Annotated in this window: 55 protein-coding genes, 1 tRNA gene and 1 riboswitch (2 of these 57 cut by a window edge); of the genes, 35 read left to right on the top strand and 21 right to left on the bottom strand. The window is 66.6% G+C overall.

The features are described from left to right. The 8 genes from DF286_RS01115 to DF286_RS01085 form a co-directional block, all read left to right on the top strand. On the top strand, window positions 1-1,374 hold the 3' portion of the coding sequence (locus tag DF286_RS01115; RefSeq protein ID WP_170303912.1) for an AMP-binding protein. It extends 225 nt beyond the left edge of the window; the window shows 1,374 of its 1,599 coding nt (coding positions 226-1,599); its start codon lies beyond the left edge, outside the window; the stop codon is at window positions 1,372-1,374. A 211-nt stretch (window positions 1,375-1,585) separates the two neighbouring features. Then, on the top strand, window positions 1,586-1,843 hold the full coding sequence (locus DF286_RS01110; RefSeq protein ID WP_243444676.1) for a hypothetical protein: 258 nt from the start codon (window positions 1,586-1,588) through the stop codon (window positions 1,841-1,843). Between the two features lie 57 nt (window positions 1,844-1,900). After that, on the top strand, window positions 1,901-2,134 hold the full coding sequence (locus DF286_RS01105; RefSeq protein ID WP_109269763.1) for a hypothetical protein: 234 nt from the start codon (window positions 1,901-1,903) through the stop codon (window positions 2,132-2,134). Window positions 2,135-2,455: 321 nt separating this feature from the next. Then, entirely contained in the window at window positions 2,456-2,617 is a 162-nt protein-coding gene (locus DF286_RS15020; RefSeq protein ID WP_158274585.1) for a hypothetical protein, read from the top strand. After that, window positions 2,610-3,392, top strand: a complete 783-nt coding sequence (pspA, locus tag DF286_RS01100) for a phage shock protein PspA (RefSeq protein ID WP_109269762.1) — start codon at window positions 2,610-2,612, stop codon at window positions 3,390-3,392. The genes DF286_RS15020 and pspA overlap by 8 nt, the downstream gene beginning before the upstream one ends. Continuing rightward, on the top strand, window positions 3,389-3,679 hold the full coding sequence (locus DF286_RS01095) for a hypothetical protein (protein ID WP_109269761.1): 291 nt from the start codon (window positions 3,389-3,391) through the stop codon (window positions 3,677-3,679). The genes pspA and DF286_RS01095 overlap by 4 nt, the downstream gene beginning before the upstream one ends. A gap of 57 nt (window positions 3,680-3,736) precedes the next feature. Then, the gene (locus tag DF286_RS01090) at window positions 3,737-4,081 is read left to right on the top strand and encodes a PspC domain-containing protein (protein ID WP_109269760.1); all 345 of its coding nucleotides are present in this window, start codon (window positions 3,737-3,739) and stop codon (window positions 4,079-4,081) included. A gap of 33 nt (window positions 4,082-4,114) precedes the next feature. Further along, the gene (locus tag DF286_RS01085) at window positions 4,115-4,348 is read left to right on the top strand and encodes a hypothetical protein (protein WP_109269759.1); all 234 of its coding nucleotides are present in this window, start codon (window positions 4,115-4,117) and stop codon (window positions 4,346-4,348) included. A gap of 163 nt (window positions 4,349-4,511) precedes the next feature. On the opposite strand, the gene DF286_RS01080 is transcribed toward DF286_RS01085, so the two are convergent. Further along, window positions 4,512-5,012, bottom strand: coding sequence for a SixA phosphatase family protein (locus DF286_RS01080; RefSeq protein WP_109269758.1), 501 nt, complete (start codon window positions 5,010-5,012; stop codon window positions 4,512-4,514). A gap of 263 nt (window positions 5,013-5,275) precedes the next feature. Here DF286_RS01080 and DF286_RS01075 point away from each other — a divergent pair, with 263 nt between their 5' ends. The 3 genes from DF286_RS01075 (at window position 5,276) to DF286_RS01065 (ending at window position 9,019) form a co-directional block, all read left to right on the top strand. Further along, window positions 5,276-6,544, top strand: a complete 1,269-nt coding sequence (locus tag DF286_RS01075; protein WP_109269757.1) for a 3-methyl-2-oxobutanoate dehydrogenase (2-methylpropanoyl-transferring) subunit alpha — start codon at window positions 5,276-5,278, stop codon at window positions 6,542-6,544. An 8-nt stretch (window positions 6,545-6,552) separates the two neighbouring features. Beyond that, a complete protein-coding gene (locus tag DF286_RS01070; protein ID WP_109271908.1) occupies window positions 6,553-7,557 on the top strand; it encodes an alpha-ketoacid dehydrogenase subunit beta in 1,005 nt (334 codons plus the stop codon). Window positions 7,558-7,687: 130 nt separating this feature from the next. Then, the gene (locus tag DF286_RS01065) at window positions 7,688-9,019 is read left to right on the top strand and encodes a dihydrolipoamide acetyltransferase family protein (protein WP_109269756.1); all 1,332 of its coding nucleotides are present in this window, start codon (window positions 7,688-7,690) and stop codon (window positions 9,017-9,019) included. Between the two features lie 47 nt (window positions 9,020-9,066). On the opposite strand, the gene DF286_RS01060 is transcribed toward DF286_RS01065, so the two are convergent. Beyond that, window positions 9,067-9,405, bottom strand: a complete 339-nt coding sequence (locus tag DF286_RS01060) for a YciI family protein (RefSeq protein WP_109271907.1) — start codon at window positions 9,403-9,405, stop codon at window positions 9,067-9,069. A 128-nt stretch (window positions 9,406-9,533) separates the two neighbouring features. Between DF286_RS01060 and DF286_RS01055 the strand changes: the two genes are divergently transcribed. After that, window positions 9,534-11,852, top strand: coding sequence for a transketolase (locus DF286_RS01055; protein WP_109269755.1), 2,319 nt, complete (start codon window positions 9,534-9,536; stop codon window positions 11,850-11,852). A gap of 89 nt (window positions 11,853-11,941) precedes the next feature. Here the strand turns inward: DF286_RS01055 and DF286_RS01050 are convergent, their stop codons facing one another. After that, the gene (locus DF286_RS01050; protein WP_207789984.1) at window positions 11,942-13,024 is read right to left on the bottom strand and encodes an AI-2E family transporter; all 1,083 of its coding nucleotides are present in this window, start codon (window positions 13,022-13,024) and stop codon (window positions 11,942-11,944) included. A 29-nt stretch (window positions 13,025-13,053) separates the two neighbouring features. Here DF286_RS01050 and DF286_RS01045 point away from each other — a divergent pair, with 29 nt between their 5' ends. Beyond that, window positions 13,054-13,260 carry a hypothetical protein gene (locus DF286_RS01045; RefSeq protein ID WP_109269754.1) on the top strand — a complete coding sequence of 69 codons (207 nt, stop codon included), beginning with the start codon at window positions 13,054-13,056 and terminating at the stop codon, window positions 13,258-13,260. Window positions 13,261-13,289: 29 nt separating this feature from the next. Here DF286_RS01045 and DF286_RS01040 read toward each other — a convergent pair whose 3' ends face one another. The 6 genes from DF286_RS01040 to DF286_RS01015 form a co-directional block, all read right to left on the bottom strand. Beyond that, a complete protein-coding gene (locus DF286_RS01040) occupies window positions 13,290-13,661 on the bottom strand; it encodes a YidH family protein (protein ID WP_109269753.1) in 372 nt (123 codons plus the stop codon). 59 nt (window positions 13,662-13,720) lie between these two features. Further along, on the bottom strand, window positions 13,721-15,781 hold the full coding sequence (locus tag DF286_RS01035) for a transglycosylase domain-containing protein (RefSeq protein ID WP_109269752.1): 2,061 nt from the start codon (window positions 15,779-15,781) through the stop codon (window positions 13,721-13,723). A gap of 55 nt (window positions 15,782-15,836) precedes the next feature. Next, complete coding sequence (locus tag DF286_RS01030; RefSeq protein ID WP_109269751.1) at window positions 15,837-17,006, bottom strand: NAD(P)/FAD-dependent oxidoreductase; 1,170 nt, start codon at window positions 17,004-17,006, stop codon at window positions 15,837-15,839. A gap of 74 nt (window positions 17,007-17,080) precedes the next feature. Further along, window positions 17,081-18,235: a trans-sulfuration enzyme family protein gene (locus DF286_RS01025; RefSeq protein ID WP_109269750.1), complete on the bottom strand. Its 1,155-nt coding sequence runs from the start codon at window positions 18,233-18,235 to the stop codon at window positions 17,081-17,083. Further along, the gene (locus tag DF286_RS01020; RefSeq protein WP_158274584.1) at window positions 18,232-19,191 is read right to left on the bottom strand and encodes an alpha/beta fold hydrolase; all 960 of its coding nucleotides are present in this window, start codon (window positions 19,189-19,191) and stop codon (window positions 18,232-18,234) included. Before DF286_RS01020 ends, DF286_RS01025 begins: the two co-directional genes overlap by 4 nt. Beyond that, on the bottom strand, window positions 19,188-20,948 hold the full coding sequence (locus DF286_RS01015; RefSeq protein ID WP_109269748.1) for an amino acid kinase family protein: 1,761 nt from the start codon (window positions 20,946-20,948) through the stop codon (window positions 19,188-19,190). The genes DF286_RS01020 and DF286_RS01015 overlap by 4 nt, the downstream gene beginning before the upstream one ends. Before the next feature lie 34 nt (window positions 20,949-20,982). Next, window positions 20,983-21,092, bottom strand: a riboswitch (SAM-I-IV-variant riboswitch). Between the two features lie 189 nt (window positions 21,093-21,281). Between DF286_RS01015 and DF286_RS01010 the strand changes: the two genes are divergently transcribed. From DF286_RS01010 to DF286_RS00995, 4 genes are read left to right on the top strand one after another with little or no spacing between them, the layout of a single operon-like run. Continuing rightward, window positions 21,282-22,667: an amidohydrolase family protein gene (locus DF286_RS01010; protein ID WP_109269747.1), complete on the top strand. Its 1,386-nt coding sequence runs from the start codon at window positions 21,282-21,284 to the stop codon at window positions 22,665-22,667. After that, window positions 22,660-23,829: a dipeptidase gene (locus tag DF286_RS01005; protein WP_243444675.1), complete on the top strand. Its 1,170-nt coding sequence runs from the start codon at window positions 22,660-22,662 to the stop codon at window positions 23,827-23,829. Before DF286_RS01010 ends, DF286_RS01005 begins: the two co-directional genes overlap by 8 nt. 24 nt (window positions 23,830-23,853) lie before the next feature. Further along, window positions 23,854-24,753: a bile acid:sodium symporter family protein gene (locus tag DF286_RS01000; RefSeq protein ID WP_109269746.1), complete on the top strand. Its 900-nt coding sequence runs from the start codon at window positions 23,854-23,856 to the stop codon at window positions 24,751-24,753. Then, window positions 24,750-25,709, top strand: coding sequence for an ornithine cyclodeaminase family protein (locus DF286_RS00995; RefSeq protein WP_243444674.1), 960 nt, complete (start codon window positions 24,750-24,752; stop codon window positions 25,707-25,709). The genes DF286_RS01000 and DF286_RS00995 overlap by 4 nt, the downstream gene beginning before the upstream one ends. Window positions 25,710-25,847: 138 nt before the next feature. On the opposite strand, the gene DF286_RS00990 is transcribed toward DF286_RS00995, so the two are convergent. After that, on the bottom strand, window positions 25,848-26,564 hold the full coding sequence (locus DF286_RS00990) for a TonB-dependent receptor plug domain-containing protein (protein ID WP_109269745.1): 717 nt from the start codon (window positions 26,562-26,564) through the stop codon (window positions 25,848-25,850). Window positions 26,565-26,935: 371 nt separating this feature from the next. Here DF286_RS00990 and DF286_RS00985 point away from each other — a divergent pair, with 371 nt between their 5' ends. Next, window positions 26,936-29,257 (top strand): S9 family peptidase, encoded by a 2,322-nt coding sequence (locus DF286_RS00985; protein ID WP_109269744.1) that lies wholly within the window; start codon window positions 26,936-26,938, stop codon window positions 29,255-29,257. Between the two features lie 59 nt (window positions 29,258-29,316). Here the strand turns inward: DF286_RS00985 and DF286_RS00980 are convergent, their stop codons facing one another. The 7 genes from DF286_RS00980 to dapB all read right to left on the bottom strand — a co-directional run bounded on the left by DF286_RS00980 (window position 29,317) and on the right by dapB (window position 37,377). Next, a complete protein-coding gene (locus tag DF286_RS00980) occupies window positions 29,317-29,988 on the bottom strand; it encodes a GntR family transcriptional regulator (RefSeq protein ID WP_109269743.1) in 672 nt (223 codons plus the stop codon). Between the two features lie 136 nt (window positions 29,989-30,124). Beyond that, window positions 30,125-33,019 (bottom strand): TonB-dependent receptor domain-containing protein, encoded by a 2,895-nt coding sequence (locus tag DF286_RS00975; protein ID WP_158274583.1) that lies wholly within the window; start codon window positions 33,017-33,019, stop codon window positions 30,125-30,127. A 464-nt stretch (window positions 33,020-33,483) separates the two neighbouring features. After that, window positions 33,484-33,560 (bottom strand) — tRNA-Arg (locus DF286_RS00970). Further along, window positions 33,538-34,251, bottom strand: coding sequence for an endonuclease III (gene nth, locus DF286_RS00965; protein ID WP_109269741.1), 714 nt, complete (start codon window positions 34,249-34,251; stop codon window positions 33,538-33,540). The genes DF286_RS00970 and nth overlap by 23 nt, the downstream gene beginning before the upstream one ends. Then, entirely contained in the window at window positions 34,248-35,336 is a 1,089-nt protein-coding gene (locus DF286_RS00960) for a pyridoxal phosphate-dependent aminotransferase (protein ID WP_109269740.1), read from the bottom strand. The genes nth and DF286_RS00960 overlap by 4 nt, the downstream gene beginning before the upstream one ends. After that, complete coding sequence (locus tag DF286_RS00955) at window positions 35,333-36,685, bottom strand: APC family permease (protein WP_109269739.1); 1,353 nt, start codon at window positions 36,683-36,685, stop codon at window positions 35,333-35,335. The genes DF286_RS00960 and DF286_RS00955 overlap by 4 nt, the downstream gene beginning before the upstream one ends. Beyond that, entirely contained in the window at window positions 36,682-37,377 is a 696-nt protein-coding gene (gene dapB, locus DF286_RS00950) for a 4-hydroxy-tetrahydrodipicolinate reductase (protein ID WP_109269738.1), read from the bottom strand. Before dapB ends, DF286_RS00955 begins: the two co-directional genes overlap by 4 nt. 630 nt (window positions 37,378-38,007) lie before the next feature. Between dapB and DF286_RS00940 the strand changes: the two genes are divergently transcribed. From DF286_RS00940 to queA, 12 genes are all read left to right on the top strand, one after another. Further along, window positions 38,008-38,538: a hypothetical protein gene (locus DF286_RS00940; protein ID WP_146193539.1), complete on the top strand. Its 531-nt coding sequence runs from the start codon at window positions 38,008-38,010 to the stop codon at window positions 38,536-38,538. Between the two features lie 81 nt (window positions 38,539-38,619). Next, window positions 38,620-39,087 (top strand): hypothetical protein, encoded by a 468-nt coding sequence (locus DF286_RS00935; protein WP_146193538.1) that lies wholly within the window; start codon window positions 38,620-38,622, stop codon window positions 39,085-39,087. Window positions 39,088-39,149: 62 nt separating this feature from the next. Then, window positions 39,150-39,866 carry an NAD-dependent deacylase gene (locus DF286_RS00930; protein WP_109269734.1) on the top strand — a complete coding sequence of 239 codons (717 nt, stop codon included), beginning with the start codon at window positions 39,150-39,152 and terminating at the stop codon, window positions 39,864-39,866. After that, window positions 39,863-40,483, top strand: a complete 621-nt coding sequence (locus DF286_RS00925; RefSeq protein ID WP_109269733.1) for a glutathione S-transferase family protein — start codon at window positions 39,863-39,865, stop codon at window positions 40,481-40,483. Before DF286_RS00930 ends, DF286_RS00925 begins: the two co-directional genes overlap by 4 nt. A gap of 112 nt (window positions 40,484-40,595) precedes the next feature. Further along, complete coding sequence (locus DF286_RS00920; protein ID WP_109269732.1) at window positions 40,596-41,306, top strand: DUF1013 domain-containing protein; 711 nt, start codon at window positions 40,596-40,598, stop codon at window positions 41,304-41,306. A 1-nt stretch (window position 41,307) separates the two neighbouring features. Next, complete coding sequence (locus tag DF286_RS00915; RefSeq protein WP_109269731.1) at window positions 41,308-42,426, top strand: MBL fold metallo-hydrolase; 1,119 nt, start codon at window positions 41,308-41,310, stop codon at window positions 42,424-42,426. Between the two features lie 42 nt (window positions 42,427-42,468). Continuing rightward, on the top strand, window positions 42,469-44,145 hold the full coding sequence (locus DF286_RS00910; protein ID WP_109269730.1) for a long-chain-fatty-acid--CoA ligase: 1,677 nt from the start codon (window positions 42,469-42,471) through the stop codon (window positions 44,143-44,145). Window positions 44,146-44,176: 31 nt separating this feature from the next. Beyond that, window positions 44,177-44,425: an exodeoxyribonuclease VII small subunit gene (locus tag DF286_RS00905; protein WP_109269729.1), complete on the top strand. Its 249-nt coding sequence runs from the start codon at window positions 44,177-44,179 to the stop codon at window positions 44,423-44,425. Further along, complete coding sequence (locus tag DF286_RS00900) at window positions 44,418-45,332, top strand: polyprenyl synthetase family protein (protein ID WP_424141232.1); 915 nt, start codon at window positions 44,418-44,420, stop codon at window positions 45,330-45,332. Before DF286_RS00905 ends, DF286_RS00900 begins: the two co-directional genes overlap by 8 nt. A 115-nt stretch (window positions 45,333-45,447) precedes the next feature. Further along, window positions 45,448-45,951: a pantetheine-phosphate adenylyltransferase gene (gene coaD / locus DF286_RS00895; RefSeq protein ID WP_109269727.1), complete on the top strand. Its 504-nt coding sequence runs from the start codon at window positions 45,448-45,450 to the stop codon at window positions 45,949-45,951. Window positions 45,952-46,012: 61 nt separating this feature from the next. Next, window positions 46,013-46,819, top strand: coding sequence for a peptidylprolyl isomerase (locus DF286_RS00890; RefSeq protein WP_109269726.1), 807 nt, complete (start codon window positions 46,013-46,015; stop codon window positions 46,817-46,819). 9 nt (window positions 46,820-46,828) lie between these two features. Further along, entirely contained in the window at window positions 46,829-47,860 is a 1,032-nt protein-coding gene (gene queA / locus DF286_RS00885; RefSeq protein ID WP_109269725.1) for a tRNA preQ1(34) S-adenosylmethionine ribosyltransferase-isomerase QueA, read from the top strand. A 3-nt stretch (window positions 47,861-47,863) separates the two neighbouring features. Here queA and ung read toward each other — a convergent pair whose 3' ends face one another. Further along, window positions 47,864-48,592, bottom strand: a complete 729-nt coding sequence (gene ung, locus DF286_RS00880) for a uracil-DNA glycosylase (protein ID WP_207789983.1) — start codon at window positions 48,590-48,592, stop codon at window positions 47,864-47,866. Window positions 48,593-48,683: 91 nt separating this feature from the next. On the opposite strand from ung, the gene DF286_RS15015 reads away from it, so the two are divergent. Then, window positions 48,684-48,821 (top strand): hypothetical protein, encoded by a 138-nt coding sequence (locus DF286_RS15015; protein WP_158274582.1) that lies wholly within the window; start codon window positions 48,684-48,686, stop codon window positions 48,819-48,821. 17 nt (window positions 48,822-48,838) lie between these two features. On the opposite strand, the gene DF286_RS00875 is transcribed toward DF286_RS15015, so the two are convergent. Then, window positions 48,839-49,267 (bottom strand): addiction module antidote protein, encoded by a 429-nt coding sequence (locus DF286_RS00875; protein WP_146193537.1) that lies wholly within the window; start codon window positions 49,265-49,267, stop codon window positions 48,839-48,841. A gap of 164 nt (window positions 49,268-49,431) precedes the next feature. Here DF286_RS00875 and DF286_RS00870 point away from each other — a divergent pair, with 164 nt between their 5' ends. From DF286_RS00870 to DF286_RS00860, 3 genes are all read left to right on the top strand, one after another. Further along, window positions 49,432-50,229, top strand: coding sequence for a DUF72 domain-containing protein (locus DF286_RS00870; protein WP_109269723.1), 798 nt, complete (start codon window positions 49,432-49,434; stop codon window positions 50,227-50,229). A 61-nt stretch (window positions 50,230-50,290) separates the two neighbouring features. Then, window positions 50,291-50,806, top strand: coding sequence for a hypothetical protein (locus DF286_RS00865; RefSeq protein WP_109269722.1), 516 nt, complete (start codon window positions 50,291-50,293; stop codon window positions 50,804-50,806). A 38-nt stretch (window positions 50,807-50,844) separates the two neighbouring features. After that, entirely contained in the window at window positions 50,845-51,669 is an 825-nt protein-coding gene (locus tag DF286_RS00860; protein ID WP_279379299.1) for a bifunctional sulfur carrier protein/thiazole synthase protein, read from the top strand. 248 nt (window positions 51,670-51,917) lie between these two features. Here DF286_RS00860 and DF286_RS00855 read toward each other — a convergent pair whose 3' ends face one another. Further along, window positions 51,918-53,606 carry an N-acyl-D-amino-acid deacylase family protein gene (locus DF286_RS00855; RefSeq protein WP_109269721.1) on the bottom strand — a complete coding sequence of 563 codons (1,689 nt, stop codon included), beginning with the start codon at window positions 53,604-53,606 and terminating at the stop codon, window positions 51,918-51,920. A 56-nt stretch (window positions 53,607-53,662) separates the two neighbouring features. Then, the gene (gene purT / locus DF286_RS00850) at window positions 53,663-54,838 is read right to left on the bottom strand and encodes a formate-dependent phosphoribosylglycinamide formyltransferase (RefSeq protein ID WP_109269720.1); all 1,176 of its coding nucleotides are present in this window, start codon (window positions 54,836-54,838) and stop codon (window positions 53,663-53,665) included. Window positions 54,839-54,960: 122 nt separating this feature from the next. Between purT and DF286_RS00845 the strand changes: the two genes are divergently transcribed. Continuing rightward, window positions 54,961-55,122 carry the 5' portion of an SDR family oxidoreductase gene (locus tag DF286_RS00845; protein WP_109269719.1) on the top strand. Its footprint extends 891 nt past the window's final position, so the window shows 162 of its 1,053 coding nt (coding positions 1-162); its start codon is at window positions 54,961-54,963; its stop codon lies off the right edge, out of view.

The following is a 55,122-nucleotide window of genomic DNA, read 5'->3' as shown; positions in this document are numbered from 1 at the left end:
CTGGTCGAGGAGGAGGGGCTCGTCCCCGGCAACCGCGTCTTCATGCGCGGGCCGAACAATGCGATGCTCTTCGCCTGTTGGCTCGGCATCCTCAAGGCGGGCGGCATCGTCGTCGCCACCATGCCGATCCTCCGCTCCGGCGAGATCGCGACCGTGCTGGAACGTGCCCAGGTCAGTCATGCGATCGTCGATGCAAGATGCCTCGCCGACTACACGCCCGCCGCCGAAAAGACCGGTCTCGTTCGCTCGCTCCTCACCTATGACGGCGACGCCGGCACCGGCGAGTTGGAGCGGCGGCTGGAGGTTGTCGCCCCCGGCTTCGCGCCGGTCGAGACATGCCGCGACGACGTGGCTCTCATCGCCTTCACCTCCGGCACCACCGGCAAGCCCAAAGGTTGCATCCACTATCACCGCGACATCCTGGCCTCAGCCGACGCTTTCGCCGCCAACATATTGAAGCCCAAGCCCGGCGATCGTTGGGCCGGGTCGCCGCCGATCGCCTTCACTTTCGGCCTGGGCCAGCTCCTCATCTTCCCCTTCCGCTCGGGCGGCACGGCGGTGACGATCGAGGCGCCGAGCCCCGCCGCACTCCTCGATGCGATCGATCGCCATAAGATCACCACCCTCGCCACCGCGCCCACCGCCTACAAGGCGATACTGGGGCAGCTCGCCGGTCGCGACATTTCCAGCCTCCACACCTGCGTCTCCGCCGGCGAACATCTGCCCGCCGCCACCTGGCACACCTGGAAGGAAGCGACCGGCCTCTCGATTGTCGACGGGATCGGCTCGACCGAGATGATGCACATCTTCATCTCCGCATCCGGTGACGATGTCCGCCCCGGCGCCACCGGCAAGGCCGTTCCGGGCTATCGCGCCTGCGTGCTGGGCGACGACGATCAGCCACTTCCGGCTCCCGGCACCGGGCGCCTCGCCATCAAAGGTCCCACCGGCTGCCGCTATTTCGACGATCCGCGCCAGGCGGACTATGTGATCAATGGCTGGAACGTCACGGGCGATACCTACCGCGCGGATGAAGAAGGCTATTTCTGGTATCTCGCCCGCTCCGACGACATGATCATCTCATCCGGATACAATATCGCCGCGCCGGAGGTGGAGAATGCGCTCCTCTCGCACCCGGCGGTGCAGGAATGCGCCGTCATCGGCGCCCCCTGCGAGGAGCGGGGGCAGAAGGTGAAGGCGTTCGTCGTCTGTGCGCCCGGCCATGCGGCGTGCGAAGCGCTCGCCGCCGAGCTCCAGGCCCATGTGAAGGCCACCATCGCCCCCTACAAATATCCTCGCGAGGTGGAGTTCGCCGAGGCGCTGCCCAAGACCGCCACCGGAAAGCTCCAGCGCTACGCGCTGCGTGAGGGGTAGGCGGACGGCCCTCCGTCACCGCGAGGAGTGTAGCGACGAAGCAATCCAGTCCTGCGCCGCCTGGATGGCTTCGCTCCGCTCGCAATGACGACCGGCCCGCGTTAACCATGAAAGTCGCTCCGGCGTCGGAACGGTTTACAAACTCTTAACGTTTTGAAGCCGGAGGCCAGCTTTTCCGCCGCTGGCCCGTTTCTTGCGGAAGCGAGGACCGATGCTGAAGAAGCTGGCCCGGCTGTTCACGATCAGGACTCGTCTCGAGGCGTGGGCCGTGATCTATGCCATCGCCGTCGGCGCGGTCAGCCGCGGCTACCATTATATGGACGTCTATCCCGGCCCCATCGGCCACGTCTTTTTCGCCGCCTGCACGGGCGTCGTCTTCGTCGCCGGCGCCAAGATCCTCGACTCGACCGCGCCCAAGCGCAAAAAGGATGAGGACCGCCGCCGCGGCGACAGGCGGGCGGCCGCCTGAAGCGGAACGGTGCCCTCGGGTGAAGTGTTGATCCTCAAAAGAGTTGAGGATCGATCGATGACGGGCAAGGACGACAAGCTTCACGGCAAGGGCGGCGCCGGCGAGTCCGGCGGCGGCGCCTATCCCAATCCGCACCAGGGCAAAAAGCCCAAGGGAGGCGGCTTTATGGGCCATGGCGGCCAGAGCGACATGGCCTATCACGGCAAAGGCCGGCTGGGCGACAAGAAGGTCGGCGGCAACGCCAATGCGCCGGCCGGAGAGGCGGGCGCCGACGAGGTCGAGCGGGATTAACGGCGACAAACGGAACGTCATCCCGGCGGACGCCGGGACCCAAGAACACGGGCATCTGTAGTTCTGAAGGGCTTCTTCGCCTGGCGTATCGAACATCTGTGTTCTTGGGTCCCGGCTTTCGCCGGGATGACGTTAGTGTGGTGATGCCAACCTTTGGTGTATTTCGCCAACTCGTAGCCTCGCTCTTCGCGCCTTGGTCCGCCGCCCTCTCCAAAAACCGCTGATTTCCGCCACTCGCGCGGTTTGGCACGCCTCTTGTAACCTTGGGTTCATCTCCGCCGATACGCGGTGGAGACAAGGCCAAGGTTCAGGAGACCGTCCATGTTCAACCGTGACAAAGTCCAGCGCACCGCCGCTGCCATTGTGGCGGCTCTCGTCTTCAGCAGCGTGATGGTAGGCGCCGCCGTCGGCCCCGCCCGCGCCCTCGAAAACGCCCCTGCGGTTTATGCCCAGGTCCAGGTCGCGGACCAGGCCCATGGCTGACGCGAACCCCGATCTGGTCATCGTCGGCCGGGAGGATCTCACCCCCATTCCGCCCCGGCCGACGCCCCGCGTCCACATCCGCTCCCAGGTCCAGCGCGGCCGGCGGTCGGCGATCTTCTCGCGGACCCGCGACATCGTCGCCGCCAACGTCACCGACCTGCTCGACAAGGCGGAGGACCCGGCGAAGATGATCCGGCTGATGATCGTCGAGATGGAGGAGACGCTGATCGACGTCCGCGCCTCCACCGCCCGGACGATCGCCGACCAGAAGGAAATGCGCCGCCAGCTGGCCCGCCTGGAGACGCTCCAGGCGAGCTGGGCCGAAAAGGCCGAGCTGGCGCTGAGCAAGGATCGCGAAGACCTCGCCAAGGCGGCGCTGATCGAGAAGCAGAAGGCCGCCGACATGGCGGATCATCTCCAAGGCGAGATCGCGCTGCTCGACAATGCGATGAAGGCTTCGGAGATCGACATCGCCCGGGTGGAGGCCAAGCTTCGCGAGGCCCGCGCCCGCCAGAGCGCCATCGTCGCCCGGCTGCAAAGCGCCCACCACCGCGCCCGCATGCGCGAGATGACGGCCGGCGCGCGCGTCGACGAGGCCTTCGCCCGCTTCGAGCTGCTCGAGCGCCGGGTCGACATGGCCGAGGGCCATGCCGATGCGCTGGCGCTCGGCGCGCCGGCGAAGACCCTCGAGGAGGAACTGGCCGAGCTGCGGACCGCCGAAATGGTCGAGACGGAGCTCGAGGCGATGAAGGCGGCCCGGAAGGACGCGGCATGACCATCGAGATCGAAGGCCTCGCCCAAATGATCACGGGGATGGAGATCGCCGCGTGGATCGGCGGGGTGGCCTTCATGCTGATCGCCGGGCTGGCGCTCTACCTCCTGGTGCGGCCGCCGAGGCGGCGGGAGGAGCCGACGCCGATCGCGGACGACGAGTTGGACCGCGAAGACCTTCGCGCGCTCGTCGACCGGATGGAGCGCAGGCTCGCTGTGCTGGAGCGGACGATTGATGATGAGCGCCCGGGCCGGGCGAACGGAGCCGAGCAGGCGAAACGGATCAATTGAGGAAGACCGCCCGCGCCGAGGCGTGGGCCTGGAATACAGGGCAGGAAGGAACGGGACATGCGCAAGAAATTCTATCTCGACCGGCGGAACGGCATGCTGATGGGCGTCTGCGCCGGCATCTCCAGATACACTGGCTGGGACGCGACATGGGTGCGGGTCGGGGCCGTGCTGCTGACCCTGGTCGGGCTCTTCCCCTGGACCTTGATCGCCTATGGGGTCGCCGCCTGGGCCGCCAAGCCCGCGCCCTACGACACTCTCGGCTATGAGTATCGGGCGCCGAGGACGTCCACCCACGAGATCCGCTCGAGCATGCGCGACATCGACCGCCGCATGGCCGAGGTCGAGCAATATGTCACCGACAACAACAGCCGCCTGGCGCGTGAGATCGAAGAGCTGCGCTGAGCGTCAACGAGACTAAAAGGAGGGAGGTGTAAGATGAGCGAACCGCTGACAATGATCGCCGTGGCGAGCGTCGGATTGCTCGGCCTGTCGATCGCCGTCCTGGCCGCCTTGAAGGGCTGGCAGGGCTGGTTGGACCTGAAGCGGATGGAACTGGCCGGGAGCCAGCGGTCCGAGGCACGGTCCCCCGCCTTTGAGCGGATCGAGATGGCCGACCTCAAGGAACGTATCCGCAAGCTGGAGTCGATCGCTTCTGGCGTCGACCTCTAAATCCTGCCCGGGCTGGTCTCGGGGAGGGGGGTCATGCGACGCATGGTGGAGGGGTAGCTGGCACCGAGGTCAAAGGGATCGCGGCGAACGCCAGGACCAGTGCCTTTCACCCCTCCACCAGCTTTCAGCTGGTCGCCCTCCCCCAGGCGAGCTTGGGGAGGAATTATTCCACCAGCTTCATCCGGGTCGTCACGCGCCTCTGTCCCGAAATCTTCCACACATCCCCGAAATCCTCGTGCACCAGCGGCCCCGGCCGCTGGCCGCCCAGCGCGGCCACGATGTCCGGCACGGTGTTGCTGTGCCCGACGATCAGCACCGGTGGCGGCTCCTTCATCACTTCGGTGATCAGCCCCGCCGTATCCCGAGGATCGTAGAGCCGCGGCGTGATGCCGAGTGTCGCTGCGAGGGGCGCCGCCGTCTGCTGTGCCCGCTTGGTCGTGCTGACGAAGATCGTCGCCGGCGGCTCCTGGTCCACGAAGAAATCCGCGAGCCGCTCGGCGTATCGCTGCCCCTCCTCGGTCAGGTCCGGATCGGCCGCGCCTTCGGGCGTGTGGAGGTGCCGCATGACGTAGAAGGTGGAAGGCGCCTGGTAGGGCGCCATATAGGCGCAGGCTCCGAGGACCAGGATCAAGGCGGCGGCGAGGAACGCACGGGCAAAGGTCATCGGCAAGGCTCCCACTTCTGTGCCCGGCGAAAACCGGGGTCCTGTAGCGGATTCAATCCTGGGCCCCGGCTTTCGCCGGGGAACTACGTTGCCCAAATCCCGCCTTGGGGCAACCGCTCGTCAAGGGGTGCATCGGCCGAAAGAATCGACTAGGAGCGAGCCCATCAGGCTCGTGGGCCCGGTTCCGGTCCCGCGCACAAGATGATTTTTCCAGCGCGCTGCAGGGGTTTTGGCGGCGCGCGGTGACGAGGACTGGGTTGAGAATGAACAGAGACAAGGAGCGTCGCAACCGGCCGGCGCTCGCCTTACACGTTCCCGAGCCGGATGCGCGGCCGGGTGACGAGATCGATTTCAGCCATATTCCGATTCCCGCCGCTGGCGCCGCGCCGCGCCCCGACGTCTCCGCCCGCCCCGACGCCATCCGCGATCTCGCCTATGGCCTCGTCCGCGTGCTCGACGAAGAGGGAAGGGCGGTCGGCCCCTGGGATCCGCGCCTCGACGCCGATACGCTGCGCCGCATGCTGCGCGACATGATGATGGTGCGCGTCTACGACGACCGCATGTACCGCGCCCAGCGGCAGGGCAAGACCAGCTTCTACATGAAGTCCACCGGCGAGGAGGCGATCGCGGTCGCCGGCACCCATGCCCTCGATCGGGAGGACATGACCTTCCCGACCTATCGCCAGCAGGGCATCCTCGTCGCCCGCGACTATCCGCTGATCGACATGATGTGCCAGGTCTATTCGAACCGGGGCGATCCGCTGAAGGGCCGGCAGCTGCCGATCATGTATTCCACCAAGGAATATGGCTTCTTCTCAATCTCCGGCAATCTCGGCACCCAGTATCCGCAGGCGGTCGGCTGGGCGATGGGATCGGCGATCAAGGGCGATAGCCGCATCGCGGTGGGCTATATCGGCGACGGCGCTACCGCCGAGGGCGATTTCCACAACGCCGTCACCTTCGCCGGCGTCTACCGCGCACCCGTGATCCTCAACATCGTCAACAACCAGTGGGCAATCTCGACCTTCTCCGGCATCGCCGGCGCGGAGCTCACCACCTTCGCCGCCCGCGCCGTCGGCTATGGCATTCCGGGCCTGCGCGTCGACGGCAACGACGCGCTCGCCGTCTATGCCGCGACCCGCTGGGCCGCCGACCGCGCCCGCTCCAACCTGGGGCCGACCCTGATCGAATTCTTCACCTACCGGGTCGAGGGCCACTCCACCTCGGACGATCCCTCCGCCTATCGCCCGCAGGGCGCCGGCAAGGCTTGGCCGCTGGGCGACCCCATCGAACGCCTCAAGCAGCACCTCATCGGTCTTGGCGAATGGGACGAGGAGCGTCACGCCGCCCAGCATGAGGAACTGAACGCGGAGGTCCGCGCCGCCCAGAAGGAGGCGGAGAAGCTCGGCACGCTCCAGTCCGATCCCTGGTCCGATATCGGCTCCATGTTCGAGGATGTGTACGAGGACGTGCCCTGGCACCTCGCCGAGCAGCGCGACCAGGCGCTCGCCGAGAAGGAGGCGAAGCGCTGATGAAACCCATGAACATGATCGAGGCGATCAACAGCGCCCACGACGTGATGATGGAGCGCGACCCCAACACCGTCGTACTGGGCGAGGATGTCGGCTATTTCGGCGGCGTCTTCCGCGCCACCGCGAACCTCCAGAAGAAATATGGCAAGTCGCGCGTCTTCGACACGCCGATCGCCGAGGGCGGCATCGTCGGCACCGCCATCGGCATGGCGACCTATGGCCTCCGTCCCGTCGCCGAGATCCAGTTCGCCGATTACATCTATCCCGGCTTCGACCAGATCGTGTCGGAAGCCGCTCGCATCCGCTACCGTACCGCCGGCGAATGGACGGTGCCGCTCACCATCCGCACGCCCTATGGCGGCGGCATCTTCGGCGGCCAGACCCACAGCCAGTCGCCCGAGGCGCTCTTCGCCCATGTCGCGGGTCTGAAGGTCGTCGTCCCCTCCAACCCGTATGACGCCAAGGGTCTCCTCATTGCATCGATCGAGGACAATGACCCGGTCGTCTTCTTCGAGCCCAAGCGCATCTACAATGGACCGTTCGATGGCTTCTACGAGCGCCCGGTGACGCCCTGGGCCAAGCATCCGAAGGCCGAGGTGCCGGAGGATTATTACACCGTCCCGCTGGGCAAGGCTGAAGTCGTCCGCGAAGGCGAGGCGGTGACGATCCTCGCCTATGGCACGATGGTCCATGTCGCCCTCGCCACGGCGGAGGCCGAAGGGATTGACGCCGAGGTGATCGACCTTCGCACCATCGTGCCCGTCGACATCGACACAATCGAAGCGTCGGTGAAGAAGACCGGTCGCTGCGTCGTTGTCCACGAGGCGACCCGCACCGCCGGCTTCGGCGCCGAGCTTTCCGCGCTGGTGCAGGAACGCTGCTTCTACCATCTCGAAGCCCCCGTGCAGCGGGTCACCGGCTTCGACACCCCCTATCCGCATTCGCTCGAATGGGCCTATTTCCCGGGGCCGGTCCGCCTCGGCCAGGCCCTCAAGAAGACATTGGAGGACTGAAGCGCGATGCGTCTACGTCCAGAACGTCATTGCGAGCGGAGCGAAGCAATCCAGTCCGGAGCCGAGCTGGATTGCTTCGTCGCTCCGCTCCTCGCAATGACGAACACAAACATTTTCGGGGTCTAAGACTATGGCGCGCTACGAATTCAAGCTGCCCGATATCGGCGAAGGCATCGCCGAGGCCGAGGTCGTCGCCTGGCACGTGAAGGTCGGTGACGCGGTCGAGGAAGACCAGCCGCTCGCCGACATGATGACCGACAAGGCCACCGTGGAGATGGAGAGCCCTGTCGCCGGCAAGGTCATCGAAGTGGCCGGCGAAGTCGGCGACCAGATCGCCATCGGCTCCGTGCTGGTGGTGTTCGAGACCAGCGCCGAGGCTGCCGAAGCCGCGGCCGAGGCGGAGGAGACGGGCGAAGAAGCCGCGTTGGCGGATGGGCTGGTTGAAGTCACTGCGGGGATTGAAGAAGCGGTCCCCAGCGCCGACGTGGAAGAACCGCGCCAAGCCCAAAAGCCGTTCGTCCCGAGCGTAGTCGAGGGGCGCAGCTCGGACTCGGTGCAGCGCGCCTCGACTACGCTCGGCACGAACGAGGTTGGCGGGAACAAGAAGCACGTGCTCGCCTCCCCCGCCGTGCGCCAGCGGGCGCGTGATCTCGGCATAGACCTCGCCCAGGTGCAAGCCACGTCGGACCGCATCCGCCACACCGATCTAGACGCCTATCTCCTCTACAATGGCGGCGCCGTCGCCCGCCCCGGCGCCGCCACCCGCCGCCAGGACGAGCAGGTGAAAGTCGTCGGCCTCCGCCGCAAGATCGCCGAGAATATGCAGGCGGCCAAGCGCCACATCCCGCACTTCACCTATGTCGACGAGGTCGACGTGACGGCGCTGGAGCAGACCCGCGCCATGATGAACGCGGATCGCGGCGGGAGCCCCAAGCTCACCCTGCTCCCCTTGCTCATCACCGGCATGTGCCGCGTGCTGGCCGATTACCCGCAGATCAACGCTCGCTACGACGACGAGGCGAATATCATCACCCGCTCGGGCGCGGTCCACATGGGCATGGCGACCCAGACCGATAACGGTCTCGCCGTTCCGGTGATCCGCGACGCGCAGGACAAGAGCGTCTGGCAGCTCGCCGCCGAGATCCTCCGCCTCGCCGACGCCACCCGCGCCGGCAAGGCGACCCGGGAGGAGCTTTCGGGTTCCACCATCACCATCTCCAGCCTCGGGCCGATGGGCGGCATCGTCTCCACCCCGGTCATCAACCGCCCGGAGGTCGCGATCATCGCCGTCAACAAGGTCAAGGAAATGCCGGTGGTCGTCGATGGCGACCTCGAGATCCGCAAGATGATGAACCTCTCGCTCTCCTGCGACCACCGCGTCGTCGACGGCTGGGATGCGGCGAGCTTCATCCAGGATCTGAAGAAGCTGCTGGAAAATCCGCTGAGGCTGCTGTCGCTCTGAGATTCTGCTGAAGCGGCGGAACAGGCTGGGCCGGATTGACGTCCGGTCTAGCTCGCCGGATCGTACATGAATTCGCGCACTTCTTGCGAGCAACGGCAGGCGACCGCGATCTTCCTTGCCCATTCCAGGGCCTCCTCGCGCGTCGGCAACTCCAGCACTGTGAACCCGCCCTTCAGGCGGCTGCCGGGATAAATTTCCGTGGACACCGATCCGTCGCCGGAGACCAGCACGGGGTCCACCTGCTCATCGATCCCTCCGCCGAAAATGTAGACGCCGGCTGCCTTGGCTTCCTCGATCACCGCATGAGCCTCGGCTGAGACAATCGGGAGTTCGTCCTCGGTGAGCACCATGGCTTCGCTCGGGAAGGAGATGAGATATTTGGTCATGCTTTGATGATGCATCTCAGCTCCGAGCGCAGCAAGTGCAGCTCTGGGGGGTCGGCTTTGCCCCAACGTCCGCCTTGGGTCTAAACTATGATTTCAGCTTTCGATCCAACGGGGCTAAGGCCGCGGCCATGCTGAAAAAGACTTCCGCTCCCGATCTCGACTCCCTCCGTTTGCTGGACGATCGCCTGCGCTGGCTGTCGTCCTGGACGATCCATCATGCCAACCACATCCGCGAAAGCACCGACGGCCTGAAGGTCGGCGGGCACCAGGCGTCCTGCGCGTCGATGACGGCGATCATGGCGGCGCTCTACTTCCATGCGCTGGGGCCGAACGACAAGGTCGCGGTGAAGCCGCATGCCGGGCCGGTGCTGCACGCCATCCACTATCTGATGGGCAGCCAGAGCCGCGAGCAGCTGGAGGCTTTCCGCGGGTTCGGGGGCATGCAGAGCTATCCGAGCCGAACCAAGGATCGGATCCCCGTCGATTTCTCGACCGGTTCGGTCGGCCTCGGCGTCGCCGTCACCGCCTTTGCCAGCCTGGTCCAGGATTATCTGCTCGCCCATCGTCTGATGAAGCCCGAGGAGGCGGGTCGGATGGTGGCGCTGATGGGCGACGCGGAACTGGACGAGGGCAATATCTACGAGTGCCTGATCGAGGCGTACAAGCACGACATCCGCAACTGCTGGTGGATCGTCGACTATAACCGGCAGTCCCTCGACGCGACCACGGCCGAGCGCATGTTCCGCCGCTTCGACGAGATATTCGCGAGCTTCGGCTGGCGGGTCGTGACCTTGAAATATGGCAAGCTGCTCGAGGCGGCGTTCAAGGAGAAAGGCGGCGCGGCGCTGGAGCGCTGGATCGACGGGTGCGGCAATGCCGATTATGCGGCGCTCACCTATCTCGGCGGTGCGGCCTGGCGCGAGCGGCTGTTGAAGGATGTACCCGAGACGAAGCCGATCCTCGACAAGCATGATGATGAGTCGCTGCACCGGCTGATGACCAATCTTGGCGGCCACGACATGGAGGCTCTGGTCGCGGCGTTCGACGAGGCTCAGGACGATGTACCGACCCTGTTCATCGCCTACACGATCAAGGGCCAAGGCCTGCCCTTCGCCGGCCACAAGGACAATCATGCCGGCCTCATGAACCCCGGCCAGATCGCCGCGCTGCGCGAGAAGATGGGCATCGCCGAAGGGGAGGAGTGGGAGCCCTATGCCGGGCTCGGCGGCAACAGCGCGGAAGCCGCCAAGTCGCTGGTCGAGGGAAGCCGTATCGCCAGGGCTAAGCGCGAGCGGCCATGGAATGTGGCGGAGGTACCGGCCATCGTCCCGCCCGCCGGAGAGGAGCAGTCCACCCAGGCCGCCTTCGGCCGCATCCTGCTCGACCTTGCCAAGGCGGGCGGGCCGCTCGCCGACCGGATCGTCACGACCTCGCCGGACGTCACCGTCTCGACCAACCTCGGCGGCTTCGTGAACCAGCGCGGGCTGTTCCGCCGCCGGGAGCTGGCCGACGTCTTCGCCGCCGCCAAGATCCCGTCCGCCCAGAAATGGGGCGGATCGCAGGCCGGCCAGCATATCGAGCTCGGCATTGCCGAGAACAATCTGTTCCTGATGCTGGCCGCGCTCGGCCTCGCCGGCGACCTGTTCGGCGAGCGGCTGTTCCCGATCGGCACCGTCTACGATCCCTTCATCGCCCGCGGCCTCGATGCGCTGAACTATGCCTGCTATCAGGACGCGCGCTTCATGTTGGCCGGCACCCCCTCGGGCGTGACCCTGGGGCCGGAAGGCGGCGCTCACCAGTCGATCAACCCGCCGCTCATCGCCATGGGCCAGCCGGGCCTCCGCCACTACGAGCCGGCCTATGCCGACGAGCTGGCGCTGATGATGGAGGAAGGCTTCCGCCTCGTGCAGCGGGAGGAGGGCGAGAGTGTCTACCTTCGCCTCACGACCCGCACCATCCGCCAGATCGACCGCTCCGATGATAGTTGGAAGGAAGACGCGATCCGGGGCGGCTATTGGCTCCGAGAGCCCGCGCCGGGCGCCGAGGCGGCGCTCGTCTATATGGGCGCCATCGCCCCCGAAGCGCTCGCCGCCTGGGAGGCGCTGAAGGACGACATGCCCGGTCTCGGCCTCCTCGCCGTCACCTCGCCCGACCTCCTTCATCGCGGCTGGAGCGCGAAGCGGAGCGGCCGCTGGGCGGGGAAGGCGGCGGAGCCGAGCCACGTCGAAACGCTCCTCGCCCCGCTCTCCCGCGACGCCGGCCTCGTCACCCTTCTCGACGGCGCGCCGGCGGCTCTGTCCTGGCTCGGCGGCGTTGCCGGCCACAAGGTCAGCCCGCTCGGCCTCGACCGCTTCGGCCAGACCGGCAACCTCGCCGATCTATACCGCTATTACCGCCTCGACGTCGACGCGATCGTCGAAGCGGCGGCCGAGCTGTTCCTGGACTAAACGCTTGGCCGTCGTTGCGAGGAGCGGAGCGACGAAGCAATCCATCCCAGTGCCATGCTGGATTGTCGCTTCGCTCGCAATGACGGCGGCTAATCCCCCTCCGTCGGCAGCGACGTAGGCGTGCCGAGCGCTTCGCGGACGTAGAGGCGCTTTACCGTCACGAACAACACTACAGTCAGCGGCGCGGCGAGGAGGATGCCGGCCATGCCGAACAGCAGGCCGCCCGAGACGAGCGCGAAGACGAGCAGGGCCGGCGGCAGGCTGACCGCGCGCTGCTGGACCATCGGCTCGATCAGATTGCCCTCGAGCTGCTGAACCACAAGGTAGAGGCCGGCCGTCCACAGCGCCGCCTCGGGGCTGAGGGCGAAGGCGAGCAGGATCGCCGGCACGGAGGCGATGATCGGGCCGAGGAACGGCACGAACTCCAGGATGGCCGAGACGAGACCCAGGGTCAGCGCCGCCGGCACGCCGATCAGCCACAGGCCGATCCAGGTGAGAAGGCCGACCAGCGTCATCGACACCAACCGCCCGAGCAGCCACAGCCGCAGGGCCCGGCCGCTGTCGTCGAACGCCTGCGCCGCCAGCGATCGCCCGCGTTCCGGCACCAGCTTGATGAGGCCGCTGCGATAGAGCCGCGGCTGGGCGGCGAGATAGATGCCGCCGACCAGCACCAGCAGCAGGTCGGCGAGCCCGCCGCCGATCGACGCCACGATGCCGCCGACCCGGGTCAGAACGCCATCCCCCGAGCCCAGGCTCTGCACCCATTCGCGGAGCGGTTCGGCGAGGCCGAAGGGCTCCAGCCGGTCCTGCAGGTCTTGCCAGGCTTCGGGGATGGATTCGCGGAGCGCACTCGCCTGCCCGATCACTTCCGCACCGAACAGCCAGAAGGCGGTGCCGAACAGGGCGAGGAGGGCGGCGAGCGCCAGCAGCAGGGCGAGCACATTTGGAAGACCGAGGCGCTTGCGCAGCGGGTCCGCCATGGCGCTGAGCACCACCGCAACCAGCACCGCCCCGAATACGAGAATCAGGAGCCCGCGCAGCCGCCACAGCAGCAAAGCGACAGCTGCAACCGCGACCGTAATCAGCAGCCGCTCGATAAAGCGGCGATGGCCCATGTCCGCCGCCGCCGGCACGGGAACAATCGGCTGGCTGCGGCGCTCTTTCTCGGACATCATTGTGCCCCTGTAATGGAGACCAGAATATGATCGGCAAGATTATCGGCGCCGCTGTCGGCAAGAGGATGGGCGCCCGCTACGGCGACGGAGCCAAGGGGGCTCTGATCGGCGCGCTGGTTCCGGTCGTCGCCCGCCGCGCCTTCACTCCGCTCGGCTTCGCGCTGATGGGAGGCTATGCGGCCAAGAAATATTATGACGGCCGCCAGGCCCGGAAGGCCCGCGTCCGCCACTGAGTTCATGCGGACGGAGGCGCGGGCGTCCTTCATTCGAGGATCCACAGCGCCGCGATGAGTGCCAGGGTCGCCACGATCATGCCGCTGGTGACGAGCTTGATGTTGCGGCCCTGCACCGTCTTCACCTCATGCGTCTTCAGGCGCTCGAGCACGGCGCAGGCGCGTTCCTGGCTCGACATGAAGATGTAGATGCCGGCGATCAAAAAGACGGTGGCCAGCGCCTTGGGGATCCAGACCGGCTCGATCTGGCGGTAGAGGGCCGAGAAGCCGAGACCGATGCCGATGGCGGCGAGGCCGGTTCGGACCCAGCTGGCGAAGGTACGTTCGTTGGCGAGCGCCGTCCGGTCTTCCGCCAGATCGGTCCGGCTGTGGGCCAGACGCTCCCTCTCGTCGACTTCCATCGCCTCCTCCTCTCGGGTCATGAACGCGGCAGGTCCGATACGGTGCCGAAAGGTTGGACCTAGAGTGCGAACGGCGGCTCGCCGTCCTCCTCGGGAGGAACGGGCGGCGGAGGAGCGACGATCGGTATGTCGACCGGTTCGGTTGGCGCATCGTCATCTTGCCCGGCGGGCGGCTCTGCGGTGATGGTCACGGTATCGGGCGTGATCTCCACGCCCATTTCGAGCCCGCCCACATCCGCCGGCGGGATGATGAGCCTGGGTCCGTCCGTCGGCGGCGCTTCCGGCTCCTCGCGCTGGGGCTGTCGGGTCGGCCGCCGCGCCGGCGGAAGGTCGATCGCGTTCGACATGAAGTCGCGCCAGATGCGGGCGGGAAGGCCGCCGCCGTGGATGTTCCCGGCAAGCGGGCTGTTGTCGTCATTGCCGACCCAGACGCCGGTCACCAGATCGCCGGCGAAGCCGATGAAGATGGCGTCGCGATTGTCCTGGGTGGTGCCCGTCTTGCCGAACGTCTCGACCCTGAGAGCCGCGGCGCGGCCGGTGCCGTCATTGGCCGCCGACCAGAGAAGGTCGAGCAGCATCGGCCAGGTGGAACGCTCGTTGAAGCGCCGGAAGCGCGATCTCATCGACTCGAACCAGCCCGCTTCGGCCGCGGGCAGCCCATGCGGCCGCACCGGATAATTGCCGTTGGCGACGGCGGCATAGGCGGCGACCATTTCGATCAGCTTGGTGCCGGACGTGCCGAGCGCAAGACTGGGCGTCGGCTTCAGTTCGGTGGAGATGCCGAGGTCCCGCGCCGCCTCGATGACATTCTGGCGGCCGATCCGTTCCTGGAGGCGGACGGCGGCGACGTTGCTCGACCGGGCGAAGGCCTCGCGGAGGGTGATCAGCCCATCGTACCTGTCGTCGCTATTCTCCGGCGTCCATTCGTCGATGGTGACGGGCTCGTCGAGGATCATGGATTCGGGCGTCATGCCGGCCCGTAGCGCCGCCAGATAGACGAACAGCTTGAAGGCCGAGCCCGGCTGGCGAACCGCCTGGGTGGCCCGATTGAAGGGGCTCTTGCGGTAACTCTTGCCGCCGATCATCGCCACCACCCGCCCGTCCGGCCGCATCGCCACCAGCGCGACCTGCGCGCCGTTGAGATTGGCGCGGCGAACCGCGTTCACCGCCTGGCGCTGGAGATCGTCTTCCAAAGTGGTCTCGATCGTCTGCTCGCCATAGCCCCATTCGACGGCGGCACGAGCTTCCGGAAAAACCCAGTCGGCAAAATAGCTGCCCTTGGGGAGGTCCTTGGCGGGTCCGAGATCGAGCTTCACCGGCGGCACGTCTGCCGCTTCCTCCGCGGTCAGCATGCCCGCCTCGACCATGGCGTTCAGCACGACCTGCGTCCGCTCGCGTGCGCCTTCCAAATTGCTGGTGGGATTGAGGCGGGACGGCGCCTTCATCAGCCCCGCCAGCATCGCCGCCTGACCGACGGTGAGGTCCTCGGGCGGTCGATCGAAATAATGATGGGAGGCGGCGCGCAGGCCGTAGACATTGTCGCCGAAATAGACGCTCGAAAGATAGCGGGAGAGGATTTCCTCCTTGCTGAGCCACGCCTCCAGCCACACCGCGATCAGCGCCTCGCGGAGCTTGCGCGTCGCAGTCTGGTCGGAGCTCAGGAAAGCGAGCTTGGCGAGCTGCTGGGTGATGGTGCTGCCACCTTCGACCACTCCGCCCGCGAGGGCGTTCCGGGCGGCGGCGCGGAGGATGCCCCAGGGGTCGATGCCGCTATGATTGTGGAAGCGCCGGTCCTCGATGGCGAGGAAGGCGTTGGGCACATGCGCCGGCAGGTCCGCGACGGAGACCGGATCGTCCGTGATGGCGCCGCGGCGGGCGATCGGCGTGCCGTCGGCCGAAAGCAAGGTGAGGCTCGGCGCCGCGATCGGCTGAAGCGATTTCGACAGCGGCGCCGTGACGGCGAGATAGGCGAAGAGCAGCAGAAAGGCGGCCAATAGGGCCGCCGCGATCTTCCAGTGTCGCCGCGGCCGTGGAGCCTCGCCTTCGGGCGGAACGGGCACGGCGAGTTGGGGCCCCGCGGGTTCGGCCGGCGCAACGTTCGGTCTCTGATCGAACAGCATCAGCGTACCGTCCCGGCGAGGCGACTTGGACTAAGACGCATCGCTGATCCTTGCACTACGCCGTCCGAACGGAAGTTGAATGCTTTGGTTGCGTAAAGAGCCGGTCGGGCAGGATTTTATCGGGCGTGACGCCAAGCTCGGCCAAGCCCTGCGGCCACGGGCCGCCGGTCACCAGCGTCTCGACGATCTCCGCCATAGCCGGGGCAGTCTGCAGACCGTAGCCGCCCTGTCCCGCAAGCCAGAAGAAGCCCGGCGCGTCGGGCGCGAAGCCTGCGGTCGGCACCCGGTCCGCCACGAAGGAACGAAGCCCGGCCCAGCGGTGGGCGATGCGGGTGACGCTGAGCGTCGTATAATGCTCCAGCCGGTCCGCGGCGAGGGCGATGTCGTAATCCTCGGGCTGCGCGTCGCCCGGTTCGTCAGGCACTTCGTCGGCCGGCGAGACGAGGAGCTGGCCTGCTTCCGGCATCATGTAGAAATCGCTGACGATGCTGTGGAGGAACGGCCAGTCGCGTACGTCCATCCCGGCGGGCGGATCGACGACGATAATGGTGCGCCGCTTGGGCTGCAGGCCCAGCGGTTCGACGCCCGCGAGGCCGGCGACCCGGTCCGCCCAGGCGCCGGCGGCATTGACCAGGATGGGAGCGGACCATTGCTCGCCTGCCTCGGTGCGAACGATCCAGCTTTCGCCCTCGCGTCGGATCGCTGCAATGCGGCGCCCGGTCACCAGCTCCGCCCCGGCACCGCGGGCGGCGCGGCCGAACGACTGAAGCAAGGCGTCGGCGTCGAGCTTGAGCCCGGAGCGATCCACAACCCCTCGGACAGCTGCCCCGGAACCGGTTTTCAGGATCGGACAAATGGCCTTCAGCCCGGCTTCATCGGTCCATTCGACCGTATCGGTGAAGCGCGCCATCTCGGCATAAAGCGCTTCCAACGCGGGCATCGTTTCCTCGCCGGCGACGTAGAGCGACGGCATCACCCGGCACAAAGGCGTCGGGCAGAAACCCTCCGGTGGATTTTCGAAGAAAGGCTGGCTGTAGGCGGTGAGGCCGCGCACGACGGCGTCGCCGATTCCGAAATGGCTAAACGAAACGCTGCGTCCCGACGAATGATAGCCGTGTGCATCTTCCGCCTCGAGCACCACCACCCGTCCGTGCCGCGCCAGCCGCGCCGCCGCCGACAGTCCGGCGACTCCGCCGCCGATCACCAGGATATCCGCTGTCCTCATGGCGATTTCCTATAGGGGCCGCAGGCCCGCGCCGCCAGATGCGCAAGATAGCGTCGCTGGAGTGACGGTGGGATTCAGGCGCTGCCGAATCCGCGCGCCAAATCTGCGATCAGGTCGTCTGCATCCTCGAGACCGATCGATAGCCGCAGCAGGTCGGGATAGATGCCGGCCTCCTTTTGCACCTTGGGCGGCATGCCGCCGTGGGTCATCGTCGAAGGCTTGCAGATGAGCGTCGCGAAGCCGCCGAGCGAGGAGGCGAGGGTGATCAAATCCAGGCCGGACAGGAAGGCGGCAGCCGCCTCATCTCCGCCCTTGACGCGAAAGCTGATCATGAAGCCGGGTCCCTGCTGCTGCCGCTCGGCAAGCTCATGGCCGGGATGGGTGGAAAGACCGGGATAGTGCACGGCGGCCACTCGGTCCTGGGCGGCGAGCCATTCGGCGATTCGCTGCGCGGTCGCTTCCTGCCGCTCGACCCTGAGGGGAAGGGTGCGAAGGCCGCGCAGCGTCTGCCAGCTGTCATGGGCGGAAGCCGACAGACCGGCTGCATTCGCCCACCACTGGATCTTCTCCACCAGGCCGGCATCGGCGGCGAGCAGGGCGCCGCCGAACAGGTCGCCATGGCCGTTCAGAGCCTTGGTCGTCGAGTGCATGACGAGATCGCAGCCCAGCGCCAGCGGCCTTTGCCGGCAAGGGGTGGGGAGGGTGTTGTCCGCAATGACCAGCGCGCCCGCCCGTTTCGCGCGCGCGGCGCGGTCGGCAATGTCGGTGATGCGAAGGAGAGGGTTGCTGGGGGTTTCGATCCAGAGGAGGGCGGGGTCCTCGGCCATCGCCCGGTCGAAGGCCTCGTCGTCGAGCATGTCGATGAAGGTGGACCTCAACCGTCCCTGTTCCTCGAAGCCCTTGATGAGGCGGTAGGTGCCGCCATAGCAATCGTGCGGCGCCACAACGAGCGAGCCCGTAGGCAGGAGCAACAGCGCCAGCAGTGCCGCGGATTGGCCGGAATTGGTCGCGACGCCGCCCGCCGCACCCTCCAGTTCCGCCAAGGCCGCAGCCAGCATGTCGCGGTTGGGATTGACGGTCCGCGAATAGTCGTAATCGGGCCTGGTGTCGGAGTCCGGCCAGCGGAAGGTGTCGGACGCGAAGAGCGGCGGGATCAGCCCGCCATAGACGGGATCCGCGGCGACGCCGGCCGAAGCGACTATCGTGGAGACTTTCCGGGGCTTTGTCATGGGTTGGCGTCCAGGAAAGGCCGCACGAGTTCAGCTACTTGCGCTGCGTTCTTCAGGAACATGTCATGGCCATAGAGCGACGGCAGGATGCGAAGCGCCGTCGGGCCGGCGAGCGCAGTCGCGAGCGCCTCGAGCTGCGAGGGCGGCACGAGCTGGTCCGACTCCGCGCCGATCAGCAGGCAGGGCAGGCCAATCGCTTCCGGATCGATCCGGTGCCGGTCGATCGAGGCCGACAGGCTGAGGAAGCGCCCGGGCGACATCACCGTCTGAAAGGCCTCGCCCCGGGCACGGAGATAGCTTCCGGGCTCGGTCGGCCCGAGCGCCTCCTCTCCATCGAGCCCGCCGGTAAAGCGCTGGTCGAACTCCTCCCGGGTCCGGTAGCTCAGCATCGCCATGCCGCGGGCGATGGACAGCGCCTCGGCAGCGGCGCCGTGGGCCATCCCGAGCGCCACGACCCGCCGCTGAAGCTCCCGAAGGGCGGTGGCGGCGGGGTGCGCCGAGGCGGCGGCCGAAATTGAGATGATCCGCTTCACGCGCTCCGGAAAATGCTGGCCGAAGCTGAGGGCAACCATGCCACCATAGGAGGCGCCGACAATGGCGTTGGCCTGGGCGACTCCGGCAAGGTCGAGCGCCTGGCAAAGGACGGCCGCCTGGTCCCGGCAGGAAGGAGCGGCTTGTCCGCTTTCATCGGCAATGAAATCGAGGCCTATTATGCGGTGGCGGCGCGGGTCGACGGCGCCTTCTTCGCCGACCATGCCGGGCCACCAGCCTCCGGGGCCGCAGACCAGCCTGTTAGCCGATATGCCGCCGAGCACGACGACGGCTGGTCCATCCACCGGGCCAGTCACCGTCGCCCGCGTCGACCTGCCGAAGCGATGGAGTGACTCCGGGAGCGGAACCTCCAGGTCTTGGGCGATCGGTGCGCTGACCAGCGGTCTCACCATTTCGGCGTTCATGATGCGAGCCTCGTCCGGTCTTGCGCGATTCCAGCACGGCCACGGCTGATCTCGTCGAGGTCCGCGGCGATGGCTTCGGCGGTGGCGGGGCCGCCGGCGCCGCGCCCGACGCAGCGATAGACGGAGCCATCGGCAAGGGTGACGACGGCGCGGTTCCATTCCTCCGCGGGAGCGCCGAGCTCCGGCAGTTCGCTGAGGGGCCGCAACCCCACGCCGGCCTCGATCCTACCGTCCAGCCGCCGAAGATGCGCCACCTGAACCCACCTTTCGCCGCTCGCCTCGATGCGGGCGATCGCCTCCTCATCGAGGCTTTGGGTGGTGACGTCCAGTGCCTGCGGGCTGATGTCGAAGGCGTGGTGGGCGATGATGCGGAGCTTGGCGGCCGCGTCGGCGCCGCTCAGATCAGCGGCGCAATCCTCCTCGGCAAATCCTGCCGCACGCGCCAGGGCGATGGCCTCGTCGGCGCCGGCGCCGCGCGACAGGCGATCGAGGATGAAGTTGACGGTGCCGTTGACGACGCAGACGACCTCTTCGATCCGCCCCTGCGCCGCCGCGCGCGAGACCGTCTCCAGGATCGGCGCGCTTCCCCCCACCGCGGCCGAGTAGAGCAGCCGCGCGCCGCCCGAAGCCGCCGCGCCGGCGAGTAGGGGAAGGTGGCTGCTCACCACGCGCTTGCTGGCGCTCGCCACGTGGATGCCGCGCGACAGCAGCGTTCGACACAGCGAAGCGCCGGTGCTGTCGCAGGACAGGGCATCGACGAAGATGTCGAAGCCAGCGTCGAGAAAGGTGCCGACGTCGTTGGTGAGGGAACAGGGCGGCGGCACCGCCCGGGTGCGCTGCGGCTGGCGAACGAGGATGGAAGCGATCTCGAATCGGGGATCGTCCTTCAGCCGCGCGGCCAAGGCCTGGCCGACGACGCCATAGCCCGCGAGACCGATCCGCAGCCGAGGCTCCGGCTTCTGCGGAAGTGGCTCTGACGTGATCGGCCCGACGCAGGTCGGCCGCGTACTTCCGATTGCTTCGATCTCGATCGGCAGCGATCGTGCCGCCGCATATTCTACGGAGCCGGCCTGGATCAGCGGTCGCGCGACCTCGAGCGCGTCGGCCCAGCTCACCTCGGCAAAGCGCCGGGCATCGGGAGTCCGCGCCGGATCGCTTTCGAAAACGCCGTCTACATCCTTGTAGAGCCGGACCCGATCGGCGCCCAACTCCCCGGCAAGAAAGACGGCGGAGAAGTCGGAGCCGCCGCGCCCGAGCAGGCTGCGCTGCCCATCCTCGCCCATGCCGACGAAGCCGGGCACGATGACGAGCCCGCTGGCGGCCAGCTTGTGCTCGAGATGGAAAGGGTCGAGGCTCGTCGGCTGGCTGTCGCAGGCGTCGCCGCTCGTCTCCAGCCCCAACTCTTCGGGACGGCAGATCTCGGCGGGCAGGCCGATGCGGTCGCAGGCGAGGCGGAGCAGCGCCGCCGTCCGCTCCTCGCCGAGCGAGACGAGGTCCGGGATGCTGCGACAGGACACCGGGCCCGTCACCGCCTCCGCCTCCGCGAAGAGCCGGTCGGTCTCCCCGGCCAGGGCCGAGACGACCGCGACGATCCGACGACCCGCGCGGCGCAGCCGGTAAAGCTCGCCGGCAACCCTCGGCAGGTCCTCGATCGTGCGGAGGACGGAGCTGCCGAACTTGAGGACGTACAGAGGCTCCGCCGCGCCGCTGAGGGGCCGCGCCTGTGGCTGGGCATGGGGGAGAACCGAGGGCTTCATCCTTCTTCCTTCACAATCGAAGGACGACGCTGCTCGTTACCCGCTTCGTTGCCGGTCCGGCCGCATCGCCCCTCATGGGACCGCCACCTTGCCCGGGAAGGCAGGTTGGCGTGGACCGAACCCGGCCCACTCTTGATGCATGTGGCTCCGTCGCCGAGACGATCGAAGCTCGGCCCGATACCTATGCAAATCGCCGGAGGATGCAAGCCATTTCATGGACACTCACGGCTCGCACCATCTGCGGCTTTCACGGCCTGGTTTTTCCTGGAGTTGCCTTGGCCGATCTGTATCGTGACGGCTGGGTAGCGATTCCGCGGGGGCACCAATCGACCGATGAGACTCTTGTGCGTGCGGCTGTTGGCGGCCCTTTGCGTCTCCCTCCTATCGGTAGCCGCGGCGGCGGCTTCGAAGGCTCCTTTCGCACCGCCCGAGGCCGGCGCGCGGGTCGTCTATCGGGGCGCCAACCTCATCGACGGCAGCGGCGGCCCGATGCGCCGGGACATGGCGGTGGTGACGAACGGACCGCTGATCGAGGCCGTGCTTCGCGATGCCGACCTCACGCCGGAGATGATCGAAGGCGCGCAGGTCGTCGACGTTGAAGGCCGCTATCTGCTCCCCGGCCTCATCGACAGCCATCAGCATCTCGCGACGCCGCCTGATCGCGCCCGTGCCGAGGCCCTGATGCGGCGCGACCTCTATGGCGGCATCACCGCCGCGCGCATCATGGCCGACGATCTGCGCTCCGTCGCGGAGTTGGCGCGCGCCTCGCTGGTCGGCGAAGTCGCCGGGCCGGACCTTTATTTCGCGGCGCTCGTCGCCGGGCCCAGCTTCTTCGAGGATCCGAGAACGAAGGCGATCGCCGCGGGCGCCGTGCCGGGAGAGGCGCCGTGGATGCAGAAGATCGACGAGGGCACGAACATCCCGCTGGCCGTGGCCGTGGCGCGCGGCACCTTCGCCACCGGCCTCAAAATCTATGCCAACCTCCCGGCGCCCCTCATCCGCGCCCTCACCGAGGAGGCCCATCGGCAGGGGCTCAAGGTCTGGGCGCACGGCATGGTCTTCCCGACCCCGCCCGCCGAGGTGATCGCGGCGGGTCCGGACGTCGTCTCTCACACCTGTTATCTCGCCTATCAGGTCTCCGATAAACGGCCGCAAAGCTATCAGGATCGCTTCCCCGTCGACTATTCGAAGTTCGAAGTCGGCGACAATCCGGTGATGGCGGGCCTGTTCCGCGAGATGCGGGCGAAGGGCATCATCCTCGACGCGACCCTGCGCGTCTACGAGGAGATGGACCAGAGGGCGGCCGAGGATCCCGACGCGCCGCCCTATCATTGTACCGCGGCACTCGCCGCCAAGCTCACCAGCCAGGCCTATCGCGAAGGCGTGACGATCTCCGCCGGCACGGACGGTTTCACGCCGCGCAACGACGCCTACAGCGCCCTTCATGATGAGCTGGAGTTGCTCGTCGAGCGGGCAGGGATGCCGCCTGCGCAGGCGATCCGCTCCGCGACCCTTGTCGGCGCCATGACCATCGGCAAGCAAGACGAGATGGGGACGGTGGAGCCGGGCAAGCTCGCCAATCTCGTCCTGGTCGAGAAGAACCCGCTCGAAGACCTGGGCAATCTGAGAAGCGTCGTCTTCACCGTCAAACGCGGGCGACGGTTCGACCGCACCGGCTACCGCCCGATCAGCCCGGAGGAGATCCCCGACGATGAGTGAACGCGTAAGCGATGTCGATCGCCGGGCCTTCCTGGCCATGACGGGGGTGGCCGCCGTCGCGCTGCCGGCCGTGGCAGGGGCTCATCCGGGCCACCGCGCATCGGACATGATCATCGTGAACACGCTGGGCGGGCTCGGCAATCCCAACGAGCTGCCGGACGGGCCGGATACGGGCACGGGCGTTGACGGCACCGGGCGCGGCGGCATCGAGCAGAGGGTGATAGACGATGCCCGGGCCTCCGGACTTACCGCCGTCAACGTCACGCTCGGCTATGTCGCCGGCGATATGGAGCCGTTCGAATATAGCGTGCGCGAGATCGGCATCTGGGATGCGCGCCTGAGGCAGCGCCCGCACGACCTCCTCAAGGTGCTGAACGCCGCCGACATCCTCCGCGCCAAGGCTGAAAACAAGATCGGCATCATCTACGGTTTCCAGAACGCGGCGATGATGGGTGACGATGCCAGCCGCGCCGACATCTTCGCCGATTTGGGCGTGCGCGTCATCCAGCTCACCTACAATCCCGGCAATCAGCTCGGCGACGGCTCCATGGCGCCCGAGAATCTCGGGATCACTCCCTTCGGCCGCGAGGTGATCGAGCGGCTCAACGCCGATCGTGTCATCGTCGACCTGTCGCACAGCGGCGAGCGCACCTGCCTCGAGGCGGCGGCCCATTCGCGCCAACCCATCTCGATCAATCACACCGGCTGCCGCGCCCTTGTCGACCTGCCGCGCAACAAAACGGATGAGGAGCTTCGGCTGGTCGCGTCGAAGGGCGGCTTCGTGGGCATCTATTTCATGCCGTTCCTCGACCCTCAGAGCCGCGCCACGGCCGACGATGTCGTCGCCCATATCGATCACGCGGTGAATGTCTGCGGCGAGGATCATGTCGGCATCGGCACCGACGGCGGCACCACCGGCATCGACGACATGGCCGCCTATCGCGCCCGCATCGCCAAGCAGATCGCCGACCGCCGCGCCGCCGGGATCGGCGCGATCGGCGAAAACCCGGACACCGTGCCGTTCGTGCTCGACCTCAACGGCCCCACTCAGTTTCACAAGCTCGCCGATCTTCTGCGGCAGCGCGGCTATACCGAGAACCGGATCGAGAAGATCATGGGCCTCAACTTCATCAACTACGCGCGAGAAATCTGGGGCGCCTGAGCAAGCCACGGCTGGGGAAACGAAATGACGCCGGACTTCATCGCCTTCGTCAACACGGTGTTCGTGCCGGTGGGCCTGATGCTGATCATGTTCAGCATGGGCCTGACGCTGGCGCTCAAGGATTTCGCGCTTGTGCTGCGCAGCCCAAAGCTGGTCGGCGCGGGCCTTGTCGGCCAGCTGCTGCTGATGCCGCTGCTCGGCCTCGGGATCGGGACTCTGTTCGGTCTCGCGCCGGAACTGGCGCTGGGTCTGTTCATCATCGCCATCTGCCCGGCCGGCACGACATCGAATGCGCTGACGTTCGTCGGCCGCGGCAATGTCGCGCTGGCGGTGGTGCTGACGGCGGTCTCCAGCCTCGTTACCGTCTTCACCATTCCCGTGCTGCTCGCCTGGGCGCTCCCCTTCTTCCTCGAAGGTGGTGGGAACGTTCCGGAGTTGTCGGTGCCGGACACCATGCTCCAGCTGATCCGGATCACCGTCCTGCCGATCGGCGCCGGCATGCTAGTCCACCGCTTCGCGCCTGGTCTCGCGGCCCGCATGGAGCGGTGGCTGAGGCCCACTTCGCTGGTCGTCCTCATCGGAGTGATCGCCTTCTCGGTGGCGATCAGTCTCGAGATGGTGCTCGAAAATCTTCTCGCCGCCGGTCCCGCCATCTATGCGCTCAACGTCGCCGCCATGGCCGTCGGCCTGCTCCTCGCCCGCGCCGTCGGCGCCGGCACCCGCGACACCATGACTGTCGGCATAGAGGTGGGCGTGCAGAATGCGACTCTGGCAATCTTCCTCACCCTCACGGTGCTCGGTAGCCTTCCGCTTGCCGTCACCCAGAACATCTACGGCGTCGTCATGGTCCTCAACGTCTTCCTTCTCATCCGCTGGTTCCGCGCGCGTCTCGCCGTCGAGCGACCGGCGCCGGAGATGGCGTGACACTGCGTTTCATCTCCGCCGAGGAGATTGCGCGCCTGCTGCCCTACGAGGCGTGCATCCCGCTGATGCGCGAGGCGATGATCGCCCTGTCCAGTGGCCGCACCCGACAGCTGTTGCGCGGCATCATCGATCTCGATGGCGGCCGCGCCTTCGGTGTCATGCCCGGTGCGATGGAAGGGGGGGCGTTCGGGGCCAAGCTGGTCAGCGTCTTTCCGGATAATTTCGAACGTGGCGGCCCTTCGCACCAGGGTGTGATCGCCCTGTTCGACCCTGAGAGCGGCGCCCCAGTCGCTATTCTCGACGCCGGCGAGATCACCGCCATCCGTACCGCGTCCGCCTCGGCGACCGCCACCGATGCGCTGGCCCGCCCGGACGCCAGCCGTCTCGCCATCCTCGGCTATGGCGAGCAGGCCTGGCGCCACGTCGCAGCCATCCGTCACGTCCGCTCGATCACAAGAGTCACCGTCTGGGGCCGCTCGCCCGATCGCGCCGCCGCCTTCGCCCGCCGGGTGCGGGATACGGGCCTCGATACCATGCCCGCTCCCGACGTTGCCACGGCGGTGGCGGAAGCGGACATCATCTGCACCGTCACCGCTGCGCCCGAGCCGATCCTGGAAAGCGCGATGGTGCCAGACGGCACGCACATCAACGCGGTCGGCTCCAGCCGTGCGGGGCCCGCCGAAATCGCCAGCGACCTCGTCGCCCGCGCCCGTTTCTTCGCCGACCATCGCGAGAGCGTCCTCGCCCAAGGCGCCGAGTTCATCCGCGCCCGCTCGGCGGGTTTCATCGGCGACGATCATCTGCTGGGCGAAATCGGCGACGTAATGCGCGGTCGCCTGCTCGGTCGGACGAGCGACGTCGACGTCACCCTTTACAAATCCCTCGGCACCATCGTCCAGGATTTGAGTGCGGGGCATTATGTCCACAGCCGAGTGCAACGGTCCAGCGGACTATGAAGGCGCTAAATTTGCTGGCGCGTTCGTATCCGTGACCTGGCGTAACGTGGGGGGCGGCCGGGTGAAGACGCTTGTGTGGAACGGCAGAATTCTACCGTTGCTCCAAAATTGGCGCGCCCAACATGTTGAAAAGGGCACTCAGATCATTGGGAAATTTCTGTCGAGCTCGCTCGCCCCGTCATAGAAGAGGTCGTGCTGCTGATAGGCGCCGCCGAGCACGAAATCGAATGCGCCGACGCGGCGACCGGTGAGTCCGGAGAGGCGATAATGGAAGCCATTCTCCTCGAAGTCGTCAGTCGAGATTTCCGCCTGGACGCGATTGAGCCAGTCGCCATTCCGGGGCGCGTCGACCGTCACATAGTTGATGACGCCACCGGTCGCGCCGATACCCTGGATGGCGTTGGCGCCGTAGATCACCTCCACCCGGTCGACAAAAGCGGGATCGACGGTGAATCCGCTGCGCTTGCCGTCGCGGAGCGGCGTCGACTGAGGGACGCCGTCGACCAGATAGAGCGGCGTCCGGCCGCGCAGCGACTCGCCTGTGCTGGTCAGCTTCTGGCGACCGGGCGCGAGGCTTGGGATGGAGAAGCTGAGGCTGTCGAGCAGGCTGACGCTCACCGCCAGTTGCTGATCGAGCGCCTCGCGATCGATGACGCGGACTGTGCTCGGAATCGCCGTAATCGGCGTAGGCGTCCTCGTCGCGGTGACGATGATGTCCGATTGCCTCTTCTCTTCGACCGATTTGAGGGGATCCGCTGCTCGGACATCCGCGACTCTTGGCGACAGGGCCTGGGCTGACAAGGCGGGACCGACCAGGGCAGATACTCCAGCTGCCAACAACCAACGCACAGACATTACGCCCCCTCTCGCTATTGCAAATCAGTCGCAGGTCCGTGAGCGCATTCCTCCTGAACGTCAAGCCCGGGGATGGGTGCAAGAATATTTAATGTGGAGCGTGCGGTGTCGGTATCGTCAGGCCGGCAGTTCGGGGATGGGTGCAACTCCTCCTCGCCGCCCGTCCAGTTCTGGCTCGGGCGTTCGATCCTAATCAGGCCGGTTGGAAGGCGCTGGAGGCCCGCACCGGCATTATAGATCTACTTGTCGCCCCCGAACCCTAGGCCGCTTACGACCTCGGTTGCCTTCCTTCTGGCGGCTAAAGGGGTGCTTGACTCGTGCCGTGTCCCTGAAGATTGTATCCAGTATACAATTTCAGCAAAGGGCACGCGATGAGGGGGTTTGGGCGAACGGTGGTGCTGGCGTGTCTTCTGGGCACCGCGGCCTGTGCGACGTTGCCTCAGAGCGGCCCGACGGTGGCCGCCGCGCCGGTTGCCGGGAGCGTCGATGCCGCCGCTTATGCTCGTGCCGAAGCGGTGCTGCCGCGCAACGTCGGCAGGCTCGTCCGCCAGATGACCGTGCGGCCGGACTGGATGGGCGAGGGGGCGGTCTTCTGGTTCGAGCGCGAGCGGCCGGAGGGCTTCGATTATGTGCGCGTCGATGCGGCGAGCGGGGCGATGCGGCCGCTGTTCGATCATGAGGCGCTCAGGGTCGCGCTCGCCGAGGCGACGGGAAAGCAGATCGCCCCGAACGTGCTGCGGCTGAAGGGGCTCGATTATAACGAGGAGACGAAGGTGCTGCGCTTCGCCTTCGCCGATAGTCAATGGTCGCTCGATCCCGAGACGGGCACGCTCGAGGAACGCAAGGCCGACGAGGAGAAGGGTGTTCTATCGCCGGACGGCGCCTGGCGGGTCGTCGTGCGCGACCATGACCTCTACCTCCTGTCGACCAAGACCGGCACGGAACGACGGCTGACGCGGGACGGATCGGCCGAGCGCCCCTATGCCCGGGCGGTGGTCAACGTGAAGCGGATGATCGCAGCGGGGACGGACGAACCCGAGGTCGCGCCGGCCGTCAAATGGTCGCGGGATTCGCGGCGCTTCGTCACCTACCGGATCGACACGACGGGGGCGAGGCGTCTTGCGCTCGTCCAGTCGACGCCGCCGGACGGCTCCCCACCGAGGGTGTTCGACTATGTCTACCCGTTCACCGGCGATGCGGAGACCGCGACTGCAACGGGGGTCATCTTCGACGCGGCAACGGGCAGGCGGACCGATATCGCCATGCCGGCGGAGCCGGTCCTCTATTATGGCGGGCCTTGGTTCGACTGGAGCGAGGATGGCAATGCCCTGTTCCGGCAGGTGCAAACGCGCGGCTACAAGGCGATGCGGCTGTTCCGGATCGAAGCTGCGACGGGCAAGGCCTCTTTGCTGTCGGAGGACCGTTCCGACACCTATGTCGATTATTACGGCCACTTCTGGGACTATGATGAAGAGTCCGACACGCATTTCTGGACGGCCGATCCGACGGGCTTCGCCCACATCTATGCGATCGACGGGACGAGCGGGGCGCGGCGGCAGCTGACGTCGGGCGAATGGCGGGCGCGCAGCGTCGCCGGGATCGACCGGCAAGGCGGCGCCCTGCTGGTCGTGGGTTCCGGCCGCGAGCCGGGGCGTGATCCTTATCTCAGGAGTCTCTATCGTATCCCGCTGGGAGGGGGCGAGCCGGTGGCGCTGACGCCCGAACCGCTCGATCATGACGTGTCGGTCTCTCCTGACGGCCGCTTCTTCGTCGACAACATGTCGCTGATCGACGAGCCCACCCGATCGGTGCTGCGGCGGACCAGCGACGGCGCGATCGTAATGGAACTGGGACGGGCGGACGCCAGTGCCTATCTTGCCGCGGGCTACAGCTTCCCCGAGCCGTTCGAGACGACAGCGGCTGATGGAAAGACGCCAGTCTACGGCGCCATCTATCGTCCCGCCGCGTTCGATCCGGACCACTCTTACCCGGTCGTCGAGGACATCTATACCGGGCCGCACCATGTGATGACTCCCAAGTCGTTCGAGGCGGGGTTTCGCACCAACGTCAACGCGATCGCGCAGCTGGGCTTCTTCGGCGTTCTGATCGATGGGCGAGGCACCTGGGGCCGCTCGCGCGCCTTCCAGCAACCAGCCTACCAAAACCTGCACGGCGTTGGCCTCGACGATCATATCGCCGGCATAAGAGCGATGGCCGAGCGCTATCCCGCTATGGACCTGAAGCGGGTCGGTGTCTTTGGTTTCTCGGCCGGCGGCTATGACGTCATGCGCGCGCTGACCCGGCGCCCGGACTTCTACAAGGCGGGCGTGTCGGCCTCGGGCAATCACGACAACCGGCTCGACAAGGCGGTGTGGAACGAACAGTGGATGGGGGCGGAGCTCGGCTCGCTCTACGATGCCAATTCCAACGTCACCTGGGCCAAGGAGCTGAAGGGCAGGCTGTTCCTCGCCCACGGCGAGCTCGACGAGAATGTACCGCCGGCGGCGACGCTCAGGCTGGTCGATGCGCTGATCGCGGCGAACAAGGATTTCGAGTTCCTGATCGTGCCCAACGCCGATCACTTCCTCGATTCCTCGCCCTATTTCCAGCGGCGGCGTTGGGACTTCTTCGTCCGGGCGTTGCAAGGCCGCGAGCCTCCCGCCGCCTATGCAATCCGGCCGTTCGAGGAATAGGAGCCTATGCCATTCCCGCCTTCGCGGGGATGGCATAGGCGAGGGCTTCGATCGTCCGCTCAGCGGGCGCGCAGGCGGCTCATCAGAGCGTCCCGGGCGTGGACGAGGTGGGCATGGAGATGCTCGGCGGCCTTGTCCCCGTGGCCAGTGCAATAGGCATCGAACAGGTCGCGGTGCTCCTGCTTAGTGCGCTCGATCGACCGGCCAGTGAGCGAAAGCTGGAGCCGTATATAGCGGTCGGTGTTGAAATTGAGCGTCTGCGCGATGCCGAGCGAGCGGGCACGGTTGGCGGGTCGGTAGAGCGCCTCGTGGAAGCGCCAGTTGAGCTCGCCCCAGCGGCCGACGTCGCGCTGCTCGTAAATCTCCTCCGAGGCCTTGAGGGCGGCCTCGGACGCGCAGATGTCGGCGGCGGTGGCGAGGGGGGCCGCGCGGCGGACGAGGTCGGTCTCGATGAGAGCACGGAGATCGTATAACTCCTCGATCTCGGCTGGCTCGAGCCGGGAGACGACGGCCCCGCGATGGGGGTGGAAGACGACGAGGCCTTGTGCTTCGAGCTGGCGCAGCGCTTCGCGCACCGGCATCCGGCTTACTGAATATTCCTCGGCCACCGCTTCCTGGCGCAGCTGGCACCCTTCGGGAAGGTCGCTGCTGAGGATGCGGTCGCGCAGCCGGTCGGCGATGGAATCGACGATGCTCACCCGTTCGATCGGCTCGATTGCCACCTTGCTCATTCTCGGCTGCCTCTCCCGCTCTTTTTTTTGGTCGGACAAGTCTTAGGCAGCGGGAAGGGCTCTCGGCAAGGGACTGAAAAAAAAGGGCGGCCCGCGAAGGGCCGCCCAGTGGTATCCCACGGGAGAGAGGCGGGGATCAGTCGCGGCCGAAGCGGAGCTTCGCGCCGACATAGAAGAAGCGGCCGACCACGTCGTCATAGGCGGACGTGCCGCGATAGGTGAACGGATGGTAGCGCGGGCCGGTGTCGAACAGATTGTTGACGCCGCCATAGAGGCTGAGATTCTCGATCCCGTCATAGCCGATCGACATGTCGTGATACCAAACCGAGGGGATGTGGTAGAATTCGCCCACATCCTCGGCCGGATCGGCCAAATCGTTGTTGGTGACGGTACCATCGACATAGCGGCTCTGCCACGACAGGCGGAACGGCCCGTTCAGGTAGGTTGCGTTGAGGACCGCCCGGAACTTGGGATTGTCCGCCTCACCGGCGTCGTCAAAGGCCGTCTCCTCGCCGGTCACGAGATCGCGATCGACGAAGATATTGTCCTTGAGGTACGAGGCGAGGCCGCGCAGGCTGAGGCTGCCGAGATCGCCGTCGCCGCCGAACAGGTCGCTGAGACGCGCCCGGTAGGCCAGCTCGAAGTCGATGCCCTCCACCTCGAAGGACGAGGCGTTCACGTAGGAATCCTTGACCTCGATAATGTCGCCGCCGGGGCCGCGCGTCACGAAATCGCAGAACTGGTTGTCGAGGCTGGGCAGGTCGACGCAATTGTCGGCCGTCTGCTGGGCGCCGATGCGGGCGATGCCGCCGTCGAGCTTGATGCGGTACCAGTCGGCCGAGAAGGAGAGGCCGGGTATCCAGCGCGGCGCCACGACCACGCCCGCCGTCCAGGTATCGCCCTCCTCGACATCGAGGTTCGGATTGCCCGTGGTGAAGAGCAGGGTGGTCATGCGGCGGGTGTTCGGATCGAACGTCACCGGATCAAGCCCGAGCGCGAGACAGTTGTCCCGGCGTGACGAGGAGCCGGCGTCGAGCGCTAGCGGATCGCAGGGATCGACGAGACCGGTCGCGCCGCGGCTGCCCGGATCGAACAATTCACCGAGCGAGGGCGCGCGAACCGCCTTCGCCTTGGTCACGCGGAAGCGGACGTCGCGGACCGGCGCCCAGGAGCCGGCCAGCTTCCAGCTGTCGACCGTGCCAGCGCGCTGATAGTCGGAGACGCGGTAGGCGCCTTCGAGCTCCAGCGAGTGAGCAAAGGGCTGGTCGCGCAGGACGGGGACGAGCACCTCGGCAAAGGCTTCGCGCACGTCGTTCGATTCGTCGACGGGCGAGAACTGGCTGGCGAAGAAGCCGGTCGCATGCTCCCAGACGTAGGACGGTTTGAAGTCGAGCGATTCCTTGCGGTACTCGGCGCCGGCCGAAACCTTGACCGCGCCGGCGGGCAGTTCGAACAGGTCGCCGGCGACGAGCGCCTGGGCGAGGAATTGGCTGGTGTCGGTGACGGACGTGTGATCGGCGCTGATCCAGTCGACGGCCGCCGGCGAGATCGTCCCTTGACCGAAGACGTTGACCGGAACGCAGCCCGCCGCCCGCGCCTCGGCGCTGCGACAGACGATCTGGCCGGTGACGGGATCGCGGATGGCATCCGACGCGGCGAACCAGCGCTCGTCGATGCGATCATTGAGCTGCCGGTTGCTGGTGCTCGACTGGCCATAGTCGCCGACGACCGACCAGTTCCAATTGTCGGCGATCGTTCCTTCGAAGCCCGCGGAGACGCTGTAATATTGCCGGTGGATCTTGCTGGTGCGCATGCCGAATTCGGCATGTTCGCGGGCATAGCCGAAGGAATCCTCGCCGGCCGCGATCAGGCCTTGGCGGACGGCCTCCGGCATGAACGGATTGTCGATGCTGACGAAGGTGCTCCAGGAATCGAAGACGGCGCCGATCCGGTCGACCGCCTTGGTGTCGGAAAACATCGCCTCGGTGAAGAAGGTGAGGTCGTTGGTGAGGTCGTAATCCGCCTTGGCGTATATGTTGGTGCGCTTCAGCGGCGCGACGCGGGTGTCTGCCGCCTGGGTGCCGCCCTCGCCGGCCGAATAGGTGCCGTCGATCACGCCGTCTGGGCCGGCCGCCAGCGGGCGAAAGGTCTGGAGCGCCGGATCGAAGATAACGTCGGTCCACGCCCCGTTGGGACCGAACGGCAGATATGAGGTGAGGTTGGGCAGGCCGAAATAGGCGAAGCGCAGATCGTCGCGCGGGATGCGCGCGGGGATGCCGTCGTCAGGGCCGGTATTGGCCGGATTGGAAACGAAGGCGAAGGGAAAGGCCTGGTCGCGCTCGCCGCGAGTGATGAGACCGTTCTCGCTGCGGCTGACGTGGAGGACGGCATTGCCGCGGTCGTAATTGGCGCCGACGGTCACGCCATAAGTGGCGGTGTGATAATCGCCCTCGCCGGTGATGCCGTACTGGCCAAACGCCTCCATCCCCTCGAAATCGTCGCGCAGGATGATGTTGACGACGCCGGCGACCGCATCGGCGCCGTAGACGGCAGAGGTGCCGCCCGTCTGCACCTCGACGCGCTGGATGAGCGCCGTCGGGATGTTGCTGAGGTCGAAGGCGAGGAAGTTCGAGTCGTCGGGTGTGCCGGCGCGGCGGCGGCCGTCAACTAGGGTGAGCGTGCGGCGCACGCCCAAGTTGCGCAGGTCGATCTGGTTGAGGCCGACATTGCCGAAGCTGAAGCTGGTGTTGGCGTTGGATAAGCCGGTCGAGATCTGGGGCAGCTCGTTCAAGAGATCGACGACGTTGGTGACCCCGCCGGATTCGATGTCCTCGGCGCCGACCGACACGGTGGGCGTCGGTGCATCGATGCCGGTGCGGGCGATGCGGGAGCCGGTGACGACGATCGCGCTGGTCTCGGCGGCTGCTTCGTCCGTCTCCTCCGCCGCCTGCGCGGCGAACGCCGGTCCCCCGGCCGCAAACAGGCTGATCGATCCGAGCAGCGCCAGCCTGAGCGTACGGTGATTGGGCATTTTCCTCATTAAACCATCCCCTCTGTAATTGTTGTGTAGACTGTATACAGAATCCTGTATCCAATATACGGACCTGGCTGTCGAGAGGGAATTGTTACGGAAGCAGGGATAGGGGGAGTGCGCGGCAACAGCCCGAGGCTGCGCGGGCCTATGCTGTGGGCGGGCGCGCATACGCGCGCCTCACCGAGGGTTTGGTCTCGGCGATTGGCACCAAGCGCACATGAGTATGGAACTCACTCCCTCCGCCGAGCGAAGGCGTCGCTCATGCACAAGCGGGCAACCTGCGCTACGCTCTTCGAGGGCGCCGACGTCTAGGCTGAGACGGCCGCGCTTGCGCCCCGAACGTCTTGCGTGGATAGCTCCCCGCGCTGTTCCTTGCCGCCGCTCGACAAGCTGGGTGCGCTGCTGCTTGACCAGCAGATAGCGCGTCTGGGTGCAGAGCTGATTTCCGCGAAGGACGAAGGTGGCGCACCCGAGAGGATTCGAACCTCTGGCCTCTGCCTTCGGAGGGCAGCGCTCTATCCAGCTGAGCTACGGGTGCGTGGTTGTGTGCGCTTAGTGGGCTTTGGCTTTCCCCGCAAGGCGGGTTCGGTGCCGGGCGGGGGCGTTTTGGGCTTGTAGCGGCAGATGTCGGCGATGACGCAGCGCCAGCATTCGGGCTTCCGCGCCTTGCAGACATAGCGGCCGTGGAGGATGAGGAGGTGATGGGCGTCGCGCCGATAAGGGGGCGGCGTCACCTTGTCGAGCTTGAGCTCCACGGCCAGCGGCGTCTTGCCCGGCGCAAGGCCGGTGCGATTGGCGACGCGGAAAATGTGGGTGTCGACGGCGAAGGTCTCGTGGCCGAAGGCCGTGTTCATGACGACATTGGCGGTCTTGCGGCCGACGCCGGAGAGCCGCTCCAGCGCATCGCGATCCTCCGGCACTTCGCCGCCATGCTCGTCGACCAGCATGCGCGAGAGGGCGATGACGTTCTTCGCCTTGGTATTGAAAAGTCCGATAGTCTTGATGTGCCGCTTCAGGCCCTCTTCGCCCAGTGCCAGCATCGCTTGCGGAGACTGCACCGTCCTGAAGAGATCGCGCGTGGCGAGGTTCACGCCCGCGTCGGTCGCCTGAGCGGAGAGCACGACCGCGACGAGCAGCGTGTAGGTGTTGACATATTCGAGCTCGGTCTCCGGATTAGGGATGCGGTCGGCCAGGCGCCGGTAGAGCTCCGCGACTTCAGCCTTGTTCATCTGAGGCGATCCAGCGCCGCGCCGAGGCGGGCGAGGCCTTCTTCCAGCAGGGGAGTCGGACTGCCGACGCCGAGGCGGAAACGGTCGGGCATCTCGAACCAGCGGCCAGGCACGATCGCGGTGTCATAGTCCGAGCGCAGCAGGGCGCGGAGCGGCTCGACGTCGCCGCCGCGCCAGCGGGGGAAGGCAGTGATTCCCTCCGTCATGGGCGTTCCGTCGAGATCGTCGCGGCCGGCGAGGAAGGCGTTATAGAGGCCGCGGTTGCGCTCCAGCAACGCCGCATTGCCGCCGGTCAGCTCGTCCAGATGCTCGAAGGCGATGCAGGAGAGGCGCTCGGCGGCATGCGCCTGCGCCACGCCGAACAGCTCGTTGAGGCGCCACATCGCTTCGGCCAGCGGCGGCGCGGCGAATATCCAGCCGCAGCGAAGGCCGGAGAGGCCGTAGACCTTGGTGAGGCTGCTGGTGCAGACGAACTGATCGCCGAGATGATGGGCGGACCGCGCCGCAGGATCCGTGGCGGCGTCGAGATAGACTTCGTCGATCAGCACCGGCGCGCCGACCCGCGCCGCCAGTTTTCCCACGCGCCGAAGCGTGTCCGCATCGGCATAGGCGCTCGAAGGATTATGGAGATTGGCGAGGATGATGAGGCGCGTGTCGGGCGTCAGCGACCGCTCCACGGCGTCGGGGTCGAGACGAAAGCCGTTCTCCGGGGATCGGACGAAGCGGGTGATCTGGGCGCCGAGAAAGCGGGCGGTGGCGAGGAGAGGTTCGTAGACCGGATGCTCGACCAAGACCTCGTCGCCCGGGGCGACCAGGGCGGAGAGGGCAAGGAAATTGGCCATGGAGGTGCCGTCGGCGGTCACGATCCGCTCGATCGGCACGCCGTATTGGTCGCCGATCGCCTGCCTCAAGGGCGGGTATCGGTGATAGCTTTTGCCGTCCAGCTCCAGGTCGGCGATGGAAAGGGAGAGGCGGTCGAGGCGACAGGACGGTACCTCGCTCGACGAAAGCGGGAAGCCCGCCGGCGGCTGGTTCTTCGCCCAATGCATATATTCCGAGCGCATCAGGCGCCGGTCTTCCCTCATGCCCCTTCCTTCCCGCTCTTCCGGCGCTGCCAGTAGCGGCAGGCGGGGATGCCGGCCAGGAGGATCAGGAAGCCGATCGCGCTGTTGATCGGATGGTTGAAGACGGTAGCGGCCACCACCAGGGCGCAGGCGACGACGAAGAAGCCGGTGGTGATGGGATGGCCGGGCACGCGGAAGCCTTGTCCCGCTTCCCCGTCGCGCCGCCGGAATATGAACAAGGCCGCGCCGGTGAGGGCGAACCAGATGAAGTCGACCGAGACGACATAGCTCAATATCTGGCCGTAGGTGCCGGAAAGGGCGACGATGGTGGCGGCCACGCCCTGCAGCAGAATGGCGTAGACGGGAACGTGGGTGCGGCGGCTGACCTTCGCGATCTGGTCGAAGAAGAGGCCGTCCTCCGCCATGGCGAAATAGACGCGCGGCGTGGTCAGCATCCCTTGGCTCAGGAAGCCGAGGGTAGAGATGGCGATACCGAGCGCGACGAGGGTGGCGCCCTGCTCGCCGATCGCCAGCCGCATCGCGTCGGTGGCCGGCGTCGCGGACTGGGCGAGACCGGCGGGGCCGAGCGCATAGACGCAGACGAACGCGACGGCGGTGTAGAGCAGCACGACCCCGGTGACCCCGAGCAGCAGACCGCGCCCGAGGTCGCGGCCGGGGTTGCGCATCTCGCCGGCGACGAAGCCCGACGTCTGCCAGCCGCCATAAGCGAACATGACCGGAGTCATGGCCGCGCCGATCGCGGCGAGCGTGCCAAGCGAGATCGGCTCCGGAGCTGCCGGCGGCCGCGTGATGTCGGGGTGAGCCGTCGCGAACCACCAGCCGCCGAGGACCAGCGCGGCGATGGCGAGCAGCTTCAGGACCATCAGCCCGCTCTGCACTGTCGCACCCGCCCGCACCCCGAGGCAGTTGATCGCGGTCAGCAGCAGCAGCGCCATCGCGGCGACCGCGGCCGGAGCGAGCGGCAGCTGGGTGAACTCCAGGAAATAGCGGGCGAAGGTGATGGCGACCGCGGCCATTCCGCCCGACTGGATGACGAGCAGCAGCGACCAGCCATAGAGGAAGGCCGGCGTCGGGCCGTAGGCGTCGCGCAGATAGGCATATTGCCCGCCCACCTCCGGCCGCCGCGCGGCGAGCTCGGCATAGACGAAGGCGGCCGCCAGCGCGACGAGGCCGCCCAGCAGCCACAAGCCGACGATGAGGAAAGGCGTGTCGACATGGCGCGCCACCTCGGCCGGGTTGACGAAGATGCCGGCGCCGATGATGCCGCCCATGACGAGCATCGTCACGTCGAACAGGCCGAGCCGCCGCTCCAGGCCCTCCCGAATGATCGGCGCTGGGGATTCGTTCATTTAAGCCCGAGAACGTCGTTCATGCTGTAGCGGCCGGCGGGCTTGCCCGCGAGCCAGAGGGCGGCGCGGATGGCGCCCTGAGCGAAGATGGCGCGGCTTTCGGCGCGATGGCCGAGCTCGATGCGCTCGCCGTCGCCCGCGAAGATCACATGGTGATCGCCAGCGACCGATCCGCCGCGCAGCGCCGCGAAGCCGATGCGGCCGGCCTCGCGTTCGCCCATTCCGTCGCGTCCGCGATCGGCGACGGCGTCGAGATCGACGCCGCGCCCTTCGGCCGCCGCCCGGCCGAGGAGGAGGCCGGTGCCGGAGGGCGCGTCCTTCTTGTGCCGGTGGTGCATCTCGACGATTTCGACGTCCCAATCTTCGCCGAGCCGCGCCGCCGTCTCGCGCACCAGATGGGCGAGGAGGTTGACGCCGAGCGAGGTATTCGCCGCCTGCAGCACGGCTATGCGCGTCGCCGCCTCGTCGATCATCCGCTGATGCCCGGCGGTAAGCCCGGTGGTGCCGATCACGATCGGCTTTCCCGCCGCGACCGCCTCGCCGAGATGCTTCTCCAGCGCCTCGGGGGCCGAGAAATCGACGAAGACGTCGGGCGCGTTATCGACGATTTCGGCATCCGGGCGCCCTTCCAGCGCGCCGGCGATCGCCCGCCCCATGCGCCCGCTTGCTCCGAAAAGGCCTATCCGGGTCATGGGGCCCGCACGCCAATGTTCCCAATGTTCGCGGTCGCCATGACACCCCCCCCATTCCTGTTCAGCAGTCGAGCCAGGGGCGGGCGTGCTGAACGGCAACCAGGGAGTGGCTCTCTATCTGACATCGCAACGTGCATGGCAGGCAGCTTGGCGGAAAATCCCTGTGTAGGAAAATGAAAATCGCGCGGGCTATCTGAACATCAAAATCCTGCTGGATGCCAGGAGCTCGGCGAAGGGCTGCCACGGCTGACGGCCTAGATGGGGCTGAGTGTGTCTTGCCGGAATGTCCGAAATCGACCCATTGCGGACATGGAGCCACGTGTGCATCGTACCGATGATGTTTTCACTAACCCGACTTGTGGTTGCCTTGGCTGGGGCGCTGTTTTTGGCAGCGTGCGCTTACGTCGGCTATGTCAATGAGCTACTGAAAGATGCCGTTTCCCCATTGCATCGCGTTGTTTTGATGGTCGGATTTCTGTTGGGAGCGAGTGCCGTATCCCGTTGGATTATGGTCCTCGATATCAAGCGCAACATGAGAAGGATTAGGCGCGTCCGGTCACAGCGCGGGAATGTCCGCTAACCACCCATTCCGGACATTGCCGGCGCCTCGCCCTGCTTGCATGGCAATTGATGTCCGGTCCTCCTCTCCACACCGACCAGCAAAATCGCCGGTCGGATGGACCGCCGTCCACGGCACCCATTGCTGGCCTTGGCAACTTCTGGAATTCTGCAGGCGTGAAACATGCTCTTAGAGCCTTTTTGAAGGCAATTTCGGTTGGGACGCTCACCGGTGGCTTGATACCGCTGTGCCTGACGCTGCCGCTTGCCGTGAGCAACTATTTCCAGCCAATGTCCGGCCGACCAGATTTGCTGGCGTCAGTCTATTTAGCCGGATTTCCAATCGCGATCTCATTCGGGCTCGTGTTGGCAACGAGCGTCGTCGTTGGGCTGCCCACCCATTTCATGTTGCGCAAGTGGCATGCAGGATCCCGCCCAGCCTATCTAATCGCCGGAGCAATCGCGGGATTCCTGGTGCCACTAATGGTGCTCGTGGCGATTGAGGCTGTCGGAGGCTTTTGGATGTGCTTTCTGGGCGCGTTCAGCGGCTCGATGACGGCCCTGTCGTGGTCCAATTCGTTTGAGCGCGCTCGCGTGGCCTGACGTTCGTCCCGCTCTGACGAAAAGGACACATTGCGGACATTGTCGAGAGTATGGCACGGCTCTCCCCCGGGGGAGCTCGAGTTGGGACCGATACGCATACATTTGCATTCCTCAGCAGCGCGGGCGGTAGTTGCCCTGCTTTTGCCGATCACGGCTATCTCGATCTCGATCTGGGCACTTTGGAGCAAAGGCTACTCGCTGTTCGATTACCCAGCACTGATCGCGGCCGGCGAATTGTCGCTGGGCCGGCAGGGAGCGGCGTGGGGCGCACTGATCGCCTGCTTCATTCGCTATTACCCCGGTGCTTGGATCGCGCTTTGGCACGGGCCGTTCCTCGTGTGGGAAGACGCGGACAATCTGCACCTGTCCGGAATAGCCACGCTGCCGCGCGGCGAGGTTATGGCTTCGCGCGTCATCTGGAACTTCTTCCGGAAGACACTTGAGGTTGACGTGCGGGATGGTCGAGTCATTCGCGTGCCACTCTATTTTGTGCGCGAGAGCCCCGTCGAGATGCGGAAGCGAATGGAAAATCTGGCACTCACGGTCTGAGCCGTTCGCAACTTCCGCTAACCACCCTTCTCGGACAGGCACCCGATGGCTAAAGCCGTGCGGTGCGTGACATCCGGAACATCGTCATCCTGACCGGCGCGGGCGTTTCCGCGGAGAGCGGCGTCGCCACGTTCCGCGGGCCGGACGGGCTGTGGGAGGGGCATCGAGTGGAGGACGTGGCGACGCCCGAGGCGTTCGTTCGCGATCCGGCTCTGGTTCAGAGTTTCTACGACGCGCGGCGGGCGAAGCTGGGGACAGTGGGGCCGAACGGGGCGCACCGGGCGCTGGCGCGGCTGGATTCGGAATGGCCGGGCGAGCTCCTGATCGTGACGCAGAATGTCGACGACCTGCACGAGCGGGCGGGGGCGAGGCGGGTGCTGCACATGCATGGCGAGCTCAAATCCGCCTGGTGCCTGGCCTGTGACGGACGCATTCCCTGGGAGCAGACGCTCGCCGACGGGCCGACCTGTTCGGCCTGCGGGGAGAGGGGGCTGCTGAGGCCCGACATCGTCTGGTTCGGCGAAATTCCCTATCGGATGGACGAGATCGACGCGGCCTTGCAGCGGGCGGACCTGTTCGTTTCTATCGGGACGTCGGGCGCCGTCTATCCGGCCGCCGGTTTCGTCCAGACCGCGCGTTATCTTGGCGCCCGCACCCTGGAGATGAACCTGGAGCCGAGCCAGGGCAGCGTGTTTTTCGACGAGAGTCGCATTGGACGGGCGGGCGAGCTGGTGCCGGCCTGGGTCGATGAGATGCTGGGCGGGACCAAGGTCAGATGACGGAAAAGCTGGTCCTTCACGAATATTCGGCGTCGGGTAATTGCTACAAGGTACGGCTGACGGCGGCGCTCCTTGGGCTGGCGCTGGAGCGGCGCGAATATGACATTCTGAAGGGCGAGACGCGGACACCGACCTTTCTGGCCGAGGTCAATCCGAACGGCCGCATTCCGGTACTCCAGATCGGCCACCGCTTTATTCCGGAGAGCAACGCCGCCTGCTTCTACCTGGCGGACGGATCGAACCTCATTCCCGAGGCCCGTTTCGATCGGGCGGACATGCTCCGATGGATGTTCTTCGAACAGTATAATCACGAGCCGAACATCGCGACGATGCGCTTCTGGCTCGCCTATGTCGGCGAGGAACGACTGACCGAGGCGCAGCGGGCCCAGATGCCGAGCAAGCGCGCGGCGGGGGAGGCGGCGCTGAAGCTGATGGACGAGCATCTGGCGGATCGCCGTTTTTTCGTCGGCGACAGCCTCAGCCTCGCCGACATCGCGCTCTACGCCTATACGCATGTGGCGGAGGAGGGCGGCTTTGCCCTGTCCGACTTCGCGAATGTGCGGGAGTGGATGGAGCGCGTGGCGCAGCTGCCTGGCCATGTCGCGATGGAGAGCTGATGCACATAACTGACAAGTCTTGTCTTGCCTCCGAAAGCCTCACGTCTTACATCGCCGCCAACGCTTCGGCCGCTCCGGGAGGGGCGGCCCTTATTGTTTCTGGAGGACCTAAATGGCCCAGCCGCTCATGCCTCACGCGACCGCTTCCTGGCTGGTCGACAACACCGCGCTCAGCTTCGAGCAGATCGCTGCCTTCTGTGGCCTCCATATACTGGAAGTGCAGGCGATCGCCGACGATACCGCCGCCACCAAGCTGACCGGCCGCGATCCGCTTCGCGCCGGCGAGCTGACGCAGGAGGAGATCGAGCGCGGACAGGCCGATCCGGAGTATCGCCTGAAGATGCAGAAGGAGCCGGACAAGGTCGTCCGCACCAAGGGTCCGCGCTACACGCCGGTCTCCAAGCGCCAGGACAAGCCGGACGGCATCGCCTGGATCATCCGCAACCATCCGGAGATTTCGGATGGCCAGATTTCGAAGCTCATCGGCACGACGCGGACCACCATCGCCGCGATCCGCGACCGTACCCATTGGAACATCGCCAACATCCAGCCCAAGGACCCGGTGACGCTCGGCCTCACGTCGCAGCGCGAGCTGGACGCGGTCGTCGCCAAGGCCGCCAAGGCTGCGGGGATCGAGGCCTCGCCCCAGGACACCCGTCTCGCCGGCGATCGCGAAGCGCTGATCGAGGAGCTGCGCGCCGAGCGCGAGGCCCACGCCCGCGAGGCCGAGGCCGCGCATGCTGCGGAACTCGCGGCGCAGCAGGAGGGCGAAGAGACGGAATCCACGACCGATCAGGGCTTTGTGGACCCCTTCAAGCAATAAGATGGTCCGAACGAGTCCGGTGCTCGTGACGGGCGCGGAAACATCGGCGGCAACGCCTGACATCTCACAGGCCGGCTCGGGCGAGGCATATAGCCATAAGGGGCTCACCTATCCGTTCGGGCGCAGGGCGCCTGAAACGGGTGAGTTGATCACGGTCGCGGAGGGCGTCGCTTGGGCGCGGCTGCCGGTGCCGGGCTCGCTCAAGCATATCAACATCTGGCTTCTGGAAGACGAGGGCGGCGTCGCCGTCGTCGATACGGGCCTCGATATCGCGCCCTGCCGTGAAGCCTGGGAAGCGTTGCTGGCGGGGCCGCTCACTGGCCGGACAATCAGCCGCGTCATCTGCACGCATTTCCATCCCGACCATATCGGGCTCGCCGGCTGGCTGACCGAGCGCTTCTCGGCACCGCTGTGGATGACGGGCGAGGAATGGCTGTTCGCGCGCATGCTGACGGCGGATGTGCGCGATGCGCCGCCGCCCGAAGCCTTCGCTTATTGGCGCGCGGCCGGCTGGGACGACGCGCATATCGAGGCTGAGGCGGGGAAAGGTTGGGGGCGCTTCGCATCGGTCGTGAGCCCCGTGCCGGTGAGCTTCGTCCGCATGCGCGACGGCGACACCCTGCCCATAGGCGATCGCGAGTGGCGGGTCGTCGTCGGCAACGGCCACTGCCCGGAACATGCCTGCCTGGTCGATGAGGCCGGTGGATTGATGATCGCCGGCGACCAGGTGCTGCCGAAAATCACCTCGAACGTATCCCTCAGTCTCAGCGAACCCCAGGGCGATCCCCTGGGCGATTGGCTCGCCTCGATCGCCAAGCTGAAGGGGCTGCCGGCCGAACTGCTCGTCCTTCCGTCGCACGGAGAGCCGTTCACCGGCCTTCACGCGCGGCTCGATGCGCTCGATCGTGGGCATCGGGAGCGGCTCGACGCGCTCCATGCCCATCTATCGGAGCCGCGGCGGGCCGTTGACTGCTTCTCAATCCTGTTCGGCCGCAAGATCGACGACAATGTGATCGGTCTCGCAACCGGTGAAGCCCTGGCTCATCTCCGCAGGCTGGAGGTGGAGGGAAGGGCGGTTCGCGAGGTGCGCGATGGCGTGCACTGGTACCGCGCAGCCTGACGAGGGCTTGAGGCCGCGGCGCCTTCCGTTTACGCAAACGTAATGACTGAGCCGGTCGACATCTGGCGCCGAGCCTATAAGCACCCGACGGATTGGGATCAGGCCTTTCCGCCACTCACCCTCCCAGCGATGTTCGAGGCGACCGCCCGGCGCGTCCCAAACGCCTGGGCGATCGACTTCATGGGCCGCAAATACAGCTATGCCGAGGTGGCAAGCGGCGTCGATCGCGTCGCCTGCGGCCTGGCGGGGCTCGGCATCGGGCAGGGGGACCGTGTCGGCCTCTACCTCCCCAACGTCCCGCATTATATCGCCGCCTATTATGGCGCGATGAAAGTCGGCGCGACGGTGGTCAATTTCTCGCCGCTCTACACCGTGCCGGAGCTTGCCGCCCAGATCGACGATTCCGGGACGCGCCTTCTCTTCACGCTGTCGGCGAAGGCGCTGCTTCCCAATGCGCTCGAGGTGATGGAATTGACTCGGCTGGAGCGGCTGATCGTCGGCTCGGTCGCCGGCGCGCTGCCGCCCGCCAAATCCTTCCTCTACCGGCTGCTCAAGCGAAGCGAGATCGCCGAGCGGCCGACGAGCGCGCGCGTCACCGCCTTTTCGCAGCTCATCGCCAATGACGGTCGCTGCGACATGCCGACGATCGATCCGCACCACGTCGCGCTCATCCAGTATACGGGCGGAACCACAGGCACGCCCAAGGGGGCGATGCTCACCCATCAGAATCTGAGCGCCAATGCCCGGCAGGTATCGGTCATCGATCCCAAGCCGGAGGTCGAGGATCGGATCATGGGCGTGCTCCCGCTCTTTCACGTCTTCGCCAATACCTGCGTTCTCAATCGCACCATCAGCCACGGCGGCGAGATGGTCCTGCTGCCGCGCTTCGACGCCGGTCAGACCTTGGCAGCGATCGAGCGGACGCGGCCCAGCTCCTTTCCCGGCGTTCCGACCATGTATCTGGCCCTCCTCGACCACCCGAAGATCGCGTCGACGGACATCTCCTCGCTGCGCGTCTGCATTTCCGGCGGCGCGCCGCTGCCGTTGGAAGTGAAGCAGCGCTTCGAGGCCAAGACGGGTGCGCGACTGGTGGAGGGCTATGGTCTCACCGAAAGCTCGGGCGTCATCTCGACCAACCCTTATGAGGGCCTCAACAAGCCGGGCACGATCGGACAGCCGATCCCGGGCACCCGCGTCGTCCTCGTCGACAAGGAGGATCCAAGCCGGCCGGCCCCGGAGGGGGAGCCGGGCGAGATCGTCGTCTCGGGCCCACAGATCATGAAAGGCTATTGGCGACGCCCAGAGGCCGACAGGGAGGTGTTCGTCGATGCCGGGCTCCGCACGGGCGACGTCGGGCTCATCGACGAGGACGGCTACATCCGCATCGTCGATCGCCTGAAGGACATGATCGCCGTGGGCGGCTTCAAGGTGTTCCCAAGCCAGGTCGAGGCGATCCTCTATCAGCATGAAGCGGTGAAGGAGGCGATCGTCATCGGCATCCCCGATGCCTATGCCGGCGAGCGCCCCAAGGCGTTCGTCACGCTCCAGGACGGGGCCGACGCGACCGGCGAAGAGATCATGGAATGGCTCAACCAATCGCTCGGCAAGCATGAGCGCGTGGTCGCCGTCGAGGTCCGCCTCAATCTTCCCAAGACGATGATCGGCAAGCTCAGCCGCAAGGAACTGCAGGCGGAGGAAAGGGCGAAGGCCGGCGCTTGACCCTTGAGGGTACGAGGGCCAAAGCGAAAGCATGTCGGAACAGAGCGAAGCCATTGCCCAAATGTCGTTCGAGGCCGCGCTGAAGCGGCTCGAGGAGATCGTCCGCAAGCTGGAAAGCGGCGAGGCGCCGCTCGATGAATCGATCGAGCTTTACGAAGAGGGCGAGCGGCTGAAGCAGCAGTGCGAGGCCCGCTTGAAGGCCGCGCAGGCACGGATCGAGAAAATCCAGATTGGTCGCGATGGACAACCCGCCGGCACCGTGCCGTTCGACGGTGAGTGACGCGCTTGTGGGAGAGGCGCTCGACACGCTGAGCCCCGCCCTCGCCGAAACCGGCGCCGAGATCGACCGGCTGCTGAACGAGCTCCTCGCCGTGCCGGCGGACTCGCGGGACCGTCTCTATGAGGCAATGCGTCATGCCGCGATCGGCGGTGGCAAGCGACTGAGGCCGCTGCTCGTCCTCGCCACTTGCGATCTTTTCCACGTCGACCGGCGCCGCGCGCTTCGCGTCGGCCTCGCCGTCGAATGCGTCCATGTTTATTCGCTCATCCACGACGACATGCCCTGCATGGATGACGACGACCTCCGCCGCGGCCGGCCCACCGTGCACAAGGCCTGGGACGAGGCCACGGCCATTCTCGCCGGCGACTCGCTTCACGCCCTGGCCTTCGAAGTGCTGGCGGACGAGGCGACCCATGAGGATCCTTTCGTGCGGGCCGAGCTCGTCGCCGAGCTGGCGCGGGCGGCGGGTCCATCCGGGATGGCGGGCGGCCAGATGATGGACCTGAGGGCGGAGGAGATGGCGCTCGACCTTGCCGCCGTCACGCGGCTCCAGCAGCTCAAGACGGGGGCTCTCATCGGCTTCTGCCTGGAGGCGGGCGCGATCATGGGCCGGGTGCCGCCGGAGGGGCGGACGCCGCTGCGGGGCTATGCCCGCGACGTCGGCCTCGCCTTCCAGATCGCCGACGACCTGCTCGACGCCGAGGGCGAGGAATCCAAGACCGGCAAGCGCGTCGGCAAGGATCGGACCGCCGGCAAGGAGACCTTCGTTTCGCTGCTCGGGTCGGAGCGGGCGCGCCAGCAGGCCGAGGCGCTCGTCGAGCAGGCGGCGGTGCACCTCCAGGCGTTCGGCGCGGAGGCCGATCTCTTGCGCGCGATCGCCCGCTTTGCCGTCGAGCGCGATCATTGATACCGCCGTCATTCCGGCGGAAGCCGGGACCCAAGAACACCGCTATTGCCAATTGTAGCCGGCGGTGTTCTTGGGGCCCGGATCAAGACCGGGATGACGATTTGGGGGAACGAATATGACACGTACCGGCGTCTATCCGGGCACCTTCGATCCGATCACGCTCGGCCACATGGATATCATCCGGCGCGGCGCGCACCTCGTCGACCGGCTGGTCATCGGCGTCACCACCAATCCGTCCAAGTCGCCGATGTTCAGCCTCGAGGAGCGGATGGAGATGGTCCGGAGGGAAGTCGAGCAGCTCGGCCGCAACATCAGCGTCGTCTCCTTCGACTCCCTGCTGATGGATTTCGCCGAAAGGGAAGGGGCGTCGATGATCATCCGCGGCCTGCGCGCCGTGGCTGACTTCGAATATGAATATCAGATGGCAGGAATGAACCAGCAATTGAACGATCGGATCGAGACGGTCTTCCTGATGGCCGACGTCTCGTTGCAGCCGATTGCTTCCAGGCTGGTGAAGGAGATCGCGCTCTATGGCGGCGAGATCCACAAGTTCGTCTCGCCCGCCGTCGCCGATGAAGTGCGAGCCAGGGTGGAGCGGATCGGCCGCAAGGGCTCATGAAGGGTTCAGGCGGGGCCGGGCACCGGCTAAAGCGGACCAATCAAGATTCGGTGAGGGCTCGATGAAGCTGAAGTCGTTGTTGGCCGCCTTGGCGGCATTGTTTTTCGCCGGTTTCGCAGCGGCGCAGGAGCCGGCCACGCCCGCGCCATCGCCGGCTGTGACGCCCGAGCTGACGCCGGAGAACACCTGGCATCTCGATTTGTCGACCGGTGGCCGCGTGAGCATTCAGCTCCGCCCCGACTTCGCCCCCAACCATGTCGAACGGATCAAGACGCTCACCCGCCAGGGCTTCTACGACGGCATCATCTTCCACCGCGTCATCGAAGGCTTCATGGCCCAGACCGGCGACCCCACCGGCACCGGCCAGGGGGGCTCCGAACTTCCCGACCTCGCGCCCGAGTTCAACGCCCTGCCGCACGTCCGGGGCACCGTCGCGGCGGCGCGCGCGCAGGACCCGAACTCGGCCAACAGCCAGTTCTACATCATGCTCGCGCCTCGCCTGTCGCTCGACGGCGACTATACGGTGTTCGGCCGCGTCGTGGGCGGCATGCAATATGTCGACTCGATCGCGCGGGGCGAGCCGCCGCTCGAGCCCTCGCGCATCGTCCGCGCTTCGATCGGGTCGGACAATGTGGCGCCGATGACAGCCGCCGAACTCCAGGCCGCCGCCGCCCAGCAGGCAGCCGCCGCCGCCGCGGCCCGGCCGGCGCCCGAGCCTTTCGTCCAATCGCTGACCGACGCGCCTATAACGGAGACGCCGCCGGCCGAAGCCGTAGCGGACGAATCCGAGGCGGAGCCGGCCGCCGAAAGCACGCCGGACGCCGAAACCGCCGAAGAGCCGGAGACAGCCGACACGCCTCAGGCGTAGGACGGCGCCATGCGCGTCGACCTGTTCGATTTCGAGCTCCCGCCCGAGCGGATTGCGCTGAGGCCCGCCAGCCCGCGCGATAGCGCGCGGATGCTGGTCGTGCGGCCGGACGGGCTTGGGGATCGTGTCGTCACCGACCTGCCGGGCCAGCTCCGCGCCGGCGACATGCTCGTCTTCAACGACACGCGCGTCATTCCGGCGCAGCTCGAAGGCCGCCGAGGCGAAGCCAGGATCGGCGCCACGCTCCACAAGCGCGAGGGGCCGCGCGAATGGCGCGCCTTCATCCGTAACGCCAAGAGGGTGCGCGAGGGCGACCGGATCGATTTCGGCGAGGGCGTCTCGGCCATCGCCGGCGATCGTGCCTCGGACGGCAGCATGGCGCTCGTCTTCGAAGGAGAGGAGCCGGTGGAGCTGCTGCTGGAGCGGGCCGGACGGATGCCGCTTCCGCCCTATATCGCCGGCAAGCGCGAGGCCGACGAGCGCGACGCCAGCGATTACCAGACCATGTTCGCCAAGGAGAAGGGCGCCGTCGCCGCGCCCACTGCCGCGCTGCATTTCACGCCGGCGCTGATGGAGTCGCTCGGGGCCGCCGGCATTCTCCACGAAACGCTCACCCTCCACGTCGGCGCCGGCACGTTCCTCCCCGTCAAGGCGGAGGACACCGACAGCCATGTGATGCACAGCGAGTGGGGCCGCATCGAGGCCGCCACCGCCGAGCGGTTGAACGCGGCGCGGGCGGAAGGGGGCCGCATCATTCCGGTGGGCACGACCTCGCTCCGACTGCTCGAAAGCGCCGCCGACGAAACGGGGCGATTGCACCCCTTCGAAGGCGACACGGCCATCTTCATCACCCCCGGCTACCGCTTCCGCGTGACCGATGGGCTCATCACCAACTTCCACCTGCCGCGCTCGACGTTGTTCATGCTGGTCTCAGCGCTGATGGGCCGCGAGCGGATGCAGGCGGCGTATGCGCACGCGATCGGGACAGGCTATCGCTTCTATTCCTATGGCGACGCCAGCCTGTTGCTGCCGCGTGGATAGACGTCAGAGCGGCTGAACCGCCACCTCGGCCGGCAGCGTCCAATCTATGGCCTCCAGACCCCGGCTCTCGAGGAAGATGTTGGCCTTCGAGAAGTGCCGGCAGCCGAAGAAGCCGTTATGGGCCGAAAGCGGCGAAGGGTGGGGCGCCCTCAGCACCAGGTGGCGGCCGCCGCGCTCGACGCTGTCGACGAAGCTGGCCTTTTTCTGCGCATAGTTTCCCCACAGCATGAAGACGACCGGTTCCGGGCGGTCGCTGATCTGCCGGATAACGGCGTCGGTGAAGCGCTCCCAGCCCTTGCCCTGATGCGACGCGGCGCGGCTCATCTCGACGGTCAGCACGCTGTTGAGGAGGAGCACGCCCTGCCGGGCCCAGGATTCGAGGAAGCCGTGGCGGGGCGGGGCGATGCCGAGATCCTCGCGCAGTTCCTTGAAGATGTTCACCAGGCTCGGTGGCGGACGGACGCCGGGCTTGACGCTGAAGCAGAGGCCGTGCGCCTGGTCGGGTCCGTGATAGGGATCCTGGCCCAGGATCACGACCCGCACTCTGTCGAGCGGCGTCAGGTCGAGTGCGCGGAACCACTCGCTGCCCTTGGGAAAGATGCGCTTGCCGTTGGCCCGCTCCTCCAGCAGGAAGCGCTTCAGCGCCGCCATGTAAGGGCTCTGGAACTCCGCCGCGAGAGGTGCCCGCCAGCTTTCATGCAGCTTTACATCCGCGGCCAAAATCGACCCCATCTTCCCGTGCCCGTCGGCGGTGTGCGAAAGGGATGCGTCCTCGTCAACCGGCGGGGGCGGGCCGGCTGTCGCACGGCCGGAAGGAGCAGGCATGGATTCGAAAGAAGTGGAAGCGTTCAAGGCCGCCCGCGAGGCGGCGGAGCGCGCCAGCGTGGTGTCGCGGGTCGCGCTGATCATCGCCTGCATGTCGATCGCGCTGGCGATACTCGGGCTGTTCCTGCCGATCTGAGTGGGTCGCTCCTAAGTTCAGGCGGATGGGAAGGGCGGCCGCGCCTCGCGCATGGTGGCCGCGACCAGCCCGGCGGACGCAAAGAGCGGCTCGCGCGCATCGGCCGGCAGCAGGTCGCTGAGCAGCCGGTCGAAGCCGGGCCGGTCCTCGCGGCCGGCGGCGCGGACCATGTCGAGGACCAGGGCTTCGTCGTGGCTGAGGCGCGGGCAGCAGGGCGGGCTGACGCAGAATGGCTCGGGCCAGGCGGCGCCCACTTCCTCAAGCATCAGATGGAGATGCGCGGCGGCGCGACGCGATCCGAGCTTCTCGGCCATAGCCTGGAGCGGACAGCGGCCAAGCTTGTTCATCACCACCCACAGCCGCAAGGTCATGACGAGCCGAGCGCCGCTAGTCTCCATGTCGCGCAGGTCGGGGGTTCGTGCCAACAGGTCGATGTCGAAGGTCATGCCGCTCTCCAATGCAGGACTCATTATTGCGACTAACTCGCATTAGCAAGCAGATTGATGAATTGACTTGATGCGAGAGGCAGCCTTGGAGTCTGGCGACGCGGCCTGACCAAAGGAGAATCGAGGATGCCGATCAAGGTAAGCTGCTACTGGGGCGCCAGTTTGTGAGCGGCGGCGCCATCCGGGTCGGGATCGGCGGCTGGACTTACGAGCCGTGGCGGGGCGTCTTCTATCCGGCCGATCTGCCGAAGGCGCGCGAGCTCGAATATGCGGTCAACCATGTGACCGCGATCGAGATCAACGCGACCTATTATGGCAGCCAGAAGCCGGCGAGCTTCGAACGCTGGGGCAAGGCGGCGCCGCCGGGTTTCATCTTCACCGTCAAGGCGTCGCGCTTCTGCACCAATCGCAAGGTGCTGGCGGAAGGAGCGGAGTCGATCGCGCGCTTCTGCTCGCAGGGCATAACCGAGTTGGGCGACAAGCTCGGTCCGATCCTGTGGCAGTTCGCCGGCACCAAGAGGTTCGATCCGGACGATTTCGGCGCCTTCCTGAAGCTGCTGCCGGCGGAGCAGGACGGCGTTGCCCTCCGCCACGCGCTGGAGGTGCGCCACGAGAGCTTCCGCGATCCGCGCTTCGTCGCGCTCGCCCGCGAAGCCGGCGCGGCAATCGTCTTCGCCGATTCGGGAAGCTATCCTCAGATCGCCGATGTGACGGCGGACTTCGTCTATGCCCGCCTTCAGCAGGCGCGGGAGGAGGAGCCGGCCGGCTATGACGCCGGGGAGCTCGATCGCTGGACCGCACTCGCCAAAGCCTGGGCTGGGGGCGAAGCGCCGCCGGGGCTTGCTTATGCCGCTGCCGAGATACCGCCGAAGAAGGCGCGCGAGGTCTTCATGTTCATGATCAACGGCGCGAAGGTGAGGGCCCCGGCTGCCGCGCAGGCCGTGATCGACCGCCTCCGCTGAGGATCAAAAGCCGGCAGCCTGCGTTCGTTACGCCCCGGCTTATGTTCCTTGGAGAGGTCGATTGCGCTGCCCGATTCTTGCCGCGCCGCTGGTTGCGGCCCTGTCGCTCCCCGCCTGCTCGGGTCAGGAACCAGCGGAGAATGAGATCCAGGTCGTCGATCCCGGAATGCCGGTCGAGGAAGATGGCGCCACCTTCAATATATCGAACGAGGCAGTGGCGGATGTTCCGCCTCCGCCGTCGCTTCCGAACGAGAATAGCGTCGGCCCGGGCAATGAGGTCGCGGGAGTCATACCCACCGGCTTCCACGGCGAATGGACTGAGGAGCCGTCCGCCTGCGGCAGCGGCGACAGCGTAACGCGGCTGAGGATCGGCGCCGACGCGCTGCGCTTCTACGAAAGCATCGCCAAAGTGCGCCAGGTCGCGGTGGTGAGCGATCGCGTGATCGAGGTGACTGCCGACTATAGCGGCGAAGGCCAGATCTGGACCAATCAGAGCCGGCTCAGCCTTTCGCCGGACGGCGACACACTCACCGTTGCCGGCGAGGGGGCGACGATGACGCGATCGCGCTGTCCCTGAGGTTTCGCGGGGGCGTGAAGAGCGCTATAGGCGCGGCCATGACGAATATGAGCATGGACGCGGTTCTCGAGAAGGCCGCAACCGCCCCCAAGGACGATGACAGCTGGTCGGTCGCCGGCCGCACCTTCAAATCGCGGCTGATCGTCGGCACGGGCAAGTATAAGAGCTTCGAGCAGAACGCGGCGGCGGTCGAGGCCTCGGGCGCGGAGATCGTCACGGTCGCCGTGCGGCGGGTGAACATCGCCGATCCGAAGCAGCCGATGCTGACCGACTTCATCGACCCGAGGAAGATCACCTATCTGCCCAATACCGCCGGCTGCTTCACCGCCGAGGAAGCGATCCGCACGCTGCGCCTTGCGCGCGAGGCCGGCGGGTGGGCGCTGGTCAAGCTGGAGGTGCTGGGCGAAGCGAAGACGCTCTACCCGGATATGATCGAGACGCTGCGGGCGACCGAGATCCTCGCCAAGGAGGGCTTCCAGCCCATGGTTTACTGCGCGGACGATCCCATCGCCGCGAAGAAGCTGGAGGATGCGGGCGCGGTCGCGATCATGCCATTGGGCGCGCCGATCGGATCGGGACTTGGCCTTCAGAATGAAGTGATGATCCGGATCATGGTGGAGAATGCCCGGGTGCCGGTGCTGGTCGACGCCGGCGTCGGCACGGCGTCTGATGCGGCGGTAGCGATGGAGCTTGGCTGCGACGGCGTCCTCATGAACACCGCCATCGCCGAGGCCAAGGACCCGATCCTGATGGCGCGGGCGATGAAGGCGGCGGTAGAGGCGGGGCGCCTCGCCTATCGCGCCGGCCGCATGGGCAAACGCCGCTATGCCGATCCGTCGAGCCCGCTCGCGGGGCTTATTTAGAGCACTCGAGAGCCGCCGGGAATTCACACCCCACTCCGGGGCGCTCACGTCATCCCGGCGAAAGCCGGGACCCAAGAACACCGCCCTTTCCAATGACGCGCGGACGTCGTCGCGCTTTCGATAGAGCTGATGTTCTTGGGTCCCGGCTTTCGCCGGGATGACGATGCTTAGCTTATATCACGCCGCAGTCGCCGGTGCGGAAAGGAGCTGATGTCCGGCGATAATCAATGCTCCCGACAACAAGTCGATCACTCCTTCCAACCCACCCAGCCGGGGCCGCGGACGACGCGGCCGGGGGTGGCGCCGGTGTGCTCGCCGCCTGCGATCACGGGCGTGCCGTTGACCAGGACGTGCTGGACGCCGACGGCATATTGGTGCGGCTTGTCGTAGGTGGCCTTGTCGATGATCGTGTCCGGATCGAACACCACCACGTCGGCGAAATAGCCCTCGGCAAGGCGCCCGCGGCCGTGGAGCTTGAGCTGGGTGGCGGGCATGCCGGTGAGGCGGTGGATGGCTTCTTCGAGCGGGATCACCTTCTCCTCGCGCACATATTTGCCGAGGAAGCGGGCGAAGCTGCCGTAGGCGCGGGGGTGCGGGTTGCTTTCGAGGAACACGCCCTCGGCCGAGACGCTGCCGGCGTCCGAGCCGACAATCGTCCAGGGCCAGGCGATGTTGCGGCGGACATTGGCCTCGTCCATGTGGAAATAAATGGCGTCGACCCGGCTGTCGTCCTCGATGACGAGGTCGATGATCGTGTCCTCCGGGCTGGTGCCGCGCATCTTCGCGACCTCCGCCAAGGTCTTGCCGGTGAGCGGCTTCAGCTTGTCGGTGTCGAAGCCGACCAGCAACACATTTTCCGGCCCACCGGCATCGTGCATGAGGTTTTCCCAGCCGACCGCCGGCGCCCGCATCTCGGCAATCACTCGCGCGCGGATCTCGGGGTCCTTGAGCCGCGCCACCCAGGCGTCATGGCCGCCCTCCTGCACCCATAGCGGCATGGTCGCGTAGAGCCCCGTAGAGCCCGCCGTATAGGGGTAGATGTTGGCGGTGACGTCGATGCCGCTTTCCCGGGCGGCGGTGAGCTTGTTCAGCATGGGGATCGACTTGTCCCAATTCTCCCGCCCCGCCGGCTTCATATGATAGATCTGGACGGGCGCGCCGGTGCGGCGGCCGATCTCGAGGATTTCGTCGATGGCTTCCTCGTAGCGCGTGGCCTCGCTTCTGAGGTGGGAGATATAGGTGCCCCCGAATTCGTGCGCGGCGGCGGTGAGCGCGACCAGCTCGTCCGTGTCGGCGAAATTGGCAGGGGCGTAGATGAGGGAGGAGCCGACGCCGAGCGCCCCTTCGCGCATCGCCTGGCGAACCAGCTCCTGCATGCCGGCAATCTGCTCCGGCGTTGCCTTGGTGTTGTCGCGGCCTACCTCGTGGACTCGCAGGGTCGTCGCGCCGACGAAGGAGGCGACGTTGGTGGAGACGCCCTTTTTCTCCAGGAATTCCAGATAGTCGCCGAGCGTTGTCCAGGTCACGTCGAACTTGATGTCGCCCTGCTCTTTCTCCATCTGCGCCTTCATCGCGGGCGTAAGCGGGCCCATCGACCAGCCTTCGCCGAACACCTCCAGGGTCACGCCCTGGCGGATATCGCTTTGCGAGCGGCCGTCCTCGATCAGCGACTGGGTGGCCCAGCTCAGCATGTTGATGAATCCCGGCGAGACGGCGAGGCCCTCGGCGTCGATCACGCGCGTAGCGGTCGCCCCGTCCAGGTTGCCGATGGCGGCGATGCGGTCGCCCTCGATGGCGACGTCCGCCACGAACGGCTTGCCGCCCTGGCCGTCATAGACGGTGCCGTCCTCGATGAGGATGTCATACTGCTGGGCGACGGCGGGTGCGCCGAGTGCCAGCAGGGCGCCGGCCAGCGCGGCATGAAGCTTACGGAACATCGGCACTCCCCTGTTGTCTTTTCAGGCGAGCTTAGCCGCCTGTGACGGGAGCGCAATCAGTCGTAGACGATCTTCACCTTCGCAGCCGCTTCGGCGGCGAGCCGCCGGGCGTCGTCGACGGTGCGGCCGGAGGCGAGGGCGACGCCCATGCGGCGATAGGGGCGGGTGACCGGCTTTCCGAACAGGCGCACGTCCACTTCCTCGCCCTTGCCGCCCAGCGCCAGTGCGTCGCCAAGGCCGGTGAAGCCGAATCGCTCCGACTCCCGGTCGGCGAGAATGACGGCCGAGCAGCCGGCCGGGTGGCGGAGCGTGATCTCCGGAATCGGAAGGCCGAGCACCGCGCGCACGTGGAGGTCGAACTCGGAGAGATTCTGGGAGAGGAGGGTGACCATCCCCGTGTCGTGCGGCCGCGGCGAGAGCTCGGAGAAGATCACATCCTCGCCGGCGACGAAGAACTCGACTCCGAAGATGCCGTAGCCGCCGAGGTCGTCGACCACCTTGCGCGCCATGTCCTTCGCGTCGGCCAGCGCCTTTTCGGACATGCCTGTCGGCTGCCAGCTTTCCATATAGTCGCCGCGCTCCTGCCGATGCCCGATGGGCGGGCAGAAGAGCACGCCTTCGCGCGTGCGGACAGTGAGGAGGGTGATCTCATAGTCGAACTCGACGAACTCCTCGACGATCACCCGCGCGCGGTCGCCGCGCATATTGGCAACGGCATAGTCCCAGGCGGTCTCCAGCTCGGCGGCGGTGCGGACCGTGCTCTGGCCCTTGCCGGAGGAGGACATGACCGGCTTGATGACGCAGGGAAGGCCGGTATGGGCGGCGCCCGCCTCCACTTCCGCCAGGCTTTCGGCGAAGCGGAACTTGGAGGTGCGGAGACCCAGCTTGTCGGCTGCGAGCTCGCGGATATTGTCGCGGTTCATGGTCATCATCGTCGCCCTCGCGGAGGGAACGACGGTGGTGCCCGCCGCCTCGATCTCCTGCAGCACCTTGGTGCGGATGGCCTCGATTTCCGGCACGACGAAGTCCGGCTGGTGCCGCGCCACCGCGGCCCGGAGCTTGTCGCCGTCGAGCATGGAGAAGACCTCCGCCTCGTCCGCCATCTGCATGGCCGGGGCCCCGGCATAGCTGTCGCAGGCTACGACATGGCAGCCGAGCCGCTTGGCGGAGATGGTGAATTCCTTGCCCAGTTCGCCGGAGCCGAGAAGGAGAATCTTGGCGGTGTAGCTCATGCGCCCGCGCCTAGCCGCCGCGCGCTTCGTCCTCAAGCGCCAACGGCTGGACCATCGGGGTGAACGGCAGGCGCATTGGCGCGTTGGCCCACCGCATGTTCACGCAACCCATGGAGATAGTCATGGCCGCCAAGCTCAAGCCCCTTTCGCAGCAAGTGATCGTCATCACCGGTGCCTCCAGCGGCATCGGCCTCGCGACCGCCCGGCTTGCGGCCGTCAAAGGCGCGAAGGTGGTGCTGAGCGCCCGGACGCGGGACGCGCTTTCGACGGCGGTCGACGAGATC

Origin of the sequence: Sphingosinicella humi, assembly GCF_003129465.1 — a bacterium.
GTDB lineage: Bacteria > Pseudomonadota > Alphaproteobacteria > Sphingomonadales > Sphingomonadaceae > Allosphingosinicella > Allosphingosinicella humi.
This window is presented reverse-complemented; position numbering and strand designations above follow the sequence as displayed.

What these genes read in the sequence shown, in the direction of transcription:
- DF286_RS01110 (WP_243444676.1), top strand. Translation starts at nt 1,586, where the DNA reads ATGCTGAAGAAGCTGGCCCGGCTGTTCACGATCAGGACTCGTCTCGAG.
- DF286_RS01105 (WP_109269763.1), top strand. Translation starts at nt 1,901, where the DNA reads ATGACGGGCAAGGACGACAAGCTTCACGGCAAGGGCGGCGCCGGCGAG.
- DF286_RS15020 (WP_158274585.1), top strand. Translation starts at nt 2,456, where the DNA reads ATGTTCAACCGTGACAAAGTCCAGCGCACCGCCGCTGCCATTGTGGCG.
- pspA (WP_109269762.1), top strand. Translation starts at nt 2,610, where the DNA reads ATGGCTGACGCGAACCCCGATCTGGTCATCGTCGGCCGGGAGGATCTC.
- DF286_RS01095 (WP_109269761.1), top strand. Translation starts at nt 3,389, where the DNA reads ATGACCATCGAGATCGAAGGCCTCGCCCAAATGATCACGGGGATGGAG.
- DF286_RS01090 (WP_109269760.1), top strand. Translation starts at nt 3,737, where the DNA reads ATGCGCAAGAAATTCTATCTCGACCGGCGGAACGGCATGCTGATGGGC.
- DF286_RS01085 (WP_109269759.1), top strand. Translation starts at nt 4,115, where the DNA reads ATGAGCGAACCGCTGACAATGATCGCCGTGGCGAGCGTCGGATTGCTC.
- DF286_RS01080 (WP_109269758.1), bottom strand. Translation starts at nt 5,012, where the DNA reads ATGACCTTTGCCCGTGCGTTCCTCGCCGCCGCCTTGATCCTGGTCCTC.
- DF286_RS01075 (WP_109269757.1), top strand. Translation starts at nt 5,276, where the DNA reads ATGAACAGAGACAAGGAGCGTCGCAACCGGCCGGCGCTCGCCTTACAC.
- DF286_RS01070 (WP_109271908.1), top strand. Translation starts at nt 6,553, where the DNA reads ATGAACATGATCGAGGCGATCAACAGCGCCCACGACGTGATGATGGAG.
- DF286_RS01065 (WP_109269756.1), top strand. Translation starts at nt 7,688, where the DNA reads ATGGCGCGCTACGAATTCAAGCTGCCCGATATCGGCGAAGGCATCGCC.
- DF286_RS01060 (WP_109271907.1), bottom strand. Translation starts at nt 9,405, where the DNA reads ATGACCAAATATCTCATCTCCTTCCCGAGCGAAGCCATGGTGCTCACC.
- DF286_RS01055 (WP_109269755.1), top strand. Translation starts at nt 9,534, where the DNA reads ATGCTGAAAAAGACTTCCGCTCCCGATCTCGACTCCCTCCGTTTGCTG.
- DF286_RS01050 (WP_207789984.1), bottom strand. Translation starts at nt 13,024, where the DNA reads ATGTCCGAGAAAGAGCGCCGCAGCCAGCCGATTGTTCCCGTGCCGGCG.
- DF286_RS01045 (WP_109269754.1), top strand. Translation starts at nt 13,054, where the DNA reads ATGATCGGCAAGATTATCGGCGCCGCTGTCGGCAAGAGGATGGGCGCC.
- DF286_RS01040 (WP_109269753.1), bottom strand. Translation starts at nt 13,661, where the DNA reads ATGGAAGTCGACGAGAGGGAGCGTCTGGCCCACAGCCGGACCGATCTG.
- DF286_RS01035 (WP_109269752.1), bottom strand. Translation starts at nt 15,781, where the DNA reads ATGCTGTTCGATCAGAGACCGAACGTTGCGCCGGCCGAACCCGCGGGG.
- DF286_RS01030 (WP_109269751.1), bottom strand. Translation starts at nt 17,006, where the DNA reads ATGAGGACAGCGGATATCCTGGTGATCGGCGGCGGAGTCGCCGGACTG.
- DF286_RS01025 (WP_109269750.1), bottom strand. Translation starts at nt 18,235, where the DNA reads ATGACAAAGCCCCGGAAAGTCTCCACGATAGTCGCTTCGGCCGGCGTC.
- DF286_RS01020 (WP_158274584.1), bottom strand. Translation starts at nt 19,191, where the DNA reads ATGAACGCCGAAATGGTGAGACCGCTGGTCAGCGCACCGATCGCCCAA.
- DF286_RS01015 (WP_109269748.1), bottom strand. Translation starts at nt 20,948, where the DNA reads ATGAAGCCCTCGGTTCTCCCCCATGCCCAGCCACAGGCGCGGCCCCTC.
- DF286_RS01010 (WP_109269747.1), top strand. Translation starts at nt 21,282, where the DNA reads ATGAGACTCTTGTGCGTGCGGCTGTTGGCGGCCCTTTGCGTCTCCCTC.
- DF286_RS01005 (WP_243444675.1), top strand. Translation starts at nt 22,660, where the DNA reads ATGAGTGAACGCGTAAGCGATGTCGATCGCCGGGCCTTCCTGGCCATG.
- DF286_RS01000 (WP_109269746.1), top strand. Translation starts at nt 23,854, where the DNA reads ATGACGCCGGACTTCATCGCCTTCGTCAACACGGTGTTCGTGCCGGTG.
- DF286_RS00990 (WP_109269745.1), bottom strand. Translation starts at nt 26,564, where the DNA reads ATGTCTGTGCGTTGGTTGTTGGCAGCTGGAGTATCTGCCCTGGTCGGT.
- DF286_RS00985 (WP_109269744.1), top strand. Translation starts at nt 26,936, where the DNA reads ATGAGGGGGTTTGGGCGAACGGTGGTGCTGGCGTGTCTTCTGGGCACC.
- DF286_RS00980 (WP_109269743.1), bottom strand. Translation starts at nt 29,988, where the DNA reads ATGAGCAAGGTGGCAATCGAGCCGATCGAACGGGTGAGCATCGTCGAT.
- DF286_RS00975 (WP_158274583.1), bottom strand. Translation starts at nt 33,019, where the DNA reads ATGCCCAATCACCGTACGCTCAGGCTGGCGCTGCTCGGATCGATCAGC.
- nth (WP_109269741.1), bottom strand. Translation starts at nt 34,251, where the DNA reads ATGAACAAGGCTGAAGTCGCGGAGCTCTACCGGCGCCTGGCCGACCGC.
- DF286_RS00960 (WP_109269740.1), bottom strand. Translation starts at nt 35,336, where the DNA reads ATGAGGGAAGACCGGCGCCTGATGCGCTCGGAATATATGCATTGGGCG.
- DF286_RS00955 (WP_109269739.1), bottom strand. Translation starts at nt 36,685, where the DNA reads ATGAACGAATCCCCAGCGCCGATCATTCGGGAGGGCCTGGAGCGGCGG.
- dapB (WP_109269738.1), bottom strand. Translation starts at nt 37,377, where the DNA reads ATGACCCGGATAGGCCTTTTCGGAGCAAGCGGGCGCATGGGGCGGGCG.
- DF286_RS00940 (WP_146193539.1), top strand. Translation starts at nt 38,008, where the DNA reads ATGTCCGGTCCTCCTCTCCACACCGACCAGCAAAATCGCCGGTCGGAT.
- DF286_RS00925 (WP_109269733.1), top strand. Translation starts at nt 39,863, where the DNA reads ATGACGGAAAAGCTGGTCCTTCACGAATATTCGGCGTCGGGTAATTGC.
- DF286_RS00920 (WP_109269732.1), top strand. Translation starts at nt 40,596, where the DNA reads ATGGCCCAGCCGCTCATGCCTCACGCGACCGCTTCCTGGCTGGTCGAC.
- DF286_RS00915 (WP_109269731.1), top strand. Translation starts at nt 41,308, where the DNA reads ATGGTCCGAACGAGTCCGGTGCTCGTGACGGGCGCGGAAACATCGGCG.
- DF286_RS00910 (WP_109269730.1), top strand. Translation starts at nt 42,469, where the DNA reads ATGACTGAGCCGGTCGACATCTGGCGCCGAGCCTATAAGCACCCGACG.
- DF286_RS00905 (WP_109269729.1), top strand. Translation starts at nt 44,177, where the DNA reads ATGTCGGAACAGAGCGAAGCCATTGCCCAAATGTCGTTCGAGGCCGCG.
- coaD (WP_109269727.1), top strand. Translation starts at nt 45,448, where the DNA reads ATGACACGTACCGGCGTCTATCCGGGCACCTTCGATCCGATCACGCTC.
- DF286_RS00890 (WP_109269726.1), top strand. Translation starts at nt 46,013, where the DNA reads ATGAAGCTGAAGTCGTTGTTGGCCGCCTTGGCGGCATTGTTTTTCGCC.
- queA (WP_109269725.1), top strand. Translation starts at nt 46,829, where the DNA reads ATGCGCGTCGACCTGTTCGATTTCGAGCTCCCGCCCGAGCGGATTGCG.
- ung (WP_207789983.1), bottom strand. Translation starts at nt 48,592, where the DNA reads ATGGGGTCGATTTTGGCCGCGGATGTAAAGCTGCATGAAAGCTGGCGG.
- DF286_RS15015 (WP_158274582.1), top strand. Translation starts at nt 48,684, where the DNA reads ATGGATTCGAAAGAAGTGGAAGCGTTCAAGGCCGCCCGCGAGGCGGCG.
- DF286_RS00875 (WP_146193537.1), bottom strand. Translation starts at nt 49,267, where the DNA reads ATGACCTTCGACATCGACCTGTTGGCACGAACCCCCGACCTGCGCGAC.
- DF286_RS00860 (WP_279379299.1), top strand. Translation starts at nt 50,845, where the DNA reads ATGACGAATATGAGCATGGACGCGGTTCTCGAGAAGGCCGCAACCGCC.
- DF286_RS00855 (WP_109269721.1), bottom strand. Translation starts at nt 53,606, where the DNA reads ATGTTCCGTAAGCTTCATGCCGCGCTGGCCGGCGCCCTGCTGGCACTC.
- purT (WP_109269720.1), bottom strand. Translation starts at nt 54,838, where the DNA reads ATGAGCTACACCGCCAAGATTCTCCTTCTCGGCTCCGGCGAACTGGGC.